This is a genomic window from Stenotrophomonas sp. 14P6.2.3 (assembly GCF_057799055.1).
Genome location: NZ_JBYOLA010000009.1, coordinates 56,385 through 111,719, shown reverse-complemented (window position 1 = coordinate 111,719; position 55,335 = coordinate 56,385). Strand labels below are relative to the sequence as shown.

The following is a 55,335-nucleotide window of genomic DNA, read 5'->3' as shown; positions in this document are numbered from 1 at the left end:
GCGGCGCAGGGCGTTTCCGTCTCCATCGTCGGCAACCAGATCGTCGTGCAGAACGCTGGATCGACGCCAACCGCGTCGGCCCAGGATCCTGAAGCCAGCAGCGGCAGCTGAGACCGCGTCGAAATCATCGAACGTGCCGCACCCCGCGCCTGGCGCAGGGGCGTCGCGCCCATTGATGTTTCAGCAGTACGGAAGAACCCATGTTCCGCAAGAAGGATGCAGGCAACAGCCCCAAGGTCGAGCAGTCGGTCGCCAAGGCGGTCAGCTACGAGATCACCGTGGCCGACATGGCCCGGCGCAGCGAGCGTCGTGCCTGGTGGGTCGCCACCGGTTCGTTGCTGATGTCGCTGGCGCTGGCCGGTGGCTACTACTACATGCTGCCACTGAAGGAGAAAGTGCCTTTCCTGGTGATGGCTGATGCCTATACGGGCAATGCAACGGTCGCCCGCCTTAGTGGCACCTTCCGTGGCGAGACGATCACGGCCAATGAAGCCATCAACCGCAGCAACGTCGCCCAGTATGTGATGGCGCGCGAGTCGTATGACTCAGCCGTGATGGGGCTGCGCGACTGGGAACTGGTATTCGTCATGTCGACGGATCCTGTGTCGCAGACCATGCGCGCCCGTTACGCGGGCAATAATCCGCAGAATCCCTTCGTGATGTATGGCCGCGAGAAGGCGATCCGGGTAAAGATCCTCAGCATCACCCCATTGGGTGCGGAACCGAATGGCAGCTTCCGCGGCGCGTCGGTGCGCATCCAGCGCAGCCTGCTGGACAAGCGTTCGGGAGTTAGCAACTTCCTGGACAACCAACTGGTGACAATGCGCTTCGAGTACAACCAGAACCTCGCGCTGTCCGAGCAGGATCGTGTGCTCAATCCGCTGGCCTTCCAAGTCACCGAGTACCGCGTAGACAACGATTACGCGCGTGGTGTGCCCGTTCCGGACGACAATGCGATCCAGGCGCAGGCCCAGCAGGCCGCGCAGCAGGCGCAGGGCATCTATGACCCCAACAACCCTGCCGCAGCCACCATGATCGATCCGGCAACCGGGCAACCCGTGGCAGCACCGGTTGGTGGCCAGGTGCCACCGATGCAGGGGCAGCCTATCCAGGGCCAGCCGGTGCAGGGACAACAGATGCCAGGGCAGGCCATGCCTGGTCAGCCGGTCATGAGGCCGGTACCGAACAATTCCACCGGAAATGCTGATGGAGCAAGCAACCGATGAGTAGTCGAAAAGTCAGGGGAAGCGCATTGGCGCTGCTGTCGTTGCTGTCGCTGGTGTTCTCCACCGCGGCGATGGCACAGGCGGTGGACCATTACGAGTACGAGAAGGATCGCATCTATCCGGTACGCACCGGTTTGGGCCTGACCACCCAGATCGAACTGAGTCCGAATGAGAAGATCCTCGACTACAGCACCGGTTTCAGCAACGGCTGGGAGCTGACCCGTCGCGAGAACGTGTTCTATATCAAGCCGAAGAACGTTGACGTCGACACCAACATGATGGTGCGCACCGAGACCCATTCGTACATCTTCGAATTGAAGGTGGTGGCGACCGACTGGCGCCAGCTTGAGCAGGCACGTCGTGCTGGCGTGCAGTACAAGATTGCCTTCACCTATCCGAGCGATACCGAATTTGGTTTGGCGCAGGAAGCGGTCGAGGAAGAGGCGCAGCCGCTGCTGAGCACCGAACTGGCCAAGGATCGCCAGTACAACTTCAACTACTCCTATTCGACCAGCAAGGCGAAGAAGATGGGCTGGCTGATTCCGGTCAATGCCTATGACGATGGTCGTTTCACCTACCTGAAACTGCCCAATTCGCCTGAGTACAAGACGGGCATCTTCCCAGCCGTGTTCGGTCGCGAGAAAGAGTACGGCGAGGACTTCGTGGTGAATACCACCGTCGAAGGGAATACTTTGATCGTCCACGGGACCTACCCGTACCTGGTCATCCGCCACGGCGACTACGTCGTTGGTCTGCGAAGGAACGTGAAGAAATGAGCCAGCAGAACACTCCTGGAAACGATCCGAACAACGGGCGAGAGGATCCGGGCCCGTACGGTAACGGGCCGGACCAGAGCCCACAGGCTCCGTCCAATCCCTATTTCGGTAACACCCAAACTGAGGCCGCACCGGACCTGGATGCGGGTGCGCCGCAGTTGCGCTCGGCCGAAGAGCAGCGGCTCAACCGCAAGGCGTTGCTGTTCCTTGGCGGCATCGTGGTGCTCCTGGTGGCGATGGGCCTGCTGGTTTTCCGCAACAGCAAGGGCGATAGCGATGCACCAGCCAAACTGCCTGACACCGCCCGCGTTGCCACGCCGCAGCTGCCGAGCGTAGAGCAGGCTCCGTCGGTGCCCACGGGCCCGGCCGAGCCCATTCCCATGCTGCCGCAGTTGCCGGAGGATTCGGGGCAGACCGGTCGCTCGGTTTATCAGTTGCCCGATCGTGATCGCGAGCGTGAGCCGGAGCGTGGTCCGAGCCTGCTCGATCGTCGTATCGGTGCTGGAAGCGGAGTGGGGGCGGGCGATGGGGCAGATGGTGCGCAGAGCCCCGCCGACCAGTACAGCAAGGCAATGATTGCCGCGATGCAGGCAGGCAATCCGCAGCCGGTCGCCACGAAAACTCGCCGTGGTCCGGATGTGGAGGACATCTCCAATGCCAGCTTCATCCACAGTCCCGATGCACTGCTGGTACGCGGTACCTATCTACGCTGCGTGCTGGAAACCCGCATCATCACCGATCTGGCTGGCTACACTTCGTGCCTTCTGACCGAACCTGTCTATTCGATCAATGGCCGTACGCTGCTGCTGCCGAAGGGCTCGAAGATTTACGGCGCTTATGGTGGTGGTCCAGTGGGCAAGCGCGTTGAGGTGATCTGGGATCGCATCACCACGCCCAATGGCATCGACGTGGCCATGTCCAGTCCCGGTGTTGATGGCCTTGGCGGTGCCGGGCATCCAGGTCAATACAGCGCGCATTGGGGCAGTCGTATCGCCCAGGCGTTGATGATCAGCCTGATCGCGGATGCCTTCAAATACGCTGCGGCCGAGCATGGCCCGGAGACCACCACCATCACCAATAGCGGCATGGCGGTGCAGTCGCCCTATGAAAGTGCCACGGCACGTTCAATGGAGCGTTTGGCCAACGATGCCATGAGCCAGCGCCGTCCGCCGACGGTCACCATCAACCAGGGCACGGTCGTGAACGTCTACGTCGCAAAGGACGTTGACTTCAGCGATGTGCTTCGCACCCGCCGGTAACCTGCAGAACGACCATGGACGCCGAAGTGTCACCCATTGCCCTCGTCTCCAGTGATTTCCTGCGCTATCAGTACGAAGTGCTGGGCATCGCGGAGTACATGACTTCACCCGAAGTGACGGAAATCTGCATCAACCGTCCGGGCGAACTGTACCTGGAGACGCGGGCAGGGTGGCAGCACGTGCATGTGCCAGGCCTGACGTTCGAACGCGCACGACAGTTCTGTACCGCGGTGGTCAACGAAAGCAACACCGGCCAGCGCATCACCGATGCGGATCCGGTGGTGTCGTTGACCTTCCCGACCGGGCAGCGTGCGCAGTTCGTGATCCCGCCTGCCTGCGATGCGGGCAAAGTGTCGATCACGATCCGACTGCCTTCCAAGCACACCAAGTCGCTTACCCAGTATCACGAGGATGGTTTCTTCAACCAGATCCTTGAGCAGGATGGCAGCCTGAGTGAGCAGGACCGCGAGTTGCTTGAGTTGCGACAGCAGCGTGAGTACGCCGAATTTTTCCGGCGCGCGGTGATGTACCGCAAAAATATCGTTGTGTCCGGCGCCACCGGCAGCGGCAAGACCACCTTCATGAAGGCGCTGGTCAACCATATTCCGGACAGCGAGCGCTTGGTCACCATCGAAGACGCGCGCGAACTGTTTCTGACCCAGCCCAACGTCGTGCATCTGCTGTATTCCAAGGGTGGGCAAAGCGCCAGCAACGTGACGGCCAAGAGCTGCATGGAAGCCTGCCTGCGTATGAAGCCCGAGCGCATCATCCTCGCCGAGCTGCGTGGTGATGAGGCTTTCTACTTCATCCGTAATTGCGCCTCGGGCCATCCCGGCTCGATCACCAGCTGTCATGCGGGCAGTCCCGAGCAGACCTGGGACCAGCTGGCGCTGATGGTGAAAGCGTCGACCGAGGGCTCTGGTCTTGAATTCAACGTCATCAAGCGTCTGTTGATGATGACCATCGATATCGTCGTGCATATCAAGGCGCACGCGGGCTCGCGCTATATCACCGGTATCGACTTCAATCCTGGGCGCGCCCAGGGGCAGGAGGGCTGAACGATGTTGCCAGGACTTGAAATGATGGCGTGCCCGGAAATGGCCGTCTCGATGGACGTGATGCAGCACGTCATCAATGTGGAATCCTCGAGCAACCCCTACGCCATCGGCGTGGTTGGTGGTGCACTGGCGCGCCAGCCCAAGGCGCTGGACGAGGCGCTCGCCACTGTGCGCATGCTGGAGGAGAAGGGTTACAACTTCTCCATCGGCCTTGCCCAGGTCAACCGCTACAACCTGGCCAAATATGGCTTGGACTCCTATGAAAAAGCGTTTCAGCAGTGCCCGAATCTGCAGGCGGGCTCGCGCATTCTTGCCGAGTGCTACAAGCGCTCCGGCAAGGATTGGGGCAAGTCGTTCAGCTGCTACTACTCGGGCAATTTCGAGACCGGTTTCCGTCACGGCTATGTGCAGAAGGTTTATGACTCGATTCGTCGTGGGCAGCAGGTTGCGTCCAATGGCGTGGCGCCCATCGACGTCGTAGCCCGCGGAGAGCGCCGTACCGTCAAGGTCGAACATCATCCGCAGCTCGCCTCCCCGGCGCAGGCGCGGATCGTCGCCCAGGCCAATGGTCCGGTCTATGTGCCGTCCAACGACCCTGCGCGTGCCTATACCGTTTATCCGTCTACCAGCGCTATGGCGCGCGGGAGCCTGGTCAATCTTGCCGATCAGGCATTGTCGCGGGTCGTGCTGGGCTCAGTCGACCGGATGATGCAGCCGCAGGCGCAGCCGGAGAGCGGCTACCCGCAGCAGCAGGGCTATCCGCAGCAGGCTGCTGCAGGGCGGGCGGGTCAGCCGCCGATGATGCCGCAGCAGCTGCCAGGCGCGACGGCAGGCGGCGGCGAAAGCCCAGTGATGCTGCAGCCCTGGGGGCAGCAGGGCGCCTCGGCACCTCCAGGCAACATGTATAACGCGCCGGCGCAGTCCATGCCGGCGCAACAGATTCCCGCAGGGGATGCGGCCTTCGTGTTCTGACGAAGTCGTGGTACGGCCAGTCCCCCGGCTGGTCGATTCAGTTGTGTTAGTCCATCAACAAGGAAATCAATCCATGAAGCGTATCAATATCGACCTCGTCCAGGCCCAGCGCACGCTGAAGACCCTGCTGATGGCTACCCTCTTCGTGGGCGCCGTGTTCGCCCCGCAGGTGTTTGCCGGCGGCGCCACCGACTTCGGTGGTACCGACAAGAAAGTCTGTGGCTTCTTCAACAACATCAATGGGCTGTTGAACATCGCCTCGATCGCCGTGGTGACCATCGCGGTCATCTTCGCCGGCTACCAGATTGCTTTCGCGCACAAGCGCATTGCCGATGTTGCCCCGATCCTGATCGGTGGCGTGCTGATCGGCGCCGCCGGTCAGATCGCCCGCATGCTGCTGGGTGACGGCAGCGATGGCAAGTGTGGTGGTGGTGGCACGACTGGCGGCGGCATGGCACTGCACATCCAGAACGCCATCCTCTACTACAGTGCATAAGAACGTTCTGTTCCGGGGTTGCACGCGCCCAGCGATGTTCCTGGGCGTTCCCTACCTGCCCTTCTTCATGGTGGCAGGTGGGTTGTTGCTGCTCAGCATGTACACGAACTTCTGGTTCCTGCTGACCATTCCGGTTGCCATCTTCATCATGCGGCAGATGGCCAGGCGTGACGAGATGATCTTCCGTCTGTTGGGCCTGCGCCTGATGTTCAAGCTGAGGGTCCGCAACGTCCAGGAACACGATGGCATGTGGGTGTTCAACCCGAATCAGTACCGCAACAAGCCGGCCCGAATGGATTGAGGGCCGGAACGGCCGCGGCGGGAAGCAGTTGCCCGCCGCAGCCACTCCGAATTTTTGTCGGCAGTACCCCATTGGAAGCAGTCGCATGTTCAGCCCAGATACCTCCATCAGCGAATTTGTTCCCCTGTCATCGCATGTAGCCCCGAACGTGGTGAAGACCACGGGCGGCGACTACCTGCTGACCTGGCATCTGGAAGGGCTGCCGTTCGTCGGTCGCGAGGAATGGGAGCTGGAGCATCGCCACAACACTTTCAATCGTCTGCTGCAGACGCTGCGCGCGCCGGATTTCGTCAATGTCGCCTTCTGGGTGCATGACATCCGCCGTCGCCGCACGCTCAAGGGCAAGAGCCAATTCAAACAGCGCTTCAACCAGGATGTGTCCGATCAGTACATGGGCATGTTGTCCTCGCAGCGCATCATGCAGAACGAGCTTTACCTGACGATGATCTATCGTCCGGTGGTGGCCGGTAAGCGCTTCGTGGAAAAGTCCGCGAATGTGGACAGGCTGCGCGCCGAGCAGGAGCAGGCGGTCGAAAAATTGATGGAGCTGGCTGGCAACGTCGAGGCGGTCATCCGCGACTATGCGCCTTACCGCCTGGGCATGTACGAGGCCAAGAATGGCGTGGTGTTCTCTGAGACGCTGGAGCTGTTCGGTTACCTGATCAACCGCATCGATGAGCCGGTACCGGTGCTGTCGGCGCCTGTGAAGGACTATCTGCCAGTCAGCCGGCATATGTTCTCGGCCAAGACCGGCGATTTTGTGATCAACACGCCCAACGGTGCCAATCACTTCGGCGCAATCCTCAATATCAAGGAATACGCCGAGGGGACCTACCCCGGCATCCTGAACGGCCTGAAGTACCTGGATTACGAGTACGTCATTACCCATTCTTTCAGCCCGATGGGGCGCCAAGATGCACTGAAGGTGCTGGACCGTACCAAGGGCATGATGATCTCCTCCGGCGACAAGGCCGTCAGCCAGATCGTCGAGCTCGATCAGGCGATGGATCAGTTGTCCTCTGGCAACTTCGTGCTGGGCGAGTACCACTTCATCATGGCGGTCTACGGCGACAGTCAGGCAAAGCTGTCGCAGAACGTGGCAACGACCCGCGCTGAACTGTCCAATGCCGGCTTCGTCTCCACCAAGGAAGACCTTGCGGTCACCTCGTCGTTCTACTCTCAGATCCCGGCCAACTGGCGCTTCCGTACGCGAATTGCCAATGTCAGCTCCCTGAATTTCCTCGGCTTGTCGCCGCTGCACAATTTCGCCACCGGCAAGCAGCACAACAACCCCTGGGGAGACTGCGTCACTACGCTGCAGACGACCAACGGCCAGCCGTACTACTTCAACTTCCATGCCACCCACCCGTCGGAAAACTCGCTGGGTGAAAAGGCGATCGCCAACACCATGGTGATCGGCAAGTCCGGTACCGGTAAGACCGCCCTGATCAACTTCCTGCTCAGCCAGGTGCAGAAGTACGAACCGTCGCCCACGATCTTCTTCTTCGACAAGGACCGCGGTGCGGAGATTTTCGTGCGCGCCTGCGGCGGCAACTATCTGGCGCTGGAGAACGGTGCGCCAACCGGCTTCAACCCGTTCCAGTGTGAGAACAACGAAGGCAATGTGCAGTTTCTGGCAGACCTGATCAAGGTGCTGGCAGGCAAGCGTGAGTACAGCTCCCGCGAAGAGGAGGATATCTATCGCGCGGTCGAGAGCATGCTCGACACGCCAATGCACCTGCGCAGCATGACCAATTTCCAGAAGAGCCTGCCCAACATGGGTGACGACGGCTTGTACGCGCGCATGCGCCGCTGGACCTCGGGCAATTCGCTGGGCTGGGTGTTCGATAACCCGGTGGATACCGTGGACCTGAGCAAGGCCAACATCATCGGTTTCGATTACACCGACATCATCGACAACCCCGAAGTGCGTGTGCCGGTCATCAACTACCTGCTGCACCGCCTGGAGTCGCTGATCGACGGTCGCCCGCTGATCTATGTGATGGACGAATTCTGGAAGATCCTGGACGGCGAGGGTGGCCTGAAGGAATTCGCCAAGAACAAGCAGAAGACCATCCGTAAGCAGAATGGCCTGGGCATCTTCGCGACGCAGAGCCCGGAAGACGCGCTGAAGAGCGACATCTCGGCGGCACTGATCGAACAGACCGCAACGCTGATTCTGCTGCCCAATCCCAATGCCAGCAAGAGCGACTACATGGAAGGCCTGAAGCTGACCGAGGCCGAGTTCAAGGTGGTCACCGCCTTGGATGAGCGCTCGCGCTGTTTCCTGGTCAAGCAGGGTCACGCTTCCAGCGTATGTCAGCTCAACCTGCGCGGTATGGATGACATTCTGTCGGTGATCTCGGCGTCCACCGACAACATCGACATCATGCACCGCGTATTGCAGACAGCTGCGGTACGCGCACGGGTGACGGTGGATGAATTGACGCCGGAACAGTGGCTTGAAGATTTCTACAAGAATCGAAAGGGCTCGGGCAAGGCTGCCCGCTCGGACGCCGCGTGATTGCGGTAGCAGGGAATTCGAAGATGACTGTTTCGAACACGGAGATTGAAATGAATAACCCGAAGAAGGCTCGTGGTACTGGCCGCGGTCCGCGCCGCTCGCGTCTTGGTGCATTTGTCCTTTCTGGTGCACTGCTGGTCAGCGCACAAAATGCCAACGCAGGCATGCCGGTGATCGACTACACCTCGATCTTGCAGGATTTATACACTTGGCTGGATCAGATTAATGAATACGCCAAAGAAAAGACACGCTGGGATGAAGTCAAACAGCAGATTGATGACGCGCGCTCGCTGTTCAGTGCTATGAGTTTTATGATGAACATGCCGAAGGCGCAGGAGCTGAAGCGTGTGAAGGACAATTATCTGGTGGCAGAGACGTGTGGCCAGGATGCGACGGGACTTAGCCTGACCAATCTTGTCGATGCGGTGGGCTTCAAGCCGACCGCAGATATCAAACAGCAGCAGAAGCAGATCTGCGTGAACATCCGCATGATGCAGAACCGGAAGTTCAATGATTCGATCGATTTCATGACGACTACGTCCGAAGAAATTGAGAAGGCCATGTACGCGAACTTCATGGCGCGCAGGCAGAGCAACCAGAGCGGCAACGTGCAGGCGGCCGACAGTGATGCCAAGCGCCTGGGTAATCAGATTCAGGCACTGTCCCAACAATGGGTGGGGCGCATGCAGGCGTACGACGCCTACATCGCAGTGATGGAAACCAATCAGAACGTGGTCGCTCAGGCCGCACTGAAGGGAGATCCTACGAAGAAGCTTGCGAGCGATCTGGTGCGCACGGCTGCGCTCAAGACCGCCTTGAGCATTGATTGATCGCAGCTGGACCTATGAAGCACCGGCCGGGCAGGGTGTCCGGTCGGAGGCAAGTGGAATCGCCAAAGGATTGTGGAAATGAACATCGCGCTGATTGCCAGCTTTGACTTCTCGGGAGGCCTGCACGAGTTGCTTGGATATGCCGTACGCATCCAATCAATCGGCGACTTCATGTTCTTCCGGCTGATCCTGGAGTTCCTCCAGGACCGTATCAATGACTTTGGCATCAAGCTGCTGGGCAACATGATGAAGTGGGTTGGCTTCATGGCTCTCACCCTCATGACGCTGTGGGTGCTGATCCAGGGATTCCGCATCGTCACAGGGCGCAGCCGAGATTCAATGATGGTGCTGGTTACCAATATGGCGCGTGCCGCGCTGATCGTCAGCGTGGCCACTACCATGGCGATGTTCGGTCAGAACGTGCAGGACTTCCTCAACAAGGATGTGAAGGGGCTGATCTCCCACGTGGTGACCGGTAAGGACGACCCGCCGGAAAAGCAGATCGACCAATCCCTTGCCTGGATGCAGGTCGCCCTGTCCAGCATCGACGCGATCCAGGTGCTGAAGGACGAAAGCCTGCAGGGTCAGAAAACCCAGGCGCAGATCTTCATCGGATTGGGTACCGGTGGTCCAGCGATTACCGCGGGCGCGATGTTGCTGCTGTACCAGATCGCGATGGCACTGTTCATCGGCTTGGGACCACTGTTCATTCTTTGCCTACTGTTCGAGCAGACCAAGCAGTTGTTCCAGCGATGGTTGTTCTACGGAATCGGAACGATGTTCTCGATGGCGGTTCTGGCAGCGATGGTGTCGATCGCGCTGGACATGGTCATCCGCGTTGCAGGTTCGTTCTGGGCGACAGCGTTGGTGGACAAGTATCTGCTTGACGGCGCACTGGCCGACGGCATGACCAGCCAGGCCATGCAACAGGGCGGTATGGGGCTGATTCTCACCACCTTGATCCTGACTGCGCCCCCAATGGCCGCGATGTTCTTCCAGGGCACACTGGGTACCTTCATGGCATATTCGCAGATAGGCGGCGGTGCCGCCGGTGCGCCGAGTTCGGATGGTAGACCGGCGGGTACCTATACGCCGTCGGCTCCGTCTAAGGGTGAGGCGGACAGTGGATCTCGAGATGCTAACGCTAATCTCGGTATGGGGAGGGTTGTCACTCCCCAGCAAACTGGCCCTAGCAAGCAGGACAGTGGCCTCCGTGGAGCCTACTCCGGCGGGCAGTGATCAAGGTTGTAGGCATAGGAATATGGAGTCGAGCAGCATGCAAGCATTGGTCAAGTTCACACTCACTCTTGCTGTCTTCTTTGCCGGCGGATCTGTTGCCTTTGCAGAAGGGGGCTGTCCAGCTGGGCAGTACCCGATCGGTGGGCAAGGTGTTCAGGGCTGCGCGCCGATACCAAGTGCTGGGAGCGGCGGAGGCGATTTGCGCCCGAATGGCCGCTGGACCAAGACGTGGGGCGCAATTTCAATTTCGCCTTCGACTCTTGATGTGGGAACTTCGGTAGGACAAAAATCCAAGGCCGCAGCATTTGCGGAAGCGAAAGCGCGATGCTCCACATACGGCGCGAAAGACTGCGGCGAGAATTTTTCATACAAGAATCAGTGTGTCGCTGCTGCCGCTCCTGCAGGGGGAAGAAGGGGAGGGGTGTATTATTCGACCGCAGCGACCAAAGAGCTTGCCGTTGAGCGAGCGACACAAGCCTGTAAACAAGGTGGTGGCGCAAGCGACGCGTGTGCAGTGTCTTACTCTGATTGTACTGAGCCAACATTTCATAGCTATTGAGCTGGCTGCTAAGTCCCAATTCGTATCTTCCGGCGTATTCGGCGAGAGTGTTGGCAAGATCGCGCTTCGCCGAGCAGTGCGCGCAGACCGGTCACTTCTCAGGAAGCCGGCCTCCGCGGCCTTAATTTGCTTGACGATGAAAATTGTATGAAGAAGATGAAGGCACTCCTTACTCTCTCTCTTCTCGCTTTGTCCTGTGCAGCCTACGCAGAGGGAGGGTGTCCGGCTGGGCAGTATCCAGTTGGAGGGCAGGGTGTTCAAGGCTGCGCCCCGATTCCGGGAGGAGGTGGTGGTGGTGATCTGCAACCGAACGGTCGTTGGATTAAGACCTGGGGAGCGATCTACCAGTCTGACGCTACGGGTGCCATGGGGGCATCTGTTGGGAAGCGAACCAAAGCAGAAGCAGAGAAGGAAGCAAAGGATCGCTGTACTACCTACGGCGCTAGCGACTGTACGGCTTTGATCGCCTATAAGAATCAGTGTGTTGCATATGCATATCCGAAAAAGAGCAGCGCGGGGGGCGAGTTTCTGCCGTGAGGGGGCCAACAAAGGAAGTTGCTTCGACTGAAGTGCTAAAGCTCTGCGCAGCTCGTAACGAAAACCAGTGTGAAGTTCTGTACAGCGATTGCACGGAGCCACTTTTTCACTCTTATTGAGAAGTATGCCTTGGTAAGGGTAGGTTGATGGTTTTCGATGCGTCGCCAGGCTGTAGGGATGGTCGGATGGAGGTGATTGTGCCTCCCCCTTTGTCGTCAATATTTCGGATTATTGTTTCCCTGAATAAGCGAGCCTCAAAGCTGTCGATGATCCTCAGCGCGCTTGCCCGAACTTCTCTCGAGCATCTTGCAGAATCAATTGGTCGGTCTTGGTTGGTTTGCAGTCAGTATGGGTCGCTCCTCCGAATGCTGGATTCTGCATCTAGATGATCAAGATCAATGACCTGTCTTGTCGGTCTGATGGGTGAGGGTCACATGAAGGCGAAGGCACTATTTACCTTGTTTCTTCTCGGTGCCTCGCATGCTGCCTTTGCTGAAGGTGGCTGTCCTGCTGGTCAATATCCCATCGGTGGACAGGGTGTGCAGGGCTGCGCGCCGATTCCGAATGCTGGAAGCGGCGGTGGTGATTTGCGCCCTAATGGGCGATGGATCAAGACTTGGGGGGCAATTTCCATGTCGGACGCTACAGGCAGCATGGGCGCGTCGGTTGGAAAACGCTCCAAGTCAGAGGCGGAGAAGGAGGCGCGGGGTCGCTGCGCAACATACGGCGCCACTGACTGCTCGACAGCTATTACATACAAGAACCAGTGTGTTGCTTACGCGGATCCAGAAAAGGGAAGCAATGGCCGCATTTCCATATCTGCTGGGCCTTCAAAGGAAGTTGCTTCCGCTGAAGTATTGAAGTATTGCGCTTCCAGAGGCGGCGGGACGTGTGTAATTCGTTATACCGACTGCACCGAACCCCTTTTCAAGTCATTCTGATTCACGTGGAGCGGAACGCGCCTGCGCCATCGTATCTGCGCGAAAAATGAAGTGCATTCTTGCCTGCGAGAGGGATGTCTTCGGTCGCAGATAATTTGAGTGGTGTGTCCTGCTAGACGCTGGTTGATGAATTTTTTCGTCGACACATGGGCCACGCATCAGTGTGATTCGTAGGAAAAATCCGATACGTTGCTGATGCAACGCACGGTATCGTAGTGGCTTGGACAAGTTGCGGGCTTGCGCTGCGCTTGTCGGAGCGGTCGTAAGTCTCCATGCCATTCGAAGGAACGAATCATGCAGAATCCCTTTCGTGTAGTGATGCTGGTCGGCGCTCTGGCGCTGGCTTCGTCAGCACACGCCGCCGACAGCTGGGTCATTTACGCCGGTGGCGACATGCCCAACCGTGAAGCGTGGGTAGTCGATGCACAAACGCTCAGCAGCCGCGCGGACCTGGTCGGTTTTCTGCAGCTGCCACGCCGGAAGAGCAGAACGCGTACTTGAAGCAATTGCGCCGCAAGAAACCGCCGAAGCCTGGTGAGCCCCTCTCTGGCCCGGATCCGGTGTACGAGATCCAGGTCAATACGGTTTACGAGAACGCGATCAAGCCGAATCGGCTGATCAGGAAGTACTCGGTGAACTGTGCGCGTAACACCGTGGCTATGAAGATGAGTCTAGTGCAATGGCGCGACCGTGCGATCGAGGATGTCCCACCGGAGAGATTCGATCCGACCAGCGAGGCAGTCGAGCCTTGGCAGGTGCAACTGGTGCGTTTTGCCTGCCTCGTCGGGCCTGACCCCAAGGCGAAAGTGCCGGCGGAAATGATGAAGCGCGGCTTCCTGCCCATCGGTGACGTCGGCCAGTCACCTGCGAATTTCATATGGGGCAATCTGTGGAAGGATGGCACGCGCCCAGCGTTCACCTATCGGCCGACCGACGCCGAAATGGACCGGGCTGAGCGCAGTCTGGAAGCGAATCTGGCGCGTGGCCAGAAGGAGACCAGCCGCGTTCTGGATGAGTCGCTTCGCGCAGCCAACCGCGTGGGCCGCAACAATCTGATGGACATGTGGATCGGCAAGACCGAGCAGGAGTTCGTGCGGACATGGGGCACGCCGGACCGTGTGGAGAATGGGACCGATGGTTCGCGCACCTTGTACCTGCATCGTGGCGAACGCGTTCAGGGGTTGAACGTATACGGGCATGTCGTCAGTGACGTGAACAACCGCTGCGATATCACGGTGCTGACGATGGACGGCTACGTCCGTGACTACGCCACTCAAGGGGCCACGTGCGCGCAGCAGTTGCGCTGATCGTGGCTACAGGCCAAGCCGCCGGGAATCCGGGAAGCCATGAAGCGAATCCACCAAGCTATCTTGTCGTGCCTGCTGCTGGTTGCGGGCTCGCTGCCTTCTACTGCAATGGCTGAAGGCAATTGCCCACAGGGCATGTATCCCATCGGTGGCCAGGGTGTGCAGGGTTGCGCGCCCATCCCCGTGAGCAGCACAGGCTCGCCGTACAGCAATCGCCCCAGCTGGGCGCAGACCGTGCGCGGCGTGGCGATGGATGCCCGCGGCGACACGTTCATCAGCAACTCGATGCGTTCGCGGGGCAAGGCCAAGCGCGCGTCCATGAAGGAGTGCAGGGAATTCGGCAAGGGTGAATGCACGTTGGCGACCCTGTTCCAGGCGCAGTGCGTGGCGGTCGCACACGCAGGGCTGGGTACTGAAACCACTAGCGTCGTCGCAGCCATGTCCGAACAGGGTGCGGTCATTGTCGCGATGCAGCAATGCAGCGCGAAGGCTGCATGGCGGCAGATGCCACAGGATCAATGCAGGATCGCCAACACGGCCTGCACCGCGGATCTGTTCATCAGGTAGGGCACCATTCACGTTAAGCCCAGTTTTTATGTGATCAATTCCGCTTTTCGCTTCTCCCGACCTTCGACGCGGCAAAGCTCCTCGCGGTAAGCTCCCCGCGCGTCATAAAAATGACGCGCCAGTGCCACCGAACGCAGGAGCTTTTCCGTCCAATGAGGACTCTGTCCGCCCGTCCGACGGGTGACGCTTGCCACTATCGCGGCCACGCCGTGCGCGGGGCTATGATCCGCATCTGCGCAGGCGCGGGCGAGCCGGGACACCGCGTTCCGACCGGCCAGGGAGGCGGGCATCGGCAAGACGACATTGAAGGAGTGGGAGGGGATGGAAGACAGGTTTGGCGCACACATGGACGATGCCCTGGCATTTGTTCCATCCGGTGCGAACCTGCTCGAAGCCGTCAGGGGCGAGCTCAACGGCGATGGCATCGAGTACCAGTTGCTGGTCATCGACCAGCCGACGCCGGAAGGGCTGGTGCCCGGCCAGCACGGACCGAACCGGGTGCTGCTGTTGCTGCGCGGTGACGGGCGCGGGCGCTGGCAGCTGGCCGCGCGCAACGACAAGCTTGTGCCGTGTTCTACCCGCGGTGGCCTGGCCGGTGACCCTTTTGCGTATGCAATGGTTGAGGAAGACACCTTCAGCGTGATCACCAACGGCGGCAGCCGCGAGCGCTGGAGCAGCACGTACCGGTTCCGCTATGCATCGGCGGACAAGTCCTGCTGGGTGGATGGGGTGAGACGCAAGGTCGTGGATATCGAGACCGAAGCGACCAACATCCGGGACTTCTCGGTGGCGGAACTGGGCAGGGTGCGGTTCGAGGACTTCGACCCGTCCAGTGTCGCCGAGGTGTCGCTTCCATGAGCCAAGCTCCAACCGGCGGAAAGGAATCCGCGCTGATGAACATCCAGGAGTTGCACTGTGTCGACCGATAGAGAGTCGCAACTGCTGCGGCAGGCGACCAACGCCGGCATCGACTCCCCCCTTGAACTGGCCAATTTCATGGCTCAGGCAGGGCACGAGTCGCGCGGCTTGAGCCGGCTCAACGAGAGCTTCAACTACACCCGGGGCATCTCGCAGATCCCGGTGGAAGCGGCGTGGCGCAATGGCACCGAGGCGCTGGAGTCCGCGCGCCAGGAAGCCCTGCGAGGGCGTCCGGATGACCTGGCCGAGCTGATGTATGGCGGCCGGATGGGCAACGATGCGCCTGGTGATGCGCTGAAGTACCACGGGCGCGGTTATCTGCCGCTGACCGGCAAGGAAAGCTACCAGCGCGCCGGCACTGCGCTGGACCTGGACCTGGTCAATCAACCCGAGCTGGCGTCGCAGCCGGAACATGCAGGACGCATCGCCGTGTGGCAATGGCAGAACCGTGTGCCGGAGCAGGCGCGCGAGGACGTGCGCGAGGCGACCTACGCCATCAACGGCGCCGTCAACGGGGTGGAGGATCGGCTCAAGCGTTTCGAGGCGTGGCAGCAGAAGCTGACCCCTGACGTGATGGACCGGCTTGCCCGCGGCGAAGTGGGTGAGCGCGCACAGCTGCCTGAGCGCCCGCGCGATATGTCCGATCCGGCCCATGCCGGCAACCGGCTGTTCACCGACGCTCGCGGCCATCTACAGCAGATGGGGCCGCAGAGCGGCCTGCGCAGCCAGCAGGAGCTGGACAATACGGCCGGCGCCCTGGCGCTGAGCGCGCAGAAGGCCGGCATGAGTCGCATCGACCACGTGGTGGCCGGTACCGATGGCAGGGCACTGTTTGCGGTGCAGGGCGCCATGGGGGACCCGGCGATGCAGCGCTCGATGGTGGAGCGTGAGGCCGCCGCCCAGCTGCCGTTGGAGCAGAGCAGCCAGCAGTTGGCGGCCGAAGCCTCTTCCCGCCAGGAACAGGCCGCTTCGGTTACCCGCGAGCAGGAGCAGAACCGCCCGCGATCGCTGTAATCTGGGCACCGCCTGCAGGTCGGAGACCGGCGGGCCCATCGCACGACACCGAGCACCCTCGGGTGCCTACATGGATCTCTTTGTAAGGACACAACATGCGAAACACTTTCCTGCGTTCCAACGTGGCCCAGCGTGGTCGCGCTTCGGCACTGTTGCTCTTGCCGCTGGGACTGGCTGCCGCCATGGCCCACGCACAACAGGCACCGGACGCTCCGGCGGCTCCCGCCGTCGAGGAGGCTGTGCCGGCACCGATCGTGGCCGCAGCGGACGCGCAGACGCCCGCTGTCACTGCAACGGATGCTGTTCCTGCACCGGCTCCCGTCGCAGCGCCCGAGCTGATGCCGGCCGTGGTTGCTGCACCTTCGCCGTCCATGCCGCCCGCACCTGCACCGCAGGCGGAACCGGCGACGGGTGTCGCTCCGGAAGCCGTCGCCGCCGAACCTGCCGCGCCAGCACCGGCAGTACCAGCGGCCGACGTTGCTTCCACCAATGCTGCGCCTGTCGCAACAGCCCCTGTCGCAGCCCCGCCGGCTCCCACGCAGGTGCCGGCCCCCGTTGCCGCCGCTGCACAGGTGCCCGGCACCGCACTGGCCATGGCACCCGTCCCACCGCCAGCCCAAGTTGCACCACCCATCATCCCGCTGGCACCGGACCAGGCCGCCGAGCGCCAGCTCGGTGCGCGCTGCCCGGTCGATCTGGCCGGGCGCCTGGCACCGCAGGGCGATCTGATGATCGGTGCCTGCCAGGGCACGCTGCCGCCGCATCTGGCGGCGCTGCTGGTGGCATTGCCTGAGCAGGACATCCACCTGCCGCGCAGCTGGCGCGAGCGTGAGGTGCGCCAGAAGGCATGGTTCAAGGCTGTGGCTGGCATGGGTCAGCGCCCGGACTTCATCGCCCGCCTGGGCGACATCTGGGTGCGCTCGTTTGAAGGTGCGGATGCGTCGACGACCACCTACCTGGTCTCGGCGCCGTTCGACTGTGCCGATGGCGCGCTGTCAAACGAGAACACTGCAGATCCGGTCCGGCTCGCAGCCGGCAATTGCGGGCAGGCCTACGTCCGCCAGCGCGTTTACCTGGTTGGCAGCGACGGCGTGCCGCAGGACATCACTGCGAAGGTAATGCCGGCGGCACCGTCGATCGCCGAGGCCGATCGTGCCCGTCACCGCGCCGGCGAAGGCAAGGTCAGCCTCGACCACAGCAAGTTGCAGTACGGGCCGGCCATGCGCTGGTTCGTGCAGTACCCGGAATCGCCGCAGAAGACCGGTCCGCACAGCTTCAGCGACTGGAACCGTGAGCACCTGGCCTTCGTGGTCTGGAACGGCACCCGCTTCGAGTTGCGCGATACCGTGACGCGCGCTCAGTGGCCGTGCGATCCCGTAGCGCCGGGTGACAAGGCCTGTGGCGGTTTCCCGGACTCCGGCCCGGATGCGTACGTGCTGGCAGGGCCAACGGCGAACTCGGCGGTTTCCAGCCCCTGATCGACCGCAGAAAACAACGGGAGCCAGCAGTGCCGGCTCCCGTTTTCATTCCAGCAATCGTCAGGCGTGCAGGCTGCGCTGGGTCGTCTGGGCCTGTTCCAGCTGCTGCTCGCGCGCCAAGGCCTGGCTGGCAGCCTGCTGGTCGATACGCAGGCTGCTCTGCTCAAGCGGCGTGTTCATCGCACGGGTAGTGTCGACCGACACGCGCAGATGGCCGGGGTCGCCGCCCTGGCCCTGCAGGGCGAAGCTGCGTGACGCGTCGGCACTCATCAGCACCTCGTCGATACGCTGTCCTCCGGCGGCATGCATCTCTGCAGCCAGGGAGCCTGCCAGCTGCGCGCTCATGCCATCGGGCATGCGGCCGACGCGGGCGTCCTGTGCGTGCACGCCGCGCAGGGCGTCGTTGAACAAGGGGTTGCCAGCGTGACCGGCGTCGTCGATGCGCAGCATGCCGAGGGGGAGCCCCTGCCGTTCCGCTTCGCGGCGTGCGGGTTCGCCCGGTTCCAGCGGGCCGCGCAGATGGTCGAAGAGATCCTTCACTCCGCCCGGCAGGCCGCGCGTACCGGTGGTGACGCCACTGCGCAGCAGCTCCATCTTGTCCCGGTATTCGTCGATCATCTTGACGTTGTCGCGCGCCAACGCCTGTGTCTCTGGCCTGCCCAGCACCGAGTCGTCGCCGAGGAAATTGACCAGCTTGTGTGAACCGAAGGAATTGGCGGCCGCGCCCAGTGCGCTGTCGGGAATCAGGATGCGCAGACGGCTGTTGCTGAAGCCCCAATCACCCAGCGTGTCGATCTCCCGGGGCGTGGCGTAAACACGCACCTGGCCGAAGTGCGGCGAGGCAGCACTGACCGGGTCGGCAGCCATGACGTGGTTGACCACGCTGGTGCCGCCTTCGGGGATGCGGTAGCCAAGACTGGCCGCACCATAGGCGTTGAAGGTCTCGCCTTTCAGGTTGTAGTGGTGTGCGCTGATCTGGGCCAGCGCCCCGCCCAGCGAATGGCCGGTGACGGTCACCTCCGGCGCCTGGCCGAGGTCGCGCCCTTCTTTGGCAGCGTAGGCGAGGGCGCGTTGGGTCAGTGCAAGCGCGTCTGCGGCCTGCACGTTGTAGCGGGTGACCACCATGCCGCCGTCGGCAAGAAGGCCATCGCGCGCGATCTGCTCGGTGCCGCGATGGGAGACCACGATCTCCTGCGTGTCCACGCGCTGATAGATCGTGCCTTGATAGCCATTGAAGCGATTGCTGACATGCTCGAGCACTTTGTAGTCATGCCCGTTGAGCGCTACATGCTCTTCCTGCCCGGGGGCGCGGCGACCGACTTTCAGGTCGCGGTAGGCATCGTTGGACAGCGCGGCGTAGTCCTGGCTGTCGAGGGTCACGGCTGCACCTCATCGGCCGTCAACGTGGCAGAGAACAGCGTGTCCTGCAGTTCCGGGCGGAAGCGGCTGGCGTCCTTCTGGCCGGTAGCGCCGTAGTCGGGCAGGTCCGCCACTCGCGGGTAATCGCCCTGCGGATAATGGCGCGTCTCGCTCTGGCCCTTGACGAACGGATCGGCCTCGATGAAAGACAGGAAGCGGGTCTCGCCGTCGGCGCCGGTCGCCTTCAACATCGCACCGGCACCACTGAAAGCCCAATGGCAGACACCGCGGCCGTAGTAGTCCTCGTCGAGCATGCGGTCCAGGTAGATGGTGCCGCGGTACTCGTTGTCGGTGACCCTGCGCAGCGTCACCGGCTCCTGGCTGGTGATGCGTGCCGGAGCGCCGGTGGCCGGCTCGATGTAGCCGCACTGCGCTTCGTTGCTGACGTCGTACTGGGCAACGCCTTCGACCACGGCAAAGCTGCCCGGCGGGTTCTGCAGGCGCAGTACCAACTCATAGGCCTTGCGCGGTGAAGGGTTTAGCTTGGCCAGGCCACGTCCTCCCTGGGCGACATCGGACTCGGCGGAAGCAAGTTCCTGGTTCATGGCGGTCTCCGGGCTGCAGGCGATCAGTAGAAGCAAGACAAGACACGGGAGGGACGTGCGGCGCACGGTCAGCCTCCGGTCGGGGGAGTGAACGCGTTCGCGAAGGGGCACGCAGCGGGCGACGGAGATGCGCACCGCGCTGGCGAGGAAAGACGGGCAATCACGGCATGTCTCCTTTCCTTGGTGACCACGATCCCGAACCCGGGAGGGGTAGATTGCGCGATTCTCGCGGCAAAAAAGTGAAATAGTCGAAATTTTGACGCTATCAACTTGGATTGGATGCGGCGAACTGTGATTCGTATCCGGATTTCACATGTGTAGAGCGGGCGTCAGGCGCTGACTGTTGCTTCCTCGATGCGGGGTGATCCGGGATGATCAAGTTACTCAATCCGTTCCGAAGACATGCCGACGATGCTTTCCATCCGCCCTGAACTGCCCGCAGACACTGCTGGAATCCACTCGCTGACCGAGGCGGCCTTCCGCAACGCACCGCACAGCAGCCACACCGAACACCACATCGTCGATGCATTGCGTGAGCGTGGCGAGTTGAGCATCTCGCTGGTGGCGGAGGATGCCGGCCGACTGGTCGGTCATGTCGCGATTTCCCCGGTCAGTGTGCAGGACGGCAGCCAGGGCTGGTTCGGGCTCGGGCCGATTTCGGTGCTGCCGGAGCAGCAGGGACATGGCGTGGGCACGGCATTGATGCGGGCCGCGATCGAGGCGTTGCGCGTGCAGGGCGCGCGGGGCTGCGTGCTGTTGGGCGAGCCAGGCTATTACGGGCGTTTTGGTTTTCGTGCCGTGCCGGATCTGGTGCTGCCGGGCGTGCCGGCGGAATACTTCCAGACGCTGTGCCTGCAGCCGCCGATGGCGCAGGGCGAGGTACGTTACTCGCCGGCGTTCGACGCGGTCGGTTGATCGGCGGACGGCCGGCGCTCCGGGCGCCGGTCAGCCTTGATGGCGAAGGTGAATGAGGGGATATGGACGACCCTGCGAATCCACCGGCGAGCGGCCGGTTTCAGTGAAACCCATGCGCTGATAGAAGCCCACAGCCTGTGCATTCTGCGCATTGACGTCGGTGGTCAGTTGCGGGTGCCGGGCCACCGCATGCAGCAGCAACTGGCGGCCGATGCCGGTTCCGCGCACGTCGGGATCGATGAACAACGCTTCCATGTGCGAGCCGTCGATCAGCATGAAACCCTGCGGCCGGTCTTGGTCGTCGACTGCCACGACCAGCGGGGCGTGCGGCAGGAAGCCGGCGACTTCGGCGTCGATGGCCTGGCGGTCTTCGGCACTGAGGAAGTCATGGGTGGCGTCGACGGCCCGGCGCCAGAGGTCGACGAGAGCGTCGCCATCGGTAGCGCGGGAAGGGCGCAGGGTGGTCATGGGCATGTCCAAGGTGCTTCGCAAGTGCACGCAAGTATAGCGGCCGGAACTGGAGGGAAGATGCCGTTTGGAGGCGGCCTGCGAGGCGCTGTCGACTTGGTCACAGAGGCCTGCGCTACACTGCGGTCGCGCTGAACTGTTCGAATTCGAGAACCGCCATGACCGACACCCTGGGCGTGCCCGTGCACGACGCCGACGAGCACTGGATGCGTCACGCGTTGGCATTGGCCGAACGCGCACAGCGTGAGTTCGACGAGATCCCGGTCGGCGCGGTGCTGGTGGGCGCAGACGGTCAGCTGCTGGGCGAGGGCTGGAACCTCAACATTGCCTCGCACGATCCCAGTGCGCATGCCGAGATCGTGGCCATGCGCGAGGGCGGGCGGATGCTGGCCAATCACCGCCTGATCGGCAGCACCCTGTATGTCACCCTGGAGCCGTGCGCGATGTGCGCGATGGCGATCGTGCATGCCCGTGTGGCGCGCCTGGTCTACGGTGCCAGCGATCCCAAGACGGGTGCCTGTGGCAGCGTGTTCGATCTGGTCGGTGATGCCCGCCACAATCACCGGGTCGAGGTCCATGCCGGCGTGCTGGCCAAGGAGGCGAGCAACCGCCTGACCAACTATTTCCGGGCCAAGCGCGGCAAGCCGCCGCTGCTGCTGGAGGACCACGCTGGCGAGGGCTGAGTGGCGAAAGGGTATGATGGCCGCCACTTTCCTTTACCGGCCGGCCTCGTGCCTGCCCAGCAACGAGGCGACACGATGGCAGAGAACGGCGCGGCCAACGAGCGACTGATCTGGATCGACCTGGAAATGACCGGGTTGGATACCGACAACGATTCGATCATCGAGATCGCCACCGTGGTCACCGATGCCCAGCTCAACGTGCTGGCCGAGGGCCCGGAGTTCGCCATCCACCATCCGCTGGAAACACTGGAAGCGATGGACGAGTGGAACCGCAACCAGCATCGTCGTTCGGGCCTGTGGCAGCGTGTCATCGACAGCACCACGACGCTCGGCCAGGCCGAAGCGCAGACAGTCGCCTTCCTGGCGCAGTGGATTCCGGCCGGCGTGTCGCCGATGTCGGGCAACTCCATCTGCCAGGACCGCCGCTTCCTGCACCGGCAGATGCCGCGGCTGGAGAAGTACTTCCACTACCGAAACCTGGACGTGTCCACGGTGAAGGAACTGGCCAAGCGCTGGGCGCCGACCGTGGCCGCTGGCGTGGGCAAGAACAGCAACCACACCGCGCTGAGCGATGTGCACGATTCGATCAACGAACTGCGCCACTACCGCCAGTTCATGGGCGCACTGTCGGGCCTGCCGACCCCTTGATGGGTAGTGCCGGCCGCTGGCCGGCAACCCTGCGGCGCAGGTGAGGATCAGGTGCTGCCGGCCAACGGCCGGCACTACGCTGCGTTCAACTCCGCGGCGCTATGATCGGCCGCATGAATGACCCCATCCTGCTGCCCCGTGATATCGCCCACGACGCCGGCGACTGGTCTGACCTGCAGCGGGCGGTTGCCTTGCTCGAGGCACCCACGATCACCGCACGCATGGCCAACCTGGTCGGGACGCCGCTGGAGTTCGCGGTGAAGGCGCTTCCCACCTCGGTGTCCAACCGCATCCACGGCGCGGTGCAGGCGGCGTTGTCCAAATCCGTGCAGGCCGCGCTGTGGAGCATGGACAACACTCCTGGCAAGGGAGCCTCGACACGTTGGCACAAGCTGGCGGCGGCGACGTCGGGCGCGGTTGGTGGTGCGTTCGGCTTTGCCGCGCTGTTCATCGAGTTGCCAGTGTCGACCACGATCATGATGCGCGCGGTGGCCGATGTGGCCCGCAGCGAAGGCTTCGATCTATCGCAGTTCAGTACCCGCCAGGCCTGCCTGGAGGTGTTCGCACTGGGCGGCAATTCGCCGCGCGACGATGCCAGCGAGACCGGCTACTACCTGGCCCGTGGCTTCACCACCGATGTGATGCGCCACCTGTCGGCCGAACTGGCCGGGCGCGTGGTGACGGGACGCGACCTGACCCTGGGCGTGGCGCCGAAGGAAGCCGGCAAGCTGCTGGCCAAGCTGGTGGAAAAGGTCGCCGCGCGCTTCGGTGTGGTGATCACCGAGAAGTTTGCCGCGCAGGCGGTGCCGATCGTCGGTGCGGCAGCCGGCGCCACGCTCAATACCATGTTCACCGACTACTACCAGGACATGGCCCGTGGCCATTTCATCGTGCGCCGGCTGGAGCTGAAGTACGGCGAGGAAGTGGTGCGCACCTGCTATGACCGCATCGCGCACGGCGGGGTGTTGATCGAGCCGACGTTGTAATCCACGCCATGCGTGGAGGCGGCATCGTTGCCTCGGCGGCACAACTGTTTTGCACGAACGCGCCTGTTGCGCGCGCAGCGCCATCCCCATCCTTGCCGGCAATCCCCCGCAAGAGAATGCCGCCATGTTGTTCACCCCCCACCGCCTGGGCGCGCTGACGCTGCCCAACCGCATCGTGATGCCGCCGATGACCCGCTCGCGTGCGGCTGCCGGCAATGTCGCCACCGCAGAGATGGCCGAGTACTACGCCCAGCGTGCCGGTGCCGGCCTGATCGTCAGCGAAGGCACCCAGATCAGCCCGCAGGGCCAGGGCTATGCCTGGACCCCTGGCATCCACAGCGAAGCGCAGGTGCAGGGCTGGCGCAGGGTCACCGATGCCGTGCACGCGGCCGGTGGTCGCATCTATGCCCAGCTCTGGCATGTAGGCCGGGTGTCCCATGTTGCTCTGCAGCCGGACGGCGCGGCGCCGGTCTCTTCCTCGGCACTGCTGGCCGAAGGGGTGAAGGTCTTTGTCGACCCCACCGGCGCCGGTCCGGAATCCGGCGTGGGCGAGATGATCCAGCACTCGATGCCGCGCGCGCTGGGTGAGGACGAGATCCCGGGCATCGTGGCCGACTATGCGCAGGCGACCCGCAATGCACTGGCCGCTGGCTTTGATGGCGTTGAGTTGCACGGTGCCAACGGCTACCTGATCAACCAGTTCATCGACTCGCAGGCCAATCAGCGTACCGATGGCTACGGCGGCGCGCTGCAGAATCGCCTGCGCTTTCTGCGCGAGGTGGTGCAGGCGGTGGTCGATGTCGCTGGCGGCGAGCGTGTCGGCGTGCGTCTGGCGCCGTTGACCACGCTGCAGGGGGCGGTGGACGACACCCCGCAGGCGACCTATCTGGCTGCCGCGCACCTGCTGGGCGAGCTGGGTGTGGGCTACCTGCACATCGCCGAGGCCGACTGGGAGGATGCGCCGTTGATGCCGGTGGCGTTCAAGCAGGCACTGCGGATGATCTATCCGGGCACGCTGATCTACGCCGGCAAGTACACCGCCGAGCGTGCCGGGCGGGCGCTGGCGGAAGGCTGGGCCGACCTGATCGGCTTCGGCCGGCCGTTCATCGCCAACCCGGATCTGCCTGAGCGCCTGCGCGTGGGCGCGGAGCTGAATCTTCCTGATCGCGCGACGTACTTCGGCGGTGGCGCGGTCGGATTTACCGATTATCCGACGCTGGAAGAGGCGGCATTTGCCTGATGCCGGTAGTGCCGGCCGCTGGCCGGCATTTCAGGGAAATCCGCATCATGGAGGTTGCCGGCCAGCGGCCGGCACTACCGGAGTGCGGGCGTTGGTAGTGCCGGCCGCTGGCCGGCATCCCGGGGACGGATCAGGGCCTGTCGCGCACCAGCGCGTCTGCCTCGACCACGCCGCCATCCTTGCCATGCAGGTACAGGTGCATGTCCTGCTGCGGATACGGGATGTTGATGCCGGCCTTGTCGTAGCCCAGCTTGATCTGCTCCAGCAGGGTGACCTTGGTGCCGAAGTGATCGGCCGATTTCACGTAGCAGCGGATGCCCAGGTTGATCGCGTGCGCACCCAACTCGTACACCACCACGTCCGGTGCGGGCGTCTGCAGCACGCGCGGGTCGGCCTTCATCAGCGCCAGTGCGGTATCGCGGGCCAGCTGGATGTTGTCTTCGTAACCGATGCCCACCACCAGTTCGACGCGGCGGGTGGGCTCTGCCGTAAGGTTGATGATCGGTGCGGCGGTGATCAGCGTGTTCGGAATGGTGGTGTGCTGGTTGTCGGCACCGGTGATCACGGTCTGGAAAATGCGTACTTCGCGCACGGTGCCGGTCTGCCCGGCGATGGTCACCACGTCGCCCACGCGGAACGGGCGCAGGGTCACCAGCATCACGCCCGAGGCAATGTTCGACAGCGAATCCTTCAGTGCCAGGCCAACGGCCAGACCGGCGGTGCCGAGCACGGCCAGCAGCGGAGTGATCCTTACGCCGAGCGTATCGATGGCCAGCAGCACTACGATCACCAGCGAGGTGGCGTACACCACGTTGCGCAGGAAGTTGCCCAGCATCGGGTCCATGCCCATGCGCGTGGTCGCGCGCGGCATCGCATTGGACAGTCGGCGTGCGACCCACATCCCGACCAGAAACACGACGATGGCAGCGAGCAACGGCACGCCGTAGGTTTCCAGCAGACGCTCCCAGTCGAGCGAATGGAACCAGGACGTCGTGGCGGGCGAGGGTGGGGCAGCGGCGATCATGCGGACTCCTTTTGCAACGGGAACATGTACGACAGGAACATGGCGTGCGCGGACGCCAGAAACAGCAAGCCCCGCGAAGGCGGGGCTTGCGTGCAACTTCAGTATGGGCCGACGTCGATGAAAGCGACGTCAGCCATCAAGCATCAACGGCTCAACCCTTGGCCTTCAACTTGGCCAGACGCAGCCAGGTATCGACCACAGTGTCCGGGTTCAGCGACACCGACTCGATGCCTTCCTGCATCAACCACTCTGCCAGATCCGGATGATCGGACGGGCCCTGGCCGCAGATGCCGACGTACTTGCCCTTGGCACGTGCGGACTTGATCGCCATCGACAGCAGCTTCTTCACCGCCGGGTTCCGCTCATCGAACAGGTGCGCGACGATCGACGAGTCGCGATCCAGGCCCAGGGTCAGCTGGGTCAGGTCGTTGGAGCCGATCGAGAAGCCGTCGAAGATTTCCAGGAATTCATCGGCGAGCAGTGCGTTGGACGGCACTTCGCACATCATGATGATCTTCAGGCCGTTCTCGCCCTGCTTCAGGCCATTCTGTTCGAGCACCTCGACGACCTTGCGGCCTTCTTCCAGGGTGCGCACGAACGGGATCATGACCCACAGGTTGTCCAGGCCCATCTCGTTGCGCACGCGCAGCACGGCTTTGCACTCCAGCGCGAAGGCAGCCGAGAAGCTCGGATCGACGTAACGGCTGGCGCCGCGGAAGCCGATCATCGGGTTCTCTTCGTGCGGCTCGTAGCCGCTGCCGCCGATCAGGTTGGCGTACTCGTTGGACTTGAAGTCCGACAGGCGCACGATCACCGGATTCGGTGCGACCGAGGCAGTGAGGGTGGCGATGCCTTCGGCCAGACGGTCCACGTAGAAGCCGACCGGATCGGAATAACCGGCGATCTTCTCGTCGATCTTCTTCTTCGTCGCGGCGTCCTGGCGGTCGTATTCCAGCAGCGCGTTGGGGTGGATGCCGATGTGGCTGGCGATGATCATTTCCAGGCGAGCCAGGCCGATGCCGGCATTCGGCAGCTGGCCGAAGTCGAAGGCACGTTCCGGGTTGGCCACGTTCATCATGATCTTCAACGGTGCCGGCGGCATGTTGCCCAGATCGGTGGTGGTGCGCTCGAAACCGAGCTTGCCTTCGTAGATGAAGCCGGTATCGCCTTCAGCGCAGCTGACGGTGACCAGCTGGCCATCTTCAATGACCTTGGTCGCGTTGCCCGAACCGACCACGGCCGGCACGCCCAGCTCGCGGGCGATGATCGCGGCGTGGCAGGTACGGCCACCGCGGTTGGTGACGATCGCCGATGCGCGCTTCATCACCGGCTCCCAATCGGGATCGGTCATGTCGGCGATCAGCACGTCGCCCGGCTGCACGCGGTTCATGTCTTCCAGCGTCTTCACCACGCGGGCCACGCCAGCACCGATCTTGGCGCCGACGGCGCGGCCTTCGGCGAGAACGTTGCCACCCTTTTCGGTCAGCGCGAAACGCTCGATCTGGGTGGCATGGCTGCGCGACTTCACGGTTTCCGGGCGCGCCTGCACGATGAACAGCTTGCCGCTGACACCGTCCTTGGCCCACTCGATATCCATCGGGCGGCCGTAGTGCTTTTCGATGGTCAGTGCCTGGCGCGACAGTTCGGCCACGTCTTCATCGTTGATCGAGAAGGTGGTGCGCAGTTCGGCCGGGGTGTCCTCGATCCTGACGCGCTCGCCGGGGACATCCGAATACACCATGCGGATCGCCTTGCTGCCGAGCGAACGGCGCAGGATCGCCGGCTTGCCGGCCTGCAGGGTGGGCTTGTAGACGTAGAACTCGTCGGGGTTGACCGCGCCCTGCACGACCATTTCGCCCAGACCGAACGAGGAGGTGACGAACACCACGTCGCGGAAGCCGGATTCGGTGTCCAGGGTGAACAGCACGCCGGACGAACCCACGCCCGAACGCACCATCAGCTGCACGCCCGCCGACAGGAACACGTCTTCGTGCTTGAAGCCGTGGTGCACGCGGTAGGCGATGGCACGGTCGTTGTACAGAGAGGCGAACACTTCCTTGACCTTGTGCACGACATCGTCGGCACCAGTGACGTTGAGGAAGGTTTCCTGCTGACCGGCGAAGGAGGCATCGGGCAGATCTTCGGCGGTGGCCGAAGAACGCACGGCTACGGCCACGTCGCCGCCACCGTTGTCGGCGCTCAGCTTGGCGTAGGCGCTGCGGATGTCCTGGTCCAGCTGCGGCTGCAGCGGCGCATCGATCACCCAGCTGCGGATTTCCTTGCCGGCCGCGGTCAGCGCGGTGACGTCCTCGACGTCCAGCGTGGCCAGCTTGTCGAAGATGCGCTTGGACAGGTCGTTGTGCGCGATGAAGTCCTTGAAGGCTTCAGACGTGGTCGCATAACCTCCAGGAACGGAGACGCCCAGACCGGCCAGGTTGCCGATCATCTCGCCCAGCGAGGAATTCTTGCCGCCTACGCGGGCCAGGTCGGCCAGACGCAGTTCGTGCAACCACAGGATGTTCTCGTTCAAGCGCGATGCTCCGTTTGGCCATCGCCCGAGGCGGGCTTGGATGGCCGCGTCCGTAGGAAGAAGCCGATATGATGCCGGGCAGACCACCGTCGGCACAAGCTTGTGTTGACGGCCCTTTTAGGCTTCGTAGGGGGTAAATGCGCGCATGTCGACCATCCGTCCGGTGTTCTACGTTTCCGATGGAACCGGTATCACCGCTGAAACCATTGGGCATAGCCTGCTGACCCAGTTCTCCGGGTTCAGCTTCATTACCGACCGGATGTCATTTGTCGATGACCCCGAAAAAGCCCGGGAAGCGTGTGCCCGGATCCAGGCGGCGGGGGAGCGGTACCAGGTCCGGCCGATCGTGGTGAACTCCTGCGTGGACCAGAGCCTGAGCGTGATCCTGTCCGAAAGCGGGGCGCTGATGCTGGATGTGTTCGCCCCGTTCATCGAGCCGCTGGAGCGCGAACTGTCCAGCTCGCGCCTGAACCGGGTCGGCCAGGCCCACGGCATGGTCGACTTCGACACCTACCACCGGCGCATCAACGCGATGAACTTCGCGCTGACCCATGACGATGGCATCGCGGTGAATTACGACGACGCCGACGTGATCCTAGTGGCGGTGTCGCGGGCGGGCAAGACGCCCACCTGCATCTACCTGGCCCTGCATTACGGGGTGCGCGCGGCCAACTACCCGTTGACCGACGAGGATCTGGAGAGCGACCGCCTGCCGCCACGGCTGCGCAACTACCGACGCAAGCTGTTCGGCCTGACCATCGACCCGGACCGCCTGCAGCAGATCCGCCAGGAGCGCCGGCCCAATTCGCGCTACGCCAACCTGGACACCTGCAAGCGCGAGGTGGCCGCAGCGGAGGTCATGTTCCAGATGGAACGCATCCCGACCCTCAGCACCACCCATACCTCGATCGAGGAGATCTCCAGCAAGGTGCTGGGTACGCTGGGATTGCAGCGCGAGCTGTATTGATCCTTTCCCTCGCGCCGCGCTGCCGCCCAGCGGCCGGCACTACCAATGGGCGCTTCAACTGCGCCCTGTAGAGCCGAGCCTATGCTCGGCTGGGCCACCGGGTTCTGGCCGAAGAGCAGCCGAGCATGGGCTCGGCTCTACAGGGGTGATCGCCGTTGGCGGCTTGGCTGCGGGTTGAACTGTCCCCACGTTGAAGGGCCAACGTGTAGGATCAACCCATGGCCCGAGCATTGCCCCGTACCGAGCGCATTCCCCGCCTGAGCCGGCTGAGCTGGCTGATGGGGCTGTACGCGGAGAATTACCGCCACCTGGTGCGCCTGTTCGCGCCGGCCGAGCTGGTGGCGGGAAGCTACGTCTCCTCGGTAGGTGACGGCCTGGACGTGCGCCTGGATGTGATCGAGTGCCACCGCTACACGGTGGAGCTGCGCCTGACCTACGACCTGGCCGACCCGGTGACCGGTGAACCTGACCCATCGGCCTTCGTCCGTCTGTACCGGGACGCGCGCCAGGCCGAGACCACCCACTGCTACGTCGGCCGCCGCTGGCAGGACACGATGGGCCTGTACCCGCCGCCGGCCGAACTGATCAGCCATCGCATGCGGATGAACACCTTCCTCGGCAAATGGCTGGAATACCTGGCCGAACGCGGCCATGGCGTGGCTACCCTGCGCCTTGACCCTGACGGCAACACCGTGGGTGCCGGCGATCGTCGCCTGTCGCTGGTGCGTTGATCGGCCATAATCCACGGCTGACCCGCCGCCGGATTCGCACATGCCGTATACCCCGATCGTCGCCACCCTGGGCTATGTGCTCTCGCCCGATCGTCGCCAGGTGCTGATGATCCATCGCAATACCCGGCCGGGTGACCACCACCTGGGCAAGTACAACGGCCTGGGCGGCAAGGTCGAGCCCACCGAGGACGTGGCCGCCGGCATGCGCCGTGAGATCGCAGAGGAAGCCGGCATCGACTGCACCGCCATGCGCCTGCGCGGCACCATCAGCTGGCCGGGTTTCGGCAAGCATGGCGAAGACTGGTTCGGTTTCGTGTTCGTCATCGACAGCTTCGAGGGTGCCCCGCACGGCGGCAACCACGAAGGCACCCTGGAGTGGGTGGACGTGGACAAGCTGGACACGCTGCCCATGTGGGAGGGCGACCGCAACTTCCTGCCGCTGGTGTTCGATGCCGATCCGCGCCCGTTCCACGGGGTGATGCCTTACCGGGATGGACGCATGCAGAGCTGGTCCTTCAGCCGTCTTTGACGCGGTGAGCAGATCAGATTGAAGGCTGATCCTGATCGCTTGATTGAGCACCGGCCTTGCCCGGCATGCTCATGGATGTGATGGTTAATTAATACCCGGGCAATATTTGACGTCATTAAATTACCCGGGTAATATTTACGCATCCTCACTGATGCCATTGTCATGCAAGCATCCCGACTCGCCCCTTTCAGCTGTTTCGACGGCCATCGCCTGGTCGTCTCTGGTACGCCGGAAGCGGCCGCAATGGCACTCAAGCAGTTGCGCGCGGACAACGCGCCCGGTCCACTACTGGTATTCGACAACGCCACCGGCCGTACCCACGATTTCGATACTCGTGGCAGTGATGCGCAGCTGCTGGTGCGTATTGCCAAGGCGTTTCCAGCGCCAGTCGAAGTGGATGAGGGCCCCCTGGTCGATGACGCGTCCGTCGTCCCGCGTGGCCGCGGACGTCCCAAGCTGGGTGTGATCGCCCGCGAGGTGACTCTGCTGCCTCGTCACTGGGCATGGCTGGCCGAACAGCCGGGCGGTGCCTCGGTGGTGCTGCGCCGGCTGGTGGAAGCGGCCAGCCGCGCCGGTGCGGACAAGGACCGCACGCGCCGCTACACCGAGCGCGCCTATCACTTCCTGCAGGCCATCGCCGGTGACCTGCCGGGCTTCGAAGAGGTCATCCGCGTGCTGTTCGCGCATGATCGCGCCGGGCTTGAGGCAGCGCTGCAGTCCTGGCCAGCGGATGTGCGCAGCCACGCCCTGTGCCTTGCCTTCGATGACGCTGCGGACGGCGACGACTGAATCACCGCGCGGCGCGTGATTCAGTCGTCCTGATCGCGGGCTGCGCACCATCCCCTGTGTGCTTCCTTTGCTGGCGGAGATGCCGGGCAGGGCGGCGCCTTGCCCATGGAATCCCATGAACTCTGCTTCCAACCCGATGTCCCCGGCGATGACGCCACCGCTGTGGCGCAGCTACCTGGCCCTGCTGTTGCCGATGCTGCTGACCAATGCGTTGCAGCTGGCCGCAGGCACGCTCGACAACATCTACCTTGGCCATCTGCTGGGAACGCAGGCGGTAGCCGCCGCCGCCGCGTTCTTCCCCGTCTTCTTCCTGCTGCTGGCATTGGTGATGGGCCTGGCGACCGGGGCCATGGTGCTGATCGGACAGGCGTGGGGTAGTGGCAGGCCGCAACAGGCGCAGGCTGTCGCTGGCAGCGCGGTGGCCCTGGTGGTGATGTTGTCGGCGCTGGTGATGGCGGTGGGTGGCATCTTCGCGCCCCAACTGCTTGTGGCACTGGGAACACCAGCGCCGATCCTGGTCGAGGCCATCGTCTATGCGCGGATCGTGCTGTTGGGTGCGCCGGTCTTTTTCCTGCTGTGGCTGGCCACCGCCGTCAGTCGTGCAGTGGGAGATGCGAAGACGCCGCTGCATGCCCTGTTGCTGGCTACCGTGGTCGGCCTGTTGTGCACACCGCTGTTGATCCTGGGCTGGGCCGGCCTGCCGAAGCTGGGGGCCGCCAGTGCGGCCTTGTCGGCAGTGTTCGCCTCAGCGCTGGCGCTGGGCTGGTTGCTGTGGCGCTGGCATTGCGTCGGTCATCCGCTCGCTCCAGGCCGGGAGCTGCTCGGTGCCATTCGTTTCGATGGGGCGCTGGTGCGTTCGATGCTGCGCATTGGTGCGCCATCTTCCCTGCAGATGCTCAGTCTGGCCATTGCCGAGATCGTGCTGCTGGGCTGGATCAACAACCATGGCTACCAAGCGACCGCCGCGTATGGTGCGGTCAACCAGTTGATGAGCTGGGTGCAGCTGCCGGCCATGTCGCTCGGAATCACCGCCACCATCCTCGCCGCCCACGCGATGGGCGCGGGTCGGGCGACGCGGCTGCCGGAGATCGCCCGCACCGGTGTGCTGCTGGGCCTGGGTCTGTTGACGCTTGTGGTGGCTCTGGCAGTCGGGTTGGCGCCGTGGCTGGCTGGGCTGATCCTGGATGCGCCGGCGGTGCGGGAACTGGCGGCCCAGCAGTTGCGCACGGTTGTGTGGGGCGTGCTGGCGATGGGAATCAGCGCGGTGCTGGTCGGGGTGATGCGCGGCAGCGGCTTCGTGCTGCTGCCGGCGCTGGCGGGAGTAGCCGCTGTCCTGCTGCTGGAGCTGCCGTTGGCGACGTGGCTGCAGGCGCGGCATGGCTTGGCTGGGCTGTGGTGGGCCTGGCCGCTGGGGTTGCTGGCGATGCTGTTGCTGCAGCTGCTTTGCTTCTTCGGCTGGAGGCGCCGGCTTGCTGTTCGAGCCTGAGCCAGAGCACATGCGGAGCGGGGCGGGGCCTGTGACGTTCCTGCATTCCGCTATCGCCCAAGCGTCAGCAGAGCAGTCTTTTGCAGTTCAAGTGGCCGGCCCTACCGGCGGCGCGCCAGCAGCAGGTGGAAGTGCTTTTCCCGCTGCTGGCCGTCATTGCCGGTTGTGCATTCGCGATGCGAGCGCCATGCCGTGACGCTGAAGCCGGACACCCGCAGCGCCAGCTCCACGGCATCCAGCTCATGCAGTTCGAAGTCGGCGGCGAAGGGCAGGCTGCGCATGAATCCAGCATCGCCGAAGGCCAGGCATAGCCGGCCGCCGCGATGCAGCACCCGCGCCAGTTCATCCAGCACGGGGGCCAGGTTCGGCCAGAAGTACAGGGTGTTGACCGCCAGCGCAGCATCGACGCAGGCATCCGCCAAGGGCAGGGCATGGGCATCGCCCTCGCGCAGCGCGGCACGCCCGGCAAGGCCGCTGGCGGCAAGATGCTGGTTGCCGGCGTCGACCATGGCACGGGACAGCTCGACGCCCACGTAGCAACTGCCGCTGGCCTGCAGCAGCAGCGGCGCGAAGGCGGCGTTGCCTGGGCCGATCTCCAGCACCTGCTCTCCGGGAGCGACGGCCAGCAACGCGATTGCTGCCTGGTTGAGGGCGCCGTTGCTGCGGTTCATCGATTCGCCCACGGCCAGCGCGGCCTCGCCATGGGGCTGCCGCAACTGCGCGGCCAGGGTGCGTGCATCCAGCATCAACATCGTCCGTCGGTAAGGAGTCGGACGTGGCGGCGGCGGGTCCGCCGCAGACCATAGCGCCAGCCGATCGGCTTGGGAAGTAGGGAAACCCCGGCTTGAGGTGATCAGGAAATGTCCAGCGTCGCAGTCGGTGAGAGCCACTTGCCCACAGGGGGTGTGGATTACGCGTGGGCAACTTTGTGGATAAGCACTGGCAGGCGCCACCCCCCTAGGCTGTCAAGATGGGTGGCGAAAAATTCACCGCCGGTGAGGATCGGTGAGTGACGGGTGAAGGGCGGGGTCAGCCCACGCTGTTGCCGGTGGCGGCGCTCGCGGTACCCTGTGGGCCTTGATGCCCCGTGAGACTTCATGAAACGTCACTTCTCGATGCTGCGCGAGTTCCATCTGGCGGACTGGTTCACCCTCGCCAACGCTTTCTGCGGCACCGGCGCGGTGTTTGCCGCGATGCGTTTCCTGCAGGATGGCGAGCGCGGCTATCTGCTGTTCGGCATGGCGCTGATCCCGCTGGCTTTCATTTTCGATGCACTGGACGGCCGCATCGCGCGCTGGCGCAAGTCCAGTTCGACCCTGGGCCGCGAGCTCGACTCCCTGTCGGACGTGATTTCCTTCGGTGTCGCACCCGCAGCGCTGGCCTATGCCTGTGGCATGCAGGGCGGCTGGGACTGGCTGGTGCTGAGCTACTTCGTCTGCTGCGGCGTCAGCCGCCTGGCCCGTTACAACGTGACCGCCGAGGCGATGAGCGGTGACGAAGGCAAGGTGAAGTACTTCGAGGGAACACCGATCCCCACCAGCCTGGCGCTGGTGATCGTGCTGGCGATCGCCGCCGGCACCGATGCCATCGGCCACGACCTGTGGCTGGGCCAGTGGCAGATCGGCCCCTGGCAGCTGCATCCGTTGGTGCTGCTGTTCGCGCTGTCCGGGTCGCTGATGATCAGCAAGACCCTGCGCATTCCCAAGCCATGACCCAGCCCTGCGGAGGAGCGCGATGACCAGCTCGGCCAACGACGCCGGCAGCAGCGATTTCGAGAACCTGGCCCGGCAGTACTTCGGTGCCTGGGGCGATGCCCTGCGCCACGCGACTGTGCAGGGGGCCCCCGCCGGTGACGACCCGGGCAGTTGGAAGCACCTGTTCGACTGGTGGGGTCAACTGCTGCCCGAGACCGGGGCGGCAGCGCCGGAAGAGGCCGTGCGTCGGTTCCGCGAACAGGCTGGCAGCTGGTACGGCACCATGCAGGAAGTGGCTGCACGCTTTGCCGGCCGCGATGCCAGCAGTGCCGAGGTTGCCCAGGCCTGGCGTGAAGCGGTAAAGGGTCAGGGCGACGGCATGCTGCAGTGGATGCTGCAGGGCGCCCGTGGCAGCACCCATGCCGGCGCTGCTCCGCCCGAGTTCGCGGCGTGGTTCCAGCAGTTGCAGACGCTGGCCGGTCCTTGGCTGCAGAGCCCGGCGTTCGGGCCCGGCCGCGAGCACCAGGCGCGGTGGCAGGCCCTGCTGCGCGCGCAGGAGGAGTACCAGCATCACTCGCAGGCCTATGTCGAGCAGATCAAGCAGGCGCTGGAAGAAGCGTTCGACCTGTTCGAGCAGCGCCTGGCCGAGCATGAGCAGCCCGGCAGCCAGCTGACCAGCGCACGGGCGATGTTCGATCTGTGGATCGAAGTGGCCGAGGAGGCCTACGCCAAGGTCGCCATGTCGGCACCTTTCCAGCAGATCTACGCGGCGCTGGGCAATGCGCAGATGCGCCTGCGCGCGGGGCTGCAACGCGAGGTGGAACAGATGAGTGAACGCATCGGCCTGCCGACCCGAACCGAGATGGATGCCGCCCACCGTCGCATCGCCGAGCTCGAGCGTACTCTGCGCCGGCTGCAGGCACAGGTAGCGGTGCTTGCCGGTACCGACGCGGTCGATCCGGTAGCCCAGCCGGCGCCTGCCAAGGTGAAGCCCGTCGCGCGCAAGCCTGCCGCGAAGAAGGCACCAGCGAAGAAGGCTGCCGCGAAGAATGTGCCAGCGAAGAAGGCGCCAGCGAAGAAGGCCACCTCCCGCACCACCACGCGGAAGTCGTAAGCCATGAAAGGACCGCTGGGCTTCAATGCCGATGACCTGATGCAGGAGACCCTGGCCATGCAGCGCAAGCTGATGGAAGGGTTGAAGCTGTTGCCGCAGGTGGAGGATGTCGACTATGGCGCCACCGCCCGCGAGGAAGTCTGGCGCGATGGCAAGGTGGTGCTGTATCGCTTCGTCGGCGAGAACGCACCGGTCCGGCGCACGCCGCTGCTGATCGTGTACGCGCTGGTGAACCGCCCATACATGGTCGACCTGCAGGCCGATCGCTCACTGGTGCAGAAGCTGCTGGCGCTGGGCCAGGACGTGTACGTGCTGGACTGGGGCTATCCGGATCGTTCCGAGCGTTACCAGACGCTTGAGGATTACCTGCTGCGCTACATCGATGGCGCGGTGGATGCGCTGCGCGCGCGCAGCGGTGGCCCGGTCGACATGCTCGGCATCTGCCAGGGCGGCGTGTTCGCGCTGTGCTACGCCGCGCTGCGCCGGCAGAAGCTGGGCAACCTCATCACCATGGTCACCCCGGTCGATTTCCAGACCGCCGACAACATGCTGTCGCACTGGGCGCAGCAGGTGGACGTGGATCTGCTGGTGGACACGCTGGGCAACATCCCGGCCGATCTGATGAATGCCAGCTACCTGATGCTCAAGCCGTTCCGCCTGAACGTGCAGAAGTACGTGGGCCTGCTCGACATCCTCGATGACAAGGCCGCACTGGAAGACTTCCTGCGCATGGAAAAGTGGATCTTCGACTCGCCCGATCTGGCGGGCGAGGCCTTCCGCGAGTTCATCAAGCAGTTCTACCAGGGCAACGGGCTGGTCAACGGCACCGTGCATATCGGTGAGGAGGCGGTGGACCTGGCCAAGGTGACCCTGCCCGTGCTCAACATCTACGCCGAACAGGATCACCTGGTGCCACCGGATGCATCACGTGCGATGCGTGGCCGGCTGGGCACGCAGGACTACACCGAGTCCAGTTTCCGCGGTGGGCACATCGGCATCTACGTCTCCGGCCGCGCGCAGCGCGAAGTGCCGGCGACCATCGACAACTGGCTGAAGGAACGCACGCCATGAAGTATTTCCCCTTGATCGCGCTTGCGCTGGCCCTTGCACCGGGCGTTGCCGGCGCCGCGCCCAGCGCCGATGCGCGCCGCGAGATCACACAGTTGATCGGCAGCCTGGACGGCTCCCAGTGCCAGTTCCAGCGCAATGGCAGCTGGTACGGTCCCGCCGATGCGCGTTCGCACCTGCAGCGCAAGTACGACTACCTGCTGAAGAAGGACATGGTCGACACCGCCGAGCAGTTCATCGAGCGTGCGGCGAGCCAGAGCAGCATGAGTGGCAAGGCGTACCGGATCCGCTGCCCCGGCCAGCCCGAACAGACCTCTGCGGCGTGGTTCGGCGCCCGCCTGCAGGCATTGCGCCAACGCACGCCGTAGACACGGCAGGCGCTACAGTGGCCGCAGCCAGTCAGCCGGGAGACCTCGCCATGAACGCTGTGCCGCGCACCCTGTCGCGCTCGCTGAACGACCGCATGATCGCCGGAGTGATGGGCGGCATCGCCCATCGTTTCGGCTGGAACCCGACCCTGGTACGGGTGCTGTACGTGGTGATTTCGCTGGCATCGGCCGCCTTCCCGGGCATCCTGATCTACCTGTTGCTGTGGCTGCTGATCCCCAACGAGGCCGATTGAACGCCGCGTCCCGGCCCTGGCCGATCTGGCTGCGCGCGCTGCAGGTGCTGGGCGCGCTGTGGACCGTGCCCAATACCCTGATCGGCCTGCTTGGCGGTCTGGCCGGGTTGCTGGGTGGTGCGAAGATGCGCTGGAGCGGTCGTGATTGCGCGGTGGTTTTCGACCATTGGCCATGGGGCCCGGGCGGAGCGATTACCCTCGGCAACGTGATCCTGCACACCGGCTACGACCTGGGCATGTGCTGCCGTACCTATGCACATCAGGCGGGGTGGGGCGTGGAGCCGTTGATCCGGCTGGATGATCATGAGCGCGCACACGTGTACCAGTACCTGGTGCTGGGGCCGCTGTACCTGCCGGTGTATCTGCTGTGTGGCGGCGTCAGCGCGCGCAATCCGTTCGAGCGTGCGGCTGATCATTACGCGCGGTTCGGGCATGGCTGGTGGCCATAGTTTCCAGTCAACGGCGCAGCCCCTCGTGGGTGGTCGCGTAGAGCGAATCATGTGATTGGGCCGGGCGGGGTGGGTTCGCGGGACACGCCGTAAACCCATCCCTGGGGGCTCGATGGCGCCATCCATGGCGCCAACGGTCCCGCGAACCCACCCCGCCCGGCTCCTGACAGTTTCCGGGTGCGTCCAGCCACGGAAAAGAAAAAGAACAGCAGAAGCGGGTCGCGCGCTGCGCTTGCTCGTGTAGAGCCGAGTCTGCGCCCGGCTTCGCGGACTGGCCTGAACGCAGCCGAGCGTGGGCTTGGCTCTACAAGAAGCGGCCGGCCAAGCCGCTTTTGCTTTTGATCTTCTTTTTCTTTTCCGTGGGTGGCAGACCGCAGAGATCTGTCAGAGGGCGGGCGGGTTGGGTTCGCGGGGGTGTCCGCGGCATGGATGCCGCGGCCAAGCCTTATCTGATTGGAATCTGGCAACGTAGGTGTCGAGAGCCGGCGTGGGCCGCCGTGTAAGCCTGGATCTCGACGATCGCCTTGGAGCTTGGCGCCCACGCCGGAATCTCCCTTGATCCGCCCGAACAGTTGCTGGAGCTGACACTCGCAGTAATAAGACTGGGCAAGCGGGGGAGCTCTCGACCCTTCCAGACTATACGGAGTCCGGTGATGAACGGGATCGGGATTGATGTCAGCAAGCGCCAACTGGATGTCGGCACGACGGACGGAGAGGTGCTGCAGGTCAGCAATAGCGCTTCGGGTTTCGCTGAATTGGATCTCTGGTTGAGGAAACATCCGGTGAGCCAGATCGTGCTGGAGGCCACTGGAGGCCACTGGAGGCCACTGGGGGCTACGAACAATCAGTACTGAACTTCCTGCACAACGCCGGTCATGCGGTGGTCCGTGCCAACGCGCTGCGGGCTCGCAGGCTGGCCCAGGGAATGGGCCAGGTGGCCAAGACCGACCGTCTGGATGCCTATGCATTGGCGCAGATGGCGGCCTTGGTGAAACTGCCCGCCTATCAGCCACTGGAGCCCTGGCAGCAAAAGCTGCGGGAATTTGTGCGGGCGCGTCGACAGACGATGGAAGCCCTGACCGTAGCGCGCCAGCAGCAGGAGATGGTGACCGATCGTGAGTTGCGCCGACTGCTGCAAGCCAACATCAGCCGCCTGCAGAGGATGGTTGGGCGTTTGGGACAGCAGATTGCCGAGCAGGTTGCCCAGCAACCTCAGCTGGCGGTACTGAAGTCGATGAAAGGCGTGGGCCCTGTCCTGCAGGCGGTATTGGCCAGCTATCTGCCGGAGCTGGGCAAGATCAGCGGCAAGGCCATCGCCAGTCTGGTCGGTGTAGCACCCATGTCCCACGACAGCGGAACCATGCGCGGCAAACGAAGCATCCATGGCGGCAGGGCCGAGATCCGTCAGGTGCTTTACATGGCCAGCATGTCGGCCATGCGGCATGAACCTCGACTGCGCAATTTCTACCAGTCGCTGCGAGCCCGAGGCAAAGAAGGAAAAGTAGCCATCGTGGCGGTGATGCGGAAGATGCTGGTGATTCTCAACGCGCGCATGCGTGACGCTCAAGGCGGATCGATCCCCGCCTGAAGCCAGTCTGCGCGTGCCCCAAAAGGCTGCCGGCCAGCGGCCGGCACTACCGTGCGTGACTGTCGGAGGGGCCGAGGCCCCTCTCTCAACACAGTTGCTCCAGGGACGGATTCACGGCGTCCCCCGCGAACCCAACCCGGCCGACCAGCGCGACGGCTTTTGCATTCCGCGACCAACCAACCCACCCACGAGGGGCTGCGCCGTTGGCTGGAAATCCCTCCATTCGTTAGACGGAAGTTAAAGATCCGTAAGCATTCTGCTGCTATCCCGCAGTCATCTGCATGCAACCGATCGTCATTAGTCTTCGTGACGTTCCAGTCAGCTTGGTCGCGGTAAGCTCTACCCCGATGGGCTCGCAAGTACCGCTCATCGTGTGCAGTACGCAGTAGCAATTTGGAGGAAGACATCACATGGCAATCGTTCTTTATGTCGGTGGTAGCAAGGATGGCGAGAAGGGCGTGGTGCCCTACGGCTTCAGCAAATCCCGCGCCGATACCGCGCTGGGGCCGGAGTTCTACACGGAGCGGTTCATGGAACTGCAGGGTGTCGGCAAGGTCCGCCTGATGGCGCTTGAGAGCCTGCGTGACGACATCGTCATGCAGCGTGCCGCCCGCCACTACCGCTGACCTTCGCAATACGCGGCAGGACGCGCCCCACCATCGCGCGTCCGCGCCGGCATCCCAGCCCCAGGGCCAGTCCGAGCCCCACTTGCCAGGATGCCGGCGTCCGATCCGGACCCGCCGCCTGAACCGCCGTTCTGTCAACGCCTTGTCCCTGCCGCCCGCGCATTGCAAGAATGGGCCTTTCCCGCAATGCGGCCCAGGCCGGAAACAATGCACGACGCCAAGCACGCCCAGCGCCAGCTCGCCCAGCAGATCGCCCAGACCATCGCCGATGAGATCGGTGCCCAGACCGCCCAGGTCAGCGCCGCCGTCGGCCTGCTCGATGAAGGCGCCAGCGTTCCGTTCATCGCCCGCTACCGCAAGGAAGTCACCGGCGGCCTGGACGATACCCAGCTGCGCAACCTGGAAACCCGCCTGACCTACCTGCGCGAGCTGGAAGACCGCCGTGCGGCGGTGCTGGCCAGCATCGGCGAACAGGGCAAGCTCAGCGATGAGCTGCGCAACGAGATCCTCGCTGCCGACACCAAGAGCCGGCTGGAAGACCTGTACCTGCCGTACAAGCCCAAGCGCCGTACCCGCGCGCAGATCGCCCGCGAAGCCGGACTGGAGCCGTTGGCCGACGGCCTGCTGGGCGATCCGACGCGGGACCCGCAGGTCTTTGCTGCCACGTTCGTGGATGCCGACAAGGGCGTGGCCGATACCAAGGCCGCGCTGGAAGGTGCCCGCGCGATCCTGATGGAGCGCTGGGGCGAGGACGCCACGCTGGTGGGTGAACTGCGCAGCTGGTTGAGCGAGCAGGGGGTGATCCGTGCCCGCGTTGCCGAGGGCAAGGAAACCGAGGGCGCCAAGTACCGCGATTACTTCGAACACGCCGAGTCGCTGGCGAAGATCCCCTCGCACCGGTTGCTGGCGTTGTTCCGCGCGCGCCGCGAGGAGATCCTGTTCCTGGAACTGGACCCGGGCAAGGATGCCGAGGCGGGGCATCAGTACGCTGAAGGGCGCGTGGCGCACAACGCTGGCATTCGCGATGCGGGGCGCCCCGGTGATCGCTGGCTGCTCGATGCCTGCCGCCTGACCTGGCGGGCCAAGCTGCACATGCACCTGCTGCTGGACCTGTTCAACCAGGCCCGCGAGAAAGCCGAGGCCGAAGCCATCGCCGTGTTCGGCGACAATCTCAAGGATCTGCTGCTGGCCGCGCCGGCCGGCCCGAAAAGTGTGCTGGGCCTGGACCCGGGCATCCGCACCGGCTGCAAGATCGCCGTGGTGGACGCCACCGGCAAGCTGGTCGCCACCGATACCATCTACCCGCACGAACCCCGCCGGCAGTGGGAGCAGTCGCTGCAGACGATCAAGCAGCTGTGCACCAGGCACAACGTACAGCTGATCGCGATCGGCAACGGCACCGCCAGCCGCGAGACCGACAAGCTGGCCGGTGAAGCCATCAAGGCGCTGGGTGACAACGCACCGCAGAAAATCGTGGTCAGCGAAGCCGGGGCTTCGGTGTACTCGGCGTCGGAAACGGCGGCCAAGGAGTTCCCGGACCTGGACGTGTCGATCCGTGGCGCGGTATCGATCGCGCGTCGCCTGCAGGACCCGCTGGCCGAGCTGGTGAAGATCGAGCCGAAGGCGATCGGTGTCGGGCAGTACCAGCACGACGTGGATCAGTACCGTCTGGCGCGTGCGCTGGATGCGCGCGTGGAGGACTGCGTGAACGCTGTCGGCGTGTACGTCAACACGGCGTCGGCGGCACTGTTGTCGCGCGTGTCGGGCCTGTCGTCGACGGTGGCCGAGAACATCGTGCGCCACCGCGATGACAACGGTCCGTTCAAGCGTCGCAAGGACTTGTTGAAGGTGTCGCGCTTGGGCGAGAAGACGTTCGAGCAATGTGCGGGCTTCCTGCGTATCGCCGATGGTGATCAGCCGCTGGATGCATCGTCGGTGCATCCGGAAGCCTACCCGGTGGTCGAGCGGATCGTGGCCAGCACCGGGCGCCCGATCAAGGCGCTGATCGGCGACGGTAGTTTCCTGCGCGGGTTGAAGGCCGAGCAGTTCACCGACGAAACGTTTGGTGTGCCGACCGTGCGCGACATCCTCAAGGAACTGGAAAAGCCCGGCCGTGATCCGCGCCCGGAGTTCAAGGCGGCTCGTTTCGCCGATGGCGTCGAGGACATCAAGGACCTGCGCGAGGGCATGGTGCTGGAGGGTGTGGTGAGCAACGTGGCCGCGTTCGGTGCGTTCGTCGATATCGGCGTGCACCAGGATGGCCTGATCCACATCTCGGCGCTGTCCGATACCTACGTGAAAGACCCGCGCGACGTGGTCAAGGCCGGCGACATCGTCAAGGTGAAGGTGCTGGAGGTGGATGTGCCGCGCAAACGCATCGCCCTGACCCGTCGCCTGGATGACACGCCTGGCCAGGCCACCAGCCGCCCGGGCAGCCGTGACGAACGCAGCCAGGGGCAGGCCCCGCGTCGCGACGCGGGCACCCCCGGGCAGGGGCGTGGTGGCCAGGGGCGCAACCCGGGCAATGGCGGACGCCCGGCACCGGCCGCGCCGCCAGCCAACAATGCCCTGGCCGAGGCGTTCGCCAGGGCCAAGCGCAGCTGAGTCTGCCGTCCCCCTCCCGGCACGGCCGGGTGGGGGACTTGTCGATGTTCCCCGGCAATGCGCACACTTGCGCTGGAAAGGGGGCTTGGGGCCCCGCTGTCGCTGGGGAGGCCATGCCGTCAGCACCATCCGCCTTGTTCCGTGACCGCTGTGGCGCCTCGCCACGGCCTGCGGGCAGCTGCGTCTGCAGGGGAGGCGGCTGATGGCCGATCAGGGCAGCAGCGGCAACGCACTGCTGGAGCGCCGGCTGCAGGAACTGGCCGAAGAGCGCCGTCGCCTGGCGATGATCATCGAGGGCACCGCGGCCGGCACCTGGGAATGGAACGTCCAGAGCGGACAGATGCGGGTCAACGAACGCTGGGCCGAGATCGTCGGCTACCGGTTGGACGAGCTGGAGCCGATCTGCCAGAAGACGTTCATCGCGCTGGTGCATCCGGATGATCTGGCGCTGTCCGATGCGGCTCTGCAGGACCACTTCGATGGCCGCACCGACCACTATGTCTGCCTGTTGCGGATGCGCCACAGGAATGGCGAATGGATCTGGATTCACGACCGCGGACGGGTGTTCGAGTGGGACGGGCAGGGCAGGCCGCTATGGATGGCCGGTGCCCATGCCGACGTCACCGAACTGCAGCGGGCGCGCCAGGACGCGGCCGAAATGCGCCAGCGCCTGCAGGCAGTGGTGGATGCATCCGACGAAGTGGCGGTGATCGCCACCGACACCGACGGCACCATCACCCTGTTCAACACGGGTGCGCAGCGGCTGCTCGGCTACACCGCTGCTGAAGTAGTGGGTGGGCGCCGGCTGGACGCCTTCCACGACCCGGTTGAACTGCAGGCGTGGCTGCGACCGCTGGCGACCGCTGACGGACAGGTTCCCGGGGTGTTCGAGGCACTTAGTGCCCGCGCCGACGGCCAGACGTATTCGCGGCAGTGGACGCTGCTGCGCAAGGATGGCCAGCGTCGCCAAGTGCGCCTGTCGATCAGCCGCATGGATGGCGCCGATGGCGAGCGCATCGGCTATGTCGGCATGGCCATCGACATCACTGAAATCCTGCAGGCCCGCGCCGAGGCACGTCTTGCGGCGGACAAGTTCGCCGGTGCGTTCACCTCGGCGGCACTGGGCATGGCACTGGTGTCGCTGGAAGGTCGCTGGCTGGATGTCAACGATGCGCTGTGCCGCATTCTTGGCTACCCGCGCGAGGAGCTGCTGCAGGTCGATTTCCAGCGGTTGACCCATCCGGCCGATCTGCAGACCGACCTGGCCCTGGTGCAGGATCTGCTGGCGGGGCGACGCACCCACTATCACCTTGAAAAGCGCTACGTGGGACGTGATGGCAACACCATATGGGCGCGGCTGTCGGTATCGCTGGTACGCAATGAGCGCGGCGAACCGCTGCATTTCGTGTCGCAGATCCAGGATGTCAGCGCGCAGCGCAGCAGCGAGCAGCGCCTGTTCGAAAGCGAACAGCGCAGCCGCATCACCCTCGATGCCGTCGCCGACCTGGTGCTCAGCGTTGCATTGGATGGCCGCATCGAATATGCAAACGCGGCTGCCGTGCGAATGCTTGCCGGCGATGGCGCACTGTCACTGGCCGGGCATCTCGTGCAGGACGTGCTTTCGTTGACCACCGAATACGCACCGCAATCGCAGCTCGACGTCAGCGTACTGTTGGATCCGGAAAGCAATGCCGTGGACCTGCACGCCGATCTGCTGCTGCGGATGGGGGCGGCGACAGTACCGGTGGACCTCACCCGGGCCTGGTTGCGTGACGACGAAGGGCATGTGCGCGGCGCCGTGTGGGTGTTGCGCGATGATACGCAGCAGCGTGCACGCGAACGCGAGGCGAGACACCTGGCGGAGATGGACCCGCTGACCGAACTGGGTAACCGCCGCGGCTTCGAAGTGCACCTGCAGCAGGCGATCACACGGGTCGAGCGGACGGGCCAGGCGGCTTCGCTGATGTATATCGACCTGGACCGGTTCAAGCCGGTCAACGATACCTTTGGGCACCTGGCCGGCGACGCAGTGCTGTGGGCCGTGGCCAGCGTGCTGCGTCATGGTGTACGCGATTCGGATGTGGTGGCGCGCCTGGGCGGTGACGAATTCGCGGTGATCCTGTCCGGGTGCAGCCCGCGGCGCGCGGCGCGCATCGGTGGTGAACTGCTGCACACCCTGTCCAGCCTGTCCATTCCGTGGGACCAGCATCAGCTGCGGATCGGCGCCAGCATCGGCATCGCGCCGCTTGCTGCCGGCATGAGCGTGGACCAGGCCGTCGCGGCCGCCGATGCCCAGTGCTACCGGGCCAAGGCGATGGGCCGCAACAACGTGCAGGTGCAGGGCGAAACCAGTGAACTGCCCGGCGGCTCGCCGGCGGACGGCAGCGACCTCGGCGACGGCTGATCTCAACCTGTGAGAGGGGCGCGGCGAATACTGCGCCAACGCCCACATCCTCAGGTGATCAAATGAACTTCTGCGACTCGGCGGCGATGCGCGCCTTTGCTCCTGCTCTGGTCGGTTGGTGCCTGACCTCGGCTGCCTGCCTGCGGCTGGAGCAGCTGCGCGATGACCTGCGCGCGCAGGCTGTTCTGCCCATTCTGCAGGGCGGAGCATTGGTGTTGCTGGTAGTGACGCTGGCCTGTATATGTGTGGCCAGCATCGTTCTGTGGAAAGCGGGCAGGGACGAGGCGCCTATGGCTTCTGCCCCCTTGCCCGTGCTTCAGGGGAATGAGCAGAGATCGCCCGACGGCATGGATGTATTGCCGATCGACTGAATGCCTGCAGTACCTCCCTTTGCATTGATGCCGTTGCAGTTGCCCACGCCCATGCGTCGATTGAGAATAAATCGGTTCGAGCGGAACGTTGCGGTGGCGCCGCCGGAAGTTTCAAACACCGCACCACCATAGTTCGCGCCGTTGACGTAGTTGTTGTCGGCGAGGAATCGGTGTGACCCTTGCACGACGTCGATACCCCATTCTCCTGGCCGTTCAATCACCGAGTTCTTGACGGTGCAGTCGACACAGTTCACTAGATAGATGGCGCTGGCCCCCGAATCGATGACCCGTGCGCCGTCAATCATGACGTTGCTGGAGTTGTATATGGCCATCTCACCATCGCCGCCTGGACCATCCTTGCGGCCTGTGAGCTGTCCGTAAAGGATCGTGACGTCGCGGGAGTCGGTGATCCATAGATTGGGATCCGCCGTCGCATTGCCGGCAATGCCGTTTCCACGCATGAACGTATCCCAGATCTCCACGCCATTGCCTCCAACCACACCGGCGCTGATCTGGAAGCCGACGATATCCAGACTCCAGATGATGACGCGGTCCTGGTGGTAGGCCAGCACGCCGAAGTTTCCGCCTGCCCCGGTCGTCAGCGTGAAGTTGTGCAGCATTGTGTTGCTGCCGAGGCCTATGGCCTTCTGTGGTGCACCGTAGGCTGAGACCACCACCTCGGCCATGGTGGCTCCAAGTCCTTCAATGGTGGTCCCGGCAGGAATCTCCAGAGGCGCCGGGCCGGCGACGTACTGGCCTGGCCTGAGGCAGATCTTCTTGCCTGGCGCGCTGGCGACCGCGCCAGCAAGGTCGCCGCCGTTGTCGAGAGTGAGGTCACAAGCAGCGGCCTGCAGCGCCGCGGCCAAGCCGAATGCCGCGAATGCGGCAGGGATCCATTTCTTCATAACGGCTCCTTCCAGTGGACAGTCCCATCCACGATATCGCACCCAGCGTTTCCTCTGTCAACGCAGCACTTCGTCCGAGCTGACCAGCTGCACGTCGTGCATCATGTTGAGGTAGGCCTCGTAATAGCCCTTGTGTGAGGCACCAACGATCGCCAGCAGGCGCGTTCCCGGCTGCTGGCCCAGCACTTCGCGGATGTTGGCGACCATGCGCAGGTTGCGGGTTTCCCAGTAGCCCACATAGTTGCGACCAAAGCCCTGGGAGGAGGGCTCGACCAGCGCCGCGCCGAAGTCCGCCTGGTAGGCCTGCAAGCCGACGTCGGGGCGGTTGTAGGCACGGTACAGGTCCAGTACGCCACCGACCTTGTCGACATTTGCATACAGCGGCTCGTCGGCGTCGCGCCGTGCGTTTGCGTGCGGATTGTCCCAGGCCTTCATGATCGCTTCGCGTGCTGCCTTCTCGTCCTCGGGTGGGGTGGGCGAATCGGCGGTGTGGTCGTCCACTGCCCACAGGCGTTCCAGCCCCAGGCGGGCAGCGAGGACTGCCGCCACAAGGTTGGTTTCATTGCGGCGGGTCAGGCTCTTGTCGAGAATCGCGACCAGCGCAGCATCCAGGCCGTCGCCGGCGATCCGGTCCTGCACAGGCAGGCGCAGCCATTGCACCTGCGCCGATCCGCGCTCGCCAGCGGCCAGGAACACCGCGGCCAGGTGCCTACGCTGCGCTGCTGTCGGGCTTGCCGGCCATGCCGACAGCAGGCGTCCCATCTCGGCGTTCGCGCTGGGCACGTCGAGGCCGGTGGCGACGCGGGCCTCATCGGTGTCGTAGCAGTAGGTTTCAACGCTTTCGGCATAGCGGCTGGGATTGCGACGCATGAAGTCGCACTGCAGGCCGGACAGGTTTTCGGTGGCAATCGCCTGCGGGCGCCAACGTGCCAGGCGCTGCAGCAAGGGCTCCAGCATGGCCGGCTCGAAGGTCTTTGGCAGTTCCGACAGATGTGCTGTCCCAAGCACCAGTACTTCGTTGTGGCGACCGGCAGGTGGTCCCTTCAGCTGGTCGGGATGAAAGCTGGGACGGAACCCCGCGTCGCTGGCCAATGCGCCGGCACTGCACAGGCTGAGGATGATGATGGCGTTCAAGCGTCGAAGCATGCTGCCTCCCAGGAAAAATCCAGTCAGTGGGCACATGCTCGCCGGCAGCGCGCCGGCAAGGGATGTCCCGATGGTCATTGCAACCTTCTGCGTGCCTGTCGCATCCCCTTTCCGTCGGCGCTGGTCCAGAATGGTGGCTGGAAGACTTCCGGAAGCGCGTCATGGATGAAATCGCCCCCATCGTAGCCGCAGGTGCCGTGCTTGGTGCACTGGCTGGCTGGATCGGTCCGGGCAGATGGCGGTGGCAGCTGTTGCGGCTGGCACCGTTGCTGCTGGTGCCGTTCGCGTTGTACATCCTCGCCACCCGCAACTGGTTCCTGGGTGGTGGCGGGCCACTGGTGGGACCTTCCCTGCTGGTCGTCTGCGGCAGTCTGGGCTACCTGCCGGCGGTGCTGGCAACGATGCTGCTGCGCTGGGTTCTGCGGCGCGCTGCCGACCAGGGGCTGGCCCCCTAAAGTTGTTGGCCGCCGCGCCGATACCTTCTCTGGAGCCCGCTGCTGGCTCCCGCTGCCGGACCCGAGGCTGCCTCCGATGGGCGGCCCGTGCCGTGTGCTCCGCCGCTGTTTGATGACGATCGCAGCTGCCGTACTGTTTCTGCCAGTCGCTCGAGTGACGCCTTCCGGCGTCTGCAGTCCCAGGCAATCGAAGTTGCCGCCGGGCATCCCGCCCGGCGGGTCGCAACCGCTACCCGGACACCGAGGATCAGACGATGCTTATTTCAGGCTCCATGGAAGGTGCTCAGGCGCCGGCCGAAGTGCTCACCCGTTGGTCTCCCCTGCGCGCGCTGCAGGGGGTGTTGGGCAGGCAGCGCCGCGCCACGGAGGTGGCCGAACAGCATCGGCGACACGTCGAGCTTGAGGCCCAGGTTGCTGCACTGCATCGGGTGCAGGCGGTCATCGAGTTCGCGCTCGACGGCACCATCCTGCAGGCCAATGACAACTTCCTGCAGGCAGTGGGATATCGCCTGGATGAGATCCAGGGCAGGCATCACTCCCTGTTCGTCGATCCTGAGGACGCGCGCAGTACCGGATACCGCGACTTCTGGGCGCGACTCGGCCGCGGTGAATTCGATGCAGGACAGTACCGGCGCTTCGGCAAGGGTGGGCGTGAGATCTGGATCCAGGCCTCCTACAACCCGGTGCTTGACCAGCACGGGCGACCATACAAGGTTGTCAAGTTCGCGACTGACATCACGGCGCAGAAGCAGCAGGCAGCCGAGTCGGCGGGGCAGCTGGCCGCCATCGATAAATCGCAGGCAGTCATCGAGTTCAGCATGGATGGCCGCATCCTCACGGCCAATGCCAACTTCCTGGCCGCCACCGGCTATACGCTGGAAGAAGTACGCGGCCAGCATCATTCGCTGTTCGTCGAGCCCGACTACCGGGCCAGTGTCGAGTATCGCCGGTTCTGGGAAAAGCTCGGCTCTGGCGAGTACGACGCAGGCCAGTACCGGCGGCTGGGCAAAGGCGGCCGCGAAGTGTGGATCCAGGCGTCGTACAACCCGATCCTCGACGCGGGCGGGCGGCCGTTCAAGGTCGTCAAGTACGCCACCGACATCACCGCGCAGGTGCATGAGAGCCAGGCCATGCAGCGTGCCGTGGCGCAGACGCGCGAGGTGGTGGCGTCGGCAAAGGAGGGCGACCTGACCCGGAGCATCGCCATGGCCGACAAGAGCGGCCCGATCGCCGAACTGTGCGGCGGCGTCAACGCGCTGGTCGAAGCAATGGCCGGAATCATCGGCCAGATCAAGTTCGCCGCGGACACCATTGCGGTGGGTGCGAGCGAAATCGCCGAAGGCAACAACGACCTGTCCCAGCGCACCGAGCAGCAGGCGGCGTCGCTGGAAGAGACCGCAGTGTCGATGAAGGGGCTGGCCGAGACCGTGCAGCGCACTGCGACCAACGCACGCCAGGCCAGCCAACTGGCGGGCGGCGCCGCCGATGTGGCCGCACGCGGCGGCCAGGTGGTACATGAAGTGGTCTCGACGATGGCGGTGATCAACGCCTCTTCGCGTCGCATCGTCGACATCATTGGCGTGATCGATGGCATTGCGTTCCAGACCAACATCCTGGCATTGAACGCGGCCGTGGAAGCGGCGCGTGCCGGTGAGCATGGTCGTGGTTTCGCCGTGGTCGCCACCGAAATCCGCGAGCTCTCGCAGCGCTCGGCGGGTGCAGCGAAGGAAATCAAGCAGCTGATCGATGCGTCGGTTGCCAACGTCGGCGCCGGAACGGCGCAGGTCGAGAGCGCAGGGCGGACCATGGACGAGATCGTGGTCGACGTGCGTCGGGTCAGTGACCTGATGACCGAGATCAGCGCCGCTGCGCAACAGCAGAGTGACGACATCCAGCAGATGAACCACGCAGTGGATCTGATCGACCAGGGCACGCAGCAGAATGCGGCGCTGGTGGAAGAGGCCTCAGCGGCCGCGCGCAGCATGGAGGAGCAGTCCTCGCAGCTGTTGCAGACGGTGGCAGGGTTCCGTGTGCACGCGGGCTCTGGTGCAGGGCATGGACATGGCGTGCATGCGCCGGCGCTGCGGGTGGTGTAGCGCGCAGGACCGCGCCGGCCTATGGGGCGGCGCGGCCTTCGCCCTGGCCGCCATGCAGCTGCGGGTGAGTGTGCGCATACATCCAGAAATCGCGCGGTTGCCCACGGACATGGCGATACGACTGCAGCAATCCCTCGCGTTGCATGCCTGCGCGTTCGAGCACGGCAATGGATCGCAGATTGCTGTCGAGTACGGTGGCCTGGATGCGCACGCAACCCAGTGCGGTATGCGCCCAGGCGATGACCGCGCGCGCCGCACCGGTCGCCAGCCCGCGTCCCTGCTGGTCAGGGGACAGGTCGTAGGCCAGTTCGGCGCGGTGGTGCTCGATGTCGATGTCGTTGAGGCCGACGGTGCCGAGCAGTTGGTCGCCGCTGTCGAGGATCGCCCAGCGGCGGCATCGCGTGCTGCGCGCATGGTCGACGATCTGCCGCTGCAGAGCCTCTACAGAGACATCGCCCCAGCTGGTGTGCTCGATCACGCCCGGCAGCGACAGGTAGTTCGACCAGGCGACAGCGTCCTGCGGGACCAGTTCGCGCAGGTGGGCCTGGAGCGCTGAGGGAAGGATTGGACTGGAGTGTGTTGCCATCGCTCGAGTGTCGGCGGCGTCGGTCGGGCAGGGCAAGACCGGAAACGACAAAGGCCAGGTCGTGGACCTGGCCTTTGATCGTGGTGCCGGTGAAAGGACTCGAACCTTCATGGGGTCACCCCCGGCTGATTTTGAGTCAGCTGCGTATACCATTCCGCCACACCGGCAGCAGCGGGCTAGTGTACCCGAGCTCGGCGGGTGTTCATAGAGGTGCGGGCGAACGGGGCCGAAATGGCGTTGAATTGTCGGTATCAGCTGGCTGCTGGCTATACTGGCAAGGCTTAACAGGCACAGGAGCGATAGCGCTATGTCAGCGTTGCAGGACCTGCGGGTGCTGGTAGTCGAAAACGATGAAATGAGTGCAGCCCTGCTGCAGATGCAGCTGGTGCAGTCCGGCGCTCTGGTCGTCGGCCTGGCCGCGTCCGTTGCCGAGGCGCTGCGCTTGCTGGAAGAGGCCGCCCCTGATGTGGCCCTGCTGGATTACCGCTTGGCCCACAACGAGACCAGCGAACCGGTTGCTGCGGCGCTGGCTGCGCGCGGCGTGCCGTTCGTGCTCGCCACCGGCATGGCCGCTGAACAACTGCCGGTCGCGATGCAATCCGGCGTGCTGCTGATCAAGCCCTACCTGTCGGCGGAACTCTCCAAGGCCTTGGTTCGCGCCGTTGGGCGTTCCAGCGCCAACGCCTGACCCAGCCGCTCAAGCGGCTTCTTCGTAGACGTAACGGATGTCCTCGCGGTCGTCGAGGATGGCGTACTGTGCAGCCAGGTTGTCCGGATCCGGGTTGAGCCATGCGTCCAGATGCTCGGCGCGGATCGGCAGTACACCCCGGTCATGGCCGGCAGCGGCGACATCGATTGATGGTGCATCGGTGATGGTGGCGAAAGACAGCAGGCGTCCTTCCGGACCGTCCCATTCGGCCCACAGGCAGGCCAGCAGCAGGTCGCGCGGCGGGTCGGGGCGGAATTCCAGCACTGCGTCCTGTGCCTTCTCGTCATTGTGCAAGGTGCGGCCGGCAATGGCGTGGCGAGGTACGTGTTCGTAGAAGGCCTGTACCACCACCACGCCATGGCGCAGTCCGAAGGCCCCGCGCCAATAGCCTTCCAGGCTGTCCCGTCGCGCATTGTAGGTGCCCGGGTAGAGCACATCGCTGCGCGCAGGCTTGTCCGGCAGCCGGCATTGATAGCGCATGGGTTTGATCACGCGCCGGCCATTCTCGCTGACCATCACCGGTGCATAGGTACCGGGGAAAATACGATTGTCACGTGGCAGCAGCTGTTCCCGATGCAGGTCGTCCAGCCGTGCCTGCGCGCGGTCGATGCGGTTGCCGGCAACGCGCAGGTCATTGCGCGCCTTCTGCGTGGGTCGGGTGGCCAGGGTCGCATTGGCGATGTCGCGACGTTCAAGCTGCCGTTCCAGTTCGGCCTGCAGCTGCTGCCGCTCCTGTGCATGCCATTGCTGGATCTTCGCCACGATGTCGCGGCCTAGTTCGGTACGCGCACCTGCAAATCCGTCGTCCATGGCTTTTGGCGTCTTCGGCCGTTTCTTGCCGGGATCATGCGCATAGAGTTCGGCGAATTCCTCCAGGGAGAGGACGGCGCCGAACTCGCGCACCAGCTTGGCGTAGTCGGCGCGGATCAGGGCGGAATAGCACATGGGACTCTGCCGGAAGATGGGTCGCAGCGGCTGCGACGTGGATGCGGCAGGATAGCCCGACCTTCCAGGAGACGTTGCATGAATGATCCACAGACGATCCAGTTCCGCGAGGCGGTGCCGACGGTCGAGGACTACTGCCAGCTGCGCGCATTGGCCGGCCTCAGCGCAAAGACGCATGAGGCGGCGACGCGGGCATTGCCCAACACCGTCTTCGGCGTCTGTGCCTACCAGGGCAGCGAGCTGGTAGCGATGGGCCGGATCATCGGCGATGGCGGTTGCCATCTGCAGGTCTGCGATATCGCCGTGCTGCCTCGTCTGCAGGGTCAGGGTCTGGGCAAGGCGGTGATGCAGCGTCTGAGCGACTGGATGCAGGGCAACCTGCCGCCGTCGGCGTACGTGAGTCTGTTGGCCGATGGCGAAGCGCATCGGCTGTATGCGCAGTTTGGCTTTGCGCCGACCGCGCCAGCCTCGATCGGCATGTATCGCCGGTTCTGAGGTGCGGTCACCGCGGAATCGCAGGCAAAGAAAAACCCCGGCCGAAGCCGGGGTTTCAAAGATTGGCGTCCCCACGGGGATTCGAACCCCGGTCGCCACCGTGAAAGGGTGATGTCCTAGGCCTCTAGACGATGGGGACGCACGAAAAACTTCAAGTTGTAGAACTTTCGACGGCCTAATGCCGAAAGTGGTGGAGCCAAGCGGGATCGAACCGCTGACCTCCTGCATGCCATGCAGGCGCTCTCCCAGCTGAGCTATGGCCCCATGAAACTTCGGATTCCTGCTGGGAGCAGGGTCCTTTTTGAAACTGGCGTCCCCACGGGGATTCGAACCCCGGTCGCCACCGTGAAAGGGTGATGTCCTAGGCCTCTAGACGATGGGGACGCACGAAAAACTTCAAGTTGTAGAACTCTCGACGGCCTAATGTCGAAAGTGGTGGAGCCAAGCGGGATCGAACCGCTGACCTCCTGCATGCCATGCAGGCGCTCTCCCAGCTGAGCTATGGCCCCGTGTTACCGAGCCGCCTATCATACCTGCCTGTTCACATTTGTGGAAGCTTTTTTTGAAGCTTTTTCATCGAACCGTTCATTGCCACAAGGGCAGGGAGCGTTCCGACGCCACAACCTGAATGCCGGTGGGCGGTGAACAAAAAAGACCCGGTTATCGGCCGGGTCCTCGTTGTTCATGATGAGTGGCGTCCCCACGGGGATTCGAACCCCGGTCGCCACCGTGAAAGGGTGATGTCCTAGGCCTCTAGACGATGGGGACGCAGATCTCATCAATGTTCTTTGCGACCTTTCGACGGCCTAATGCCGAAAGTATGGTGGAGCCAAGCGGGATCGAACCGCTGACCTCCTGCATGCCATGCAGGCGCTCTCCCAGCTGAGCTATGGCCCCACGTCGCTGAGGAGCGAAATAATAGCTGTGCCCCCGGGGGTTGGCAAGCGCTTTGTTGCACTTTTCTTCACGTAGCGCGCGCGGTGGCGCAGCTGCGTTTTCTGCATGCGGGCAGCACATGTGTCGATGCAGAAGCGAAGGGTTCAGCGGTCTTCCCCGGTCAGCGCTGCCAGGATCGGGCACTGGTCGAGGGCGCCATGTCCAGGGCAGGCATCGACCAGCTGGGAGAGCGCGCCATGCATGCGCTGCAGCTCTGCCATCCGCAGTTCGATGTCCTGCAGGCGTATTCGTGCGGTGTCACGCACGCTGCCCATGTCCTGCGGAGGATGGTCGCTGAGGGAAAGCAGTTCACCGATCTCATCGAGACTGAAGCCCAACGCCTTTGCCCGGCGGATGAAGCGCAGGCGTCGCAGGTCCTGCTCGCCGAAGATGCGGTAGCCACCTGCCGAGCGCGCTGCGGTGGGCAGAAGCTGCTGACGTTCGTAGTAGCGGACGGTATCGATGGGAACGCCGGCCTGACGTGCCAACTGACCAATGTTCACGGCGGACTCCTTGGGACCTGCCGTGCATAGTCATCCCTGGACTCTGGTCAAGAGTCAAGGCTTTGCCCGCGCCGCCTATTCAGCACACTTTGCAACTTTCTTCATATCCCCCAAGGCAAAGCAGTTCCTACCCTGCGCCTGAACCGGCCGCTCGACGGCCTGAACCGGAAGAGGAGGTGGGGAGTGGAGGGAATCAGGAACGAGGGATTCGTCGAGGTTGCGGTGGTTGAATACCCCGGAGGCGACCCGTCGGCTGCATCGGTGCTTGCCGAAATGGCACACGTCGCCAATCGTCTGGCACAGCAGCAGCGGCGGCCCTGCAAGCGGGTGCTGGTGACCCGCTGGATCGTGCCCGCCAGCAATACCGGCGTGCATCGCATCGCCGGTGCCGAGATGCTGGACGCGGCAATTCCTGCGGTGATCGCCTTGCCGGGGCAGGTCAGTTCCAGCACGTCGGTGCGTGCCGAGGACGTCCTGCTGGATTGGTTGCGGGCCCACTACGACGGCGGCAGCCTGCTGGCCGCCGCAGGTGACGGGGTGAGTGTGCTGGCGCGGGCCGGTCTGCTGACCGGGCGTACGGTGTCCGGTCCTGACCTCAACCGCCATCCGGCGCTGCAGGTGCAGGTCGGCAGCTGGGCGCCCAGTGAGCGAGCACTCGTCGATGACGGCGATCTGCTCACCGTGGGCGGTGCCCAGGCCTGGCGCTTTCTTGGCTTGCGCCTGCTGTACCGGCTGCATGGCCAGGGCGTGGCCAGCGCGGTGGCACAGCAGTTGGGCATAGTGGTACCAGTTGGCATCCAGCAGGATCTCGAGCGATTCAGTGCCAATTTCGCTCATGGCGACCGGGACGTGCTGAAGGCACAGCGCTGGTTGCATACCACGGCTGCACGTGGGGCCACGCTGGGGGCGATCTGTGAGATCTCGGGATTGGAGCCGCGTACCCTGCAGCGTCGTTTCCTGAAGGCGACCGGGCTGCGGCCCATCGAGTATTGCCAGCGGCTGCGCGTGGCGAAGGCGCAGACGTTGCTGCAGCAGGGCGCCAGCATCGATGAAGTTG

At 63.9% G+C, this 55,335-nt stretch carries 56 protein-coding genes, 7 tRNA genes and 1 pseudogene (2 of these 64 running past the window's edge); 46 read left to right on the top strand and 18 right to left on the bottom strand.

Features of this window, described 5'->3' with window-relative positions; genetic code table 11:
* The 20 genes from AC27VL_RS09660 to AC27VL_RS09565 form a co-directional block, all read left to right on the top strand.
* Positions 1–111, top strand: partial view of a hypothetical protein gene (locus AC27VL_RS09660; RefSeq protein ID WP_099784623.1) — the 3' end only. Its footprint begins 336 nt before the window's first position; only the last 111 of its 447 coding nucleotides appear in the window; its start codon lies off the left edge, out of view; the stop codon is at positions 109–111.
* Positions 112–200: 89 nt separating this feature from the next.
* The gene (locus AC27VL_RS09655) at positions 201–1,226 is read left to right on the top strand and encodes a VirB8 family type IV secretion system protein (protein ID WP_100552888.1); all 1,026 of its coding nucleotides are present in this window, start codon (positions 201–203) and stop codon (positions 1,224–1,226) included.
* Complete coding sequence (locus AC27VL_RS09650; protein ID WP_100552887.1) at positions 1,223–2,002, top strand: TrbG/VirB9 family P-type conjugative transfer protein; 780 nt, start codon at positions 1,223–1,225, stop codon at positions 2,000–2,002. Before AC27VL_RS09655 ends, AC27VL_RS09650 begins: the two co-directional genes overlap by 4 nt.
* Positions 1,999–3,261 (top strand): TrbI/VirB10 family protein, encoded by a 1,263-nt coding sequence (locus tag AC27VL_RS09645; protein WP_100552886.1) that lies wholly within the window; start codon positions 1,999–2,001, stop codon positions 3,259–3,261. The genes AC27VL_RS09650 and AC27VL_RS09645 overlap by 4 nt, the downstream gene beginning before the upstream one ends.
* Before the next feature lie 14 nt (positions 3,262–3,275).
* Positions 3,276–4,319: a P-type DNA transfer ATPase VirB11 gene (virB11, locus tag AC27VL_RS09640; protein ID WP_100552885.1), complete on the top strand. Its 1,044-nt coding sequence runs from the start codon at positions 3,276–3,278 to the stop codon at positions 4,317–4,319.
* Between the two features lie 3 nt (positions 4,320–4,322).
* Positions 4,323–5,291 (top strand): lytic transglycosylase domain-containing protein, encoded by a 969-nt coding sequence (locus AC27VL_RS09635; protein ID WP_100552884.1) that lies wholly within the window; start codon positions 4,323–4,325, stop codon positions 5,289–5,291.
* Between the two features lie 73 nt (positions 5,292–5,364).
* Positions 5,365–5,787: a TrbC/VirB2 family protein gene (locus AC27VL_RS09630; protein ID WP_100552883.1), complete on the top strand. Its 423-nt coding sequence runs from the start codon at positions 5,365–5,367 to the stop codon at positions 5,785–5,787.
* Positions 5,780–6,088 (top strand): VirB3 family type IV secretion system protein, encoded by a 309-nt coding sequence (locus AC27VL_RS09625; RefSeq protein WP_100552882.1) that lies wholly within the window; start codon positions 5,780–5,782, stop codon positions 6,086–6,088. Before AC27VL_RS09630 ends, AC27VL_RS09625 begins: the two co-directional genes overlap by 8 nt.
* Before the next feature lie 85 nt (positions 6,089–6,173).
* Positions 6,174–8,612 carry a VirB4 family type IV secretion/conjugal transfer ATPase gene (locus AC27VL_RS09620; protein WP_100552881.1) on the top strand — a complete coding sequence of 813 codons (2,439 nt, stop codon included), beginning with the start codon at positions 6,174–6,176 and terminating at the stop codon, positions 8,610–8,612.
* A 23-nt stretch (positions 8,613–8,635) separates the two neighbouring features.
* Positions 8,636–9,442: a hypothetical protein gene (locus AC27VL_RS09615; protein ID WP_133120084.1), complete on the top strand. Its 807-nt coding sequence runs from the start codon at positions 8,636–8,638 to the stop codon at positions 9,440–9,442.
* A 78-nt stretch (positions 9,443–9,520) separates the two neighbouring features.
* A complete protein-coding gene (locus AC27VL_RS09610; protein ID WP_100552879.1) occupies positions 9,521–10,681 on the top strand; it encodes a TrbL/VirB6 family protein in 1,161 nt (386 codons plus the stop codon).
* Between the two features lie 37 nt (positions 10,682–10,718).
* Positions 10,719–11,240 carry a DUF4189 domain-containing protein gene (locus tag AC27VL_RS09605; RefSeq protein ID WP_100552878.1) on the top strand — a complete coding sequence of 174 codons (522 nt, stop codon included), beginning with the start codon at positions 10,719–10,721 and terminating at the stop codon, positions 11,238–11,240.
* Positions 11,241–11,387: 147 nt separating this feature from the next.
* Positions 11,388–11,777, top strand: coding sequence for a DUF4189 domain-containing protein (locus tag AC27VL_RS09600; protein ID WP_488766129.1), 390 nt, complete (start codon positions 11,388–11,390; stop codon positions 11,775–11,777).
* Positions 11,778–12,175: 398 nt separating this feature from the next.
* Positions 12,176–12,718 (top strand): DUF4189 domain-containing protein, encoded by a 543-nt coding sequence (locus AC27VL_RS09595; RefSeq protein ID WP_488766127.1) that lies wholly within the window; start codon positions 12,176–12,178, stop codon positions 12,716–12,718.
* A 294-nt stretch (positions 12,719–13,012) separates the two neighbouring features.
* Positions 13,013–13,219, top strand: a complete 207-nt coding sequence (locus tag AC27VL_RS09590) for a hypothetical protein (protein ID WP_488766125.1) — start codon at positions 13,013–13,015, stop codon at positions 13,217–13,219.
* Positions 13,216–14,025 (top strand): hypothetical protein, encoded by an 810-nt coding sequence (locus tag AC27VL_RS09585; RefSeq protein ID WP_488766124.1) that lies wholly within the window; start codon positions 13,216–13,218, stop codon positions 14,023–14,025. The genes AC27VL_RS09590 and AC27VL_RS09585 overlap by 4 nt, the downstream gene beginning before the upstream one ends.
* Positions 14,026–14,064: 39 nt before the next feature.
* Positions 14,065–14,592, top strand: a complete 528-nt coding sequence (locus tag AC27VL_RS09580) for a DUF4189 domain-containing protein (protein ID WP_100552876.1) — start codon at positions 14,065–14,067, stop codon at positions 14,590–14,592.
* 321 nt (positions 14,593–14,913) lie between these two features.
* A complete protein-coding gene (locus AC27VL_RS09575) occupies positions 14,914–15,450 on the top strand; it encodes a hypothetical protein (RefSeq protein ID WP_100552875.1) in 537 nt (178 codons plus the stop codon).
* Positions 15,451–15,507: 57 nt separating this feature from the next.
* Positions 15,508–16,524, top strand: a complete 1,017-nt coding sequence (locus AC27VL_RS09570) for an XVIPCD domain-containing protein (protein ID WP_100552874.1) — start codon at positions 15,508–15,510, stop codon at positions 16,522–16,524.
* Between the two features lie 95 nt (positions 16,525–16,619).
* Positions 16,620–18,002 carry a hypothetical protein gene (locus tag AC27VL_RS09565; RefSeq protein ID WP_223880110.1) on the top strand — a complete coding sequence of 461 codons (1,383 nt, stop codon included), beginning with the start codon at positions 16,620–16,622 and terminating at the stop codon, positions 18,000–18,002.
* A 60-nt stretch (positions 18,003–18,062) separates the two neighbouring features.
* Here AC27VL_RS09565 and AC27VL_RS09560 read toward each other — a convergent pair whose 3' ends face one another.
* Both AC27VL_RS09560 and AC27VL_RS09555 read right to left on the bottom strand, forming a co-directional pair.
* Positions 18,063–19,382, bottom strand: coding sequence for an XVIPCD domain-containing protein (locus AC27VL_RS09560; RefSeq protein WP_100552873.1), 1,320 nt, complete (start codon positions 19,380–19,382; stop codon positions 18,063–18,065).
* Positions 19,379–20,032 (bottom strand): hypothetical protein, encoded by a 654-nt coding sequence (locus tag AC27VL_RS09555; protein ID WP_100552872.1) that lies wholly within the window; start codon positions 20,030–20,032, stop codon positions 19,379–19,381. Before AC27VL_RS09555 ends, AC27VL_RS09560 begins: the two co-directional genes overlap by 4 nt.
* A gap of 345 nt (positions 20,033–20,377) precedes the next feature.
* Here AC27VL_RS09555 and AC27VL_RS09550 point away from each other — a divergent pair, with 345 nt between their 5' ends.
* The gene (locus tag AC27VL_RS09550) at positions 20,378–20,881 is read left to right on the top strand and encodes a GNAT family N-acetyltransferase (RefSeq protein ID WP_100554143.1); all 504 of its coding nucleotides are present in this window, start codon (positions 20,378–20,380) and stop codon (positions 20,879–20,881) included.
* 30 nt (positions 20,882–20,911) lie between these two features.
* Here AC27VL_RS09550 and AC27VL_RS09545 read toward each other — a convergent pair whose 3' ends face one another.
* Positions 20,912–21,349, bottom strand: a complete 438-nt coding sequence (locus AC27VL_RS09545) for an acetyltransferase (RefSeq protein ID WP_100552871.1) — start codon at positions 21,347–21,349, stop codon at positions 20,912–20,914.
* A gap of 158 nt (positions 21,350–21,507) precedes the next feature.
* Between AC27VL_RS09545 and tadA the strand changes: the two genes are divergently transcribed.
* The 4 genes from tadA (at position 21,508) to AC27VL_RS09525 (ending at position 24,906) form a co-directional block, all read left to right on the top strand.
* A complete protein-coding gene (tadA, locus tag AC27VL_RS09540; RefSeq protein WP_108266414.1) occupies positions 21,508–22,032 on the top strand; it encodes a tRNA adenosine(34) deaminase TadA in 525 nt (174 codons plus the stop codon).
* 75 nt (positions 22,033–22,107) lie between these two features.
* Positions 22,108–22,680, top strand: a complete 573-nt coding sequence (orn, locus tag AC27VL_RS09535; RefSeq protein WP_100460358.1) for an oligoribonuclease — start codon at positions 22,108–22,110, stop codon at positions 22,678–22,680.
* Between the two features lie 113 nt (positions 22,681–22,793).
* A complete protein-coding gene (locus AC27VL_RS09530) occupies positions 22,794–23,666 on the top strand; it encodes an EcsC family protein (protein WP_100554142.1) in 873 nt (290 codons plus the stop codon).
* A gap of 124 nt (positions 23,667–23,790) precedes the next feature.
* Entirely contained in the window at positions 23,791–24,906 is a 1,116-nt protein-coding gene (locus AC27VL_RS09525; RefSeq protein WP_488766119.1) for an alkene reductase, read from the top strand.
* Positions 24,907–25,036: 130 nt separating this feature from the next.
* Here the strand turns inward: AC27VL_RS09525 and AC27VL_RS09520 are convergent, their stop codons facing one another.
* Positions 25,037–25,930: a mechanosensitive ion channel family protein gene (locus AC27VL_RS09520; RefSeq protein ID WP_100552868.1), complete on the bottom strand. Its 894-nt coding sequence runs from the start codon at positions 25,928–25,930 to the stop codon at positions 25,037–25,039.
* Between the two features lie 151 nt (positions 25,931–26,081).
* Positions 26,082–28,460, bottom strand: coding sequence for a phosphoenolpyruvate synthase (gene ppsA / locus AC27VL_RS09515; protein WP_089236005.1), 2,379 nt, complete (start codon positions 28,458–28,460; stop codon positions 26,082–26,084).
* Positions 28,461–28,605: 145 nt separating this feature from the next.
* On the opposite strand from ppsA, the gene ppsR reads away from it, so the two are divergent.
* From ppsR to AC27VL_RS09490, 5 genes are all read left to right on the top strand, one after another.
* Complete coding sequence (gene ppsR, locus AC27VL_RS09510; RefSeq protein WP_089236004.1) at positions 28,606–29,427, top strand: posphoenolpyruvate synthetase regulatory kinase/phosphorylase PpsR; 822 nt, start codon at positions 28,606–28,608, stop codon at positions 29,425–29,427.
* 218 nt (positions 29,428–29,645) lie between these two features.
* Positions 29,646–30,158, top strand: a complete 513-nt coding sequence (locus AC27VL_RS09505) for a DUF1249 domain-containing protein (protein WP_100552867.1) — start codon at positions 29,646–29,648, stop codon at positions 30,156–30,158.
* 40 nt (positions 30,159–30,198) lie between these two features.
* Positions 30,199–30,687, top strand: coding sequence for an NUDIX hydrolase (locus AC27VL_RS09500; protein ID WP_100552866.1), 489 nt, complete (start codon positions 30,199–30,201; stop codon positions 30,685–30,687).
* A gap of 162 nt (positions 30,688–30,849) precedes the next feature.
* Positions 30,850–31,476 (top strand): DUF2239 family protein, encoded by a 627-nt coding sequence (locus AC27VL_RS09495; protein ID WP_100552865.1) that lies wholly within the window; start codon positions 30,850–30,852, stop codon positions 31,474–31,476.
* Between the two features lie 115 nt (positions 31,477–31,591).
* Positions 31,592–32,962, top strand: a complete 1,371-nt coding sequence (locus tag AC27VL_RS09490; protein ID WP_488766115.1) for an MATE family efflux transporter — start codon at positions 31,592–31,594, stop codon at positions 32,960–32,962.
* A 101-nt stretch (positions 32,963–33,063) separates the two neighbouring features.
* Here AC27VL_RS09490 and AC27VL_RS09485 read toward each other — a convergent pair whose 3' ends face one another.
* Entirely contained in the window at positions 33,064–33,714 is a 651-nt protein-coding gene (locus AC27VL_RS09485; protein ID WP_100552863.1) for a class I SAM-dependent methyltransferase, read from the bottom strand.
* A 345-nt stretch (positions 33,715–34,059) separates the two neighbouring features.
* On the opposite strand from AC27VL_RS09485, the gene AC27VL_RS09480 reads away from it, so the two are divergent.
* The 11 genes and pseudogenes from AC27VL_RS09480 to AC27VL_RS09430 all read left to right on the top strand — a co-directional run bounded on the left by AC27VL_RS09480 (position 34,060) and on the right by AC27VL_RS09430 (position 45,502).
* Entirely contained in the window at positions 34,060–34,674 is a 615-nt protein-coding gene (locus tag AC27VL_RS09480) for a CDP-alcohol phosphatidyltransferase family protein (RefSeq protein ID WP_025879258.1), read from the top strand.
* A gap of 22 nt (positions 34,675–34,696) precedes the next feature.
* Positions 34,697–35,770 (top strand): class III poly(R)-hydroxyalkanoic acid synthase subunit PhaE, encoded by a 1,074-nt coding sequence (phaE, locus tag AC27VL_RS09475; RefSeq protein WP_488766113.1) that lies wholly within the window; start codon positions 34,697–34,699, stop codon positions 35,768–35,770.
* A gap of 3 nt (positions 35,771–35,773) precedes the next feature.
* Complete coding sequence (locus AC27VL_RS09470; RefSeq protein WP_100552861.1) at positions 35,774–36,841, top strand: class III poly(R)-hydroxyalkanoic acid synthase subunit PhaC; 1,068 nt, start codon at positions 35,774–35,776, stop codon at positions 36,839–36,841.
* Positions 36,838–37,206 (top strand): YfeK family protein, encoded by a 369-nt coding sequence (locus tag AC27VL_RS09465; RefSeq protein WP_100552860.1) that lies wholly within the window; start codon positions 36,838–36,840, stop codon positions 37,204–37,206. Before AC27VL_RS09470 ends, AC27VL_RS09465 begins: the two co-directional genes overlap by 4 nt.
* 50 nt (positions 37,207–37,256) lie before the next feature.
* Entirely contained in the window at positions 37,257–37,460 is a 204-nt protein-coding gene (locus AC27VL_RS09460; protein ID WP_089235996.1) for a PspC domain-containing protein, read from the top strand.
* Positions 37,457–37,909 carry a hypothetical protein gene (locus tag AC27VL_RS09455; protein WP_100552859.1) on the top strand — a complete coding sequence of 151 codons (453 nt, stop codon included), beginning with the start codon at positions 37,457–37,459 and terminating at the stop codon, positions 37,907–37,909. The genes AC27VL_RS09460 and AC27VL_RS09455 overlap by 4 nt, the downstream gene beginning before the upstream one ends.
* Before the next feature lie 653 nt (positions 37,910–38,562).
* A pseudogene (locus AC27VL_RS09450) lies at positions 38,563–39,497 on the top strand (IS110 family RNA-guided transposase).
* Between the two features lie 410 nt (positions 39,498–39,907).
* Positions 39,908–40,123 (top strand): hypothetical protein, encoded by a 216-nt coding sequence (locus AC27VL_RS09445; RefSeq protein WP_025879252.1) that lies wholly within the window; start codon positions 39,908–39,910, stop codon positions 40,121–40,123.
* A gap of 207 nt (positions 40,124–40,330) precedes the next feature.
* The gene (locus AC27VL_RS09440; RefSeq protein ID WP_100552858.1) at positions 40,331–42,727 is read left to right on the top strand and encodes a Tex family protein; all 2,397 of its coding nucleotides are present in this window, start codon (positions 40,331–40,333) and stop codon (positions 42,725–42,727) included.
* A gap of 202 nt (positions 42,728–42,929) precedes the next feature.
* Positions 42,930–45,131 (top strand): PAS domain S-box protein, encoded by a 2,202-nt coding sequence (locus AC27VL_RS09435; protein ID WP_100552857.1) that lies wholly within the window; start codon positions 42,930–42,932, stop codon positions 45,129–45,131.
* A gap of 62 nt (positions 45,132–45,193) precedes the next feature.
* Positions 45,194–45,502: a hypothetical protein gene (locus AC27VL_RS09430; RefSeq protein ID WP_223880108.1), complete on the top strand. Its 309-nt coding sequence runs from the start codon at positions 45,194–45,196 to the stop codon at positions 45,500–45,502.
* On the opposite strand, the gene AC27VL_RS09425 is transcribed toward AC27VL_RS09430, so the two are convergent.
* On the bottom strand, positions 45,448–46,407 hold the full coding sequence (locus AC27VL_RS09425; RefSeq protein ID WP_100552856.1) for a right-handed parallel beta-helix repeat-containing protein: 960 nt from the start codon (positions 46,405–46,407) through the stop codon (positions 45,448–45,450). The genes AC27VL_RS09430 and AC27VL_RS09425 overlap by 55 nt on opposite strands.
* Positions 46,408–46,464: 57 nt before the next feature.
* Positions 46,465–47,553 (bottom strand): DUF5694 domain-containing protein, encoded by a 1,089-nt coding sequence (locus AC27VL_RS09420; protein ID WP_100552855.1) that lies wholly within the window; start codon positions 47,551–47,553, stop codon positions 46,465–46,467.
* A gap of 161 nt (positions 47,554–47,714) precedes the next feature.
* Here AC27VL_RS09420 and AC27VL_RS09415 point away from each other — a divergent pair, with 161 nt between their 5' ends.
* Together AC27VL_RS09415 and AC27VL_RS09410 are read left to right on the top strand one after the other, a co-directional pair.
* Complete coding sequence (locus AC27VL_RS09415) at positions 47,715–48,008, top strand: hypothetical protein (RefSeq protein WP_100552854.1); 294 nt, start codon at positions 47,715–47,717, stop codon at positions 48,006–48,008.
* 254 nt (positions 48,009–48,262) lie between these two features.
* Complete coding sequence (locus AC27VL_RS09410) at positions 48,263–50,104, top strand: methyl-accepting chemotaxis protein (RefSeq protein ID WP_100552853.1); 1,842 nt, start codon at positions 48,263–48,265, stop codon at positions 50,102–50,104.
* 19 nt (positions 50,105–50,123) lie between these two features.
* On the opposite strand, the gene AC27VL_RS09405 is transcribed toward AC27VL_RS09410, so the two are convergent.
* Positions 50,124–50,690 carry a GNAT family N-acetyltransferase gene (locus AC27VL_RS09405; RefSeq protein WP_100552852.1) on the bottom strand — a complete coding sequence of 189 codons (567 nt, stop codon included), beginning with the start codon at positions 50,688–50,690 and terminating at the stop codon, positions 50,124–50,126.
* Between the two features lie 81 nt (positions 50,691–50,771).
* Positions 50,772–50,857: transfer RNA gene (locus tag AC27VL_RS09400), tRNA-Leu, on the bottom strand.
* A gap of 140 nt (positions 50,858–50,997) precedes the next feature.
* Between AC27VL_RS09400 and AC27VL_RS09395 the strand changes: the two genes are divergently transcribed.
* On the top strand, positions 50,998–51,378 hold the full coding sequence (locus tag AC27VL_RS09395; RefSeq protein ID WP_100460341.1) for a response regulator: 381 nt from the start codon (positions 50,998–51,000) through the stop codon (positions 51,376–51,378).
* A gap of 9 nt (positions 51,379–51,387) precedes the next feature.
* Here AC27VL_RS09395 and AC27VL_RS09390 read toward each other — a convergent pair whose 3' ends face one another.
* Positions 51,388–52,344, bottom strand: coding sequence for an SOS response-associated peptidase family protein (locus AC27VL_RS09390; RefSeq protein ID WP_165780989.1), 957 nt, complete (start codon positions 52,342–52,344; stop codon positions 51,388–51,390).
* 78 nt (positions 52,345–52,422) lie between these two features.
* Here AC27VL_RS09390 and AC27VL_RS09385 point away from each other — a divergent pair, with 78 nt between their 5' ends.
* Positions 52,423–52,839 (top strand): GNAT family N-acetyltransferase, encoded by a 417-nt coding sequence (locus AC27VL_RS09385; protein ID WP_100552850.1) that lies wholly within the window; start codon positions 52,423–52,425, stop codon positions 52,837–52,839.
* A 63-nt stretch (positions 52,840–52,902) separates the two neighbouring features.
* Here the strand turns inward: AC27VL_RS09385 and AC27VL_RS09380 are convergent.
* From AC27VL_RS09380 to AC27VL_RS09350, 7 genes are all read right to left on the bottom strand, one after another.
* A tRNA-Glu gene (locus tag AC27VL_RS09380) sits at positions 52,903–52,978 on the bottom strand.
* A gap of 49 nt (positions 52,979–53,027) precedes the next feature.
* Positions 53,028–53,103 (bottom strand) — tRNA-Ala (locus AC27VL_RS09375).
* A 44-nt stretch (positions 53,104–53,147) separates the two neighbouring features.
* Positions 53,148–53,223: transfer RNA gene (locus AC27VL_RS09370), tRNA-Glu, on the bottom strand.
* Between the two features lie 49 nt (positions 53,224–53,272).
* A tRNA-Ala gene (locus AC27VL_RS09365) sits at positions 53,273–53,348 on the bottom strand.
* 183 nt (positions 53,349–53,531) lie between these two features.
* Positions 53,532–53,607 (bottom strand) — tRNA-Glu (locus AC27VL_RS09360).
* Positions 53,608–53,660: 53 nt separating this feature from the next.
* Positions 53,661–53,736: transfer RNA gene (locus AC27VL_RS09355), tRNA-Ala, on the bottom strand.
* Positions 53,737–53,879: 143 nt separating this feature from the next.
* Positions 53,880–54,278 carry a MerR family transcriptional regulator gene (locus tag AC27VL_RS09350; RefSeq protein ID WP_089235984.1) on the bottom strand — a complete coding sequence of 133 codons (399 nt, stop codon included), beginning with the start codon at positions 54,276–54,278 and terminating at the stop codon, positions 53,880–53,882.
* Between the two features lie 183 nt (positions 54,279–54,461).
* On the opposite strand from AC27VL_RS09350, the gene AC27VL_RS09345 reads away from it, so the two are divergent.
* On the top strand, positions 54,462–55,335 hold the 5' portion of the coding sequence (locus tag AC27VL_RS09345; protein ID WP_180167383.1) for a GlxA family transcriptional regulator. It continues 194 nt past the right edge of the window; the window shows 874 of its 1,068 coding nt (coding positions 1–874); the start codon lies at positions 54,462–54,464; the stop codon falls past the right edge of the window.

Excerpts from the sequence above, each read along its gene's own strand:
- AC27VL_RS09655 (WP_100552888.1), top strand. The coding sequence starts at position 201 with ATGTTCCGCAAGAAGGATGCAGGCAACAGCCCCAAGGTCGAGCAGTCG.
- AC27VL_RS09650 (WP_100552887.1), top strand. The coding sequence starts at position 1,223 with ATGAGTAGTCGAAAAGTCAGGGGAAGCGCATTGGCGCTGCTGTCGTTG.
- AC27VL_RS09645 (WP_100552886.1), top strand. The coding sequence starts at position 1,999 with ATGAGCCAGCAGAACACTCCTGGAAACGATCCGAACAACGGGCGAGAG.
- virB11 (WP_100552885.1), top strand. The coding sequence starts at position 3,276 with ATGGACGCCGAAGTGTCACCCATTGCCCTCGTCTCCAGTGATTTCCTG.
- AC27VL_RS09635 (WP_100552884.1), top strand. The coding sequence starts at position 4,323 with ATGTTGCCAGGACTTGAAATGATGGCGTGCCCGGAAATGGCCGTCTCG.
- AC27VL_RS09630 (WP_100552883.1), top strand. The coding sequence starts at position 5,365 with ATGAAGCGTATCAATATCGACCTCGTCCAGGCCCAGCGCACGCTGAAG.
- AC27VL_RS09620 (WP_100552881.1), top strand. The coding sequence starts at position 6,174 with ATGTTCAGCCCAGATACCTCCATCAGCGAATTTGTTCCCCTGTCATCG.
- AC27VL_RS09615 (WP_133120084.1), top strand. The coding sequence starts at position 8,636 with ATGACTGTTTCGAACACGGAGATTGAAATGAATAACCCGAAGAAGGCT.
- AC27VL_RS09610 (WP_100552879.1), top strand. The coding sequence starts at position 9,521 with ATGAACATCGCGCTGATTGCCAGCTTTGACTTCTCGGGAGGCCTGCAC.
- AC27VL_RS09605 (WP_100552878.1), top strand. The coding sequence starts at position 10,719 with ATGCAAGCATTGGTCAAGTTCACACTCACTCTTGCTGTCTTCTTTGCC.
- AC27VL_RS09600 (WP_488766129.1), top strand. The coding sequence starts at position 11,388 with ATGAAGAAGATGAAGGCACTCCTTACTCTCTCTCTTCTCGCTTTGTCC.
- AC27VL_RS09595 (WP_488766127.1), top strand. The coding sequence starts at position 12,176 with ATGACCTGTCTTGTCGGTCTGATGGGTGAGGGTCACATGAAGGCGAAG.
- AC27VL_RS09590 (WP_488766125.1), top strand. The coding sequence starts at position 13,013 with ATGCAGAATCCCTTTCGTGTAGTGATGCTGGTCGGCGCTCTGGCGCTG.
- AC27VL_RS09580 (WP_100552876.1), top strand. The coding sequence starts at position 14,065 with ATGAAGCGAATCCACCAAGCTATCTTGTCGTGCCTGCTGCTGGTTGCG.
- AC27VL_RS09575 (WP_100552875.1), top strand. The coding sequence starts at position 14,914 with ATGGAAGACAGGTTTGGCGCACACATGGACGATGCCCTGGCATTTGTT.
- AC27VL_RS09565 (WP_223880110.1), top strand. The coding sequence starts at position 16,620 with ATGCGAAACACTTTCCTGCGTTCCAACGTGGCCCAGCGTGGTCGCGCT.
- AC27VL_RS09550 (WP_100554143.1), top strand. The coding sequence starts at position 20,378 with ATGCTTTCCATCCGCCCTGAACTGCCCGCAGACACTGCTGGAATCCAC.
- AC27VL_RS09545 (WP_100552871.1), bottom strand. The coding sequence starts at position 21,349 with ATGACCACCCTGCGCCCTTCCCGCGCTACCGATGGCGACGCTCTCGTC.
- tadA (WP_108266414.1), top strand. The coding sequence starts at position 21,508 with ATGACCGACACCCTGGGCGTGCCCGTGCACGACGCCGACGAGCACTGG.
- orn (WP_100460358.1), top strand. The coding sequence starts at position 22,108 with ATGGCAGAGAACGGCGCGGCCAACGAGCGACTGATCTGGATCGACCTG.
- AC27VL_RS09530 (WP_100554142.1), top strand. The coding sequence starts at position 22,794 with ATGAATGACCCCATCCTGCTGCCCCGTGATATCGCCCACGACGCCGGC.
- AC27VL_RS09525 (WP_488766119.1), top strand. The coding sequence starts at position 23,791 with ATGTTGTTCACCCCCCACCGCCTGGGCGCGCTGACGCTGCCCAACCGC.
- AC27VL_RS09520 (WP_100552868.1), bottom strand. The coding sequence starts at position 25,930 with ATGATCGCCGCTGCCCCACCCTCGCCCGCCACGACGTCCTGGTTCCAT.
- ppsR (WP_089236004.1), top strand. The coding sequence starts at position 28,606 with ATGTCGACCATCCGTCCGGTGTTCTACGTTTCCGATGGAACCGGTATC.
- AC27VL_RS09505 (WP_100552867.1), top strand. The coding sequence starts at position 29,646 with ATGGCCCGAGCATTGCCCCGTACCGAGCGCATTCCCCGCCTGAGCCGG.
- AC27VL_RS09500 (WP_100552866.1), top strand. The coding sequence starts at position 30,199 with ATGCCGTATACCCCGATCGTCGCCACCCTGGGCTATGTGCTCTCGCCC.
- AC27VL_RS09495 (WP_100552865.1), top strand. The coding sequence starts at position 30,850 with ATGCAAGCATCCCGACTCGCCCCTTTCAGCTGTTTCGACGGCCATCGC.
- AC27VL_RS09490 (WP_488766115.1), top strand. The coding sequence starts at position 31,592 with ATGAACTCTGCTTCCAACCCGATGTCCCCGGCGATGACGCCACCGCTG.
- AC27VL_RS09485 (WP_100552863.1), bottom strand. The coding sequence starts at position 33,714 with ATGTTGATGCTGGATGCACGCACCCTGGCCGCGCAGTTGCGGCAGCCC.
- AC27VL_RS09480 (WP_025879258.1), top strand. The coding sequence starts at position 34,060 with ATGAAACGTCACTTCTCGATGCTGCGCGAGTTCCATCTGGCGGACTGG.
- phaE (WP_488766113.1), top strand. The coding sequence starts at position 34,697 with ATGACCAGCTCGGCCAACGACGCCGGCAGCAGCGATTTCGAGAACCTG.
- AC27VL_RS09470 (WP_100552861.1), top strand. The coding sequence starts at position 35,774 with ATGAAAGGACCGCTGGGCTTCAATGCCGATGACCTGATGCAGGAGACC.
- AC27VL_RS09465 (WP_100552860.1), top strand. The coding sequence starts at position 36,838 with ATGAAGTATTTCCCCTTGATCGCGCTTGCGCTGGCCCTTGCACCGGGC.
- AC27VL_RS09460 (WP_089235996.1), top strand. The coding sequence starts at position 37,257 with ATGAACGCTGTGCCGCGCACCCTGTCGCGCTCGCTGAACGACCGCATG.
- AC27VL_RS09445 (WP_025879252.1), top strand. The coding sequence starts at position 39,908 with ATGGCAATCGTTCTTTATGTCGGTGGTAGCAAGGATGGCGAGAAGGGC.
- AC27VL_RS09440 (WP_100552858.1), top strand. The coding sequence starts at position 40,331 with ATGCACGACGCCAAGCACGCCCAGCGCCAGCTCGCCCAGCAGATCGCC.
- AC27VL_RS09435 (WP_100552857.1), top strand. The coding sequence starts at position 42,930 with ATGGCCGATCAGGGCAGCAGCGGCAACGCACTGCTGGAGCGCCGGCTG.
- AC27VL_RS09430 (WP_223880108.1), top strand. The coding sequence starts at position 45,194 with ATGAACTTCTGCGACTCGGCGGCGATGCGCGCCTTTGCTCCTGCTCTG.
- AC27VL_RS09425 (WP_100552856.1), bottom strand. The coding sequence starts at position 46,407 with ATGAAGAAATGGATCCCTGCCGCATTCGCGGCATTCGGCTTGGCCGCG.
- AC27VL_RS09420 (WP_100552855.1), bottom strand. The coding sequence starts at position 47,553 with ATGCTTCGACGCTTGAACGCCATCATCATCCTCAGCCTGTGCAGTGCC.
- AC27VL_RS09415 (WP_100552854.1), top strand. The coding sequence starts at position 47,715 with ATGGATGAAATCGCCCCCATCGTAGCCGCAGGTGCCGTGCTTGGTGCA.
- AC27VL_RS09410 (WP_100552853.1), top strand. The coding sequence starts at position 48,263 with ATGCTTATTTCAGGCTCCATGGAAGGTGCTCAGGCGCCGGCCGAAGTG.
- AC27VL_RS09405 (WP_100552852.1), bottom strand. The coding sequence starts at position 50,690 with ATGGCAACACACTCCAGTCCAATCCTTCCCTCAGCGCTCCAGGCCCAC.
- AC27VL_RS09395 (WP_100460341.1), top strand. The coding sequence starts at position 50,998 with ATGTCAGCGTTGCAGGACCTGCGGGTGCTGGTAGTCGAAAACGATGAA.
- AC27VL_RS09390 (WP_165780989.1), bottom strand. The coding sequence starts at position 52,344 with ATGTGCTATTCCGCCCTGATCCGCGCCGACTACGCCAAGCTGGTGCGC.
- AC27VL_RS09385 (WP_100552850.1), top strand. The coding sequence starts at position 52,423 with ATGAATGATCCACAGACGATCCAGTTCCGCGAGGCGGTGCCGACGGTC.